Consider the following 57,671-nt stretch of genomic DNA (forward strand, 5'->3'; position numbering starts at 1 on the left):
CCATCCCGCGCGACACCTACGTCGAACTGCCCGACAACCAGGGCAAGATGAAGATCAACGGCGTGTACGGCGACGCCAAGCTGGCCACGATGAAAGAACTCATCGAGAACCAGGGCATGGACCCGGTTGAAGGTGAGAAGCGCGGCACAGAGGCCGGTCGCGAAGCGCTGATCGAGACCGTCGCCCACCTCACCGGCGTGACGGTGGACCATTACGCCGAAATCGGCCTGCTCGGATTCGCATTGATCACCGATGCGCTCGGCGGAGTCGACGTCTGCCTCAAAGACACCGTGTACGAACCTCTTTCGGGTGCCGACTTCCCCGCGGGCTGGCAGAAGCTGGATGGACCGCAGGCGTTGAGCTTTGTCCGCCAGCGCCACGACCTGCCGCGCGGCGACCTCGACCGCGTGGTGCGTCAGCAGGCGGTGATGGCTTCGCTTGCCCACCAGGTGATCTCGAGCCAGACACTGTCGAGTCCCTCGACGCTGAACAGGCTGCAGGAGGCCGTGCAGCGCTCGGTGGTGCTGTCCGAGGGCTGGGACATCATGAACTTCGTCGATCAGCTGCAGAAGCTCGCCGCGGGCAGCGTGGTGTTCGCGACCATCCCGGTGCTCGACGAGGCCGGGTGGAGCGACGACGGCATGCAGAGCGTGGTGCGCATCGATCCCGACAACGTCAAGGAATGGGTGCACAGCCTGCTGCAGGGCCAGGACGAAGGCAAGACCGAGGAGGTCGCCTACTCCCCCGACAAGACCACCGTCGAGGTGATCAACGACTCCGATGTGGGCGGTCTGGCCGCCGCGGTGTCGCAGGTGCTGACGAGCCGGGGTTTCACCGGCGGCCACGTCGGCAACAACGAGGGGCCGAAGGTGCCCAACAGCCAGGTTCAGGCCGCCACCGTCGACGACCTCGGCGCGCAGGCCATCGCCAAGGAGTTGGGCAATCTCCCGATCGTCGCCGATGGTTCGGTGCCCGAGGGTTCGGCGCGGGTGATGCTGTCCTACGACTACACCGGCCCTGGGTCAGGGCTGGAGGGCTACTCGCCGGAGACCAGCGACGCAAGTCCGGTCGCGGCCACCTCGGCGCCCCTGCCGTCGCCGATCCTCACCGCGGGCTCCGACGACCCGCAGTGCGTCAACTGAGCAGAGGAAGCCAGTGCCTACCCTGACGGGCGAGATCCTCGACCCCCTGATGCGTGACAACCCCTCGGGACCCCGCATCACCTATTACGACGATGCCACCGGCGAACGCATCGAGTTGTCCACGGTGACGCTGGCCAACTGGGCCGCCAAGACCGCCAACCTGCTGCGCGACGAACTCGGCGCTGACCCCTCGACGACGGTCGCCGTGCTGCTGCCCGCGCACTGGCAGACCTCGGCCGTGCTGCTCGGCGTCTGGTGGATCGGCGCGCAGGTGACGCTGACGGGTCCGGCAGACGTCGCGCTGTGCACCGCCGACCGCCTGCCGGAGGCCGAGGAGGCCGTCGGCATGGGTGAGATCGCGGTGCTCTCGCTCGACCCGTTCGGCAAGCCCGTCGCGGACCTTCCGGTCGGCATCACCGATTACGCGACCGCCGTGCGCGCCCAGGGCGACCAGATCGTGCCCGAACGGGTTCCGGGGCCGGCCCTGGGTGGCCGCGCGGTCGACGAGGTGCTGGCCGAGGCCCGGGCACACGCCGCGACACTCGGCCTCAGCGGCGCCGACCGGGTGCTGTCGACGCACGGGTGGGCCACGCCCGAAGACCTGGTGCGCAACCTGGTGGCGATCTTCGCCTCAGGTGCATCCCTGGTTCAGGTGGCCAACGAGGATGCGTCCACCCGGGAACGGCGCGTGCAGACCGAGAAGGTCACCCGAATCCTGTGATTCACTGTGCGGGGCGCAGATGGGTGACATCCCCGGCCGCCACGGTGACCTGCTCGCCGTCGGCGTCGATCAGCAGTCGGCCGAAGTCGTCGATGTCGACGGCCTGTCCGACCAGCTGCCGGTCCCCGGGCAGCAGCACCTTGACCGCCGTGCCCAGCGTGGCGCTGCGCTGCCGGTAGTCGGCCAGCAGGTCGGGGTCTGCGACTCGCCACTGCTGCACACGGCGCGCCAAGGCGGTGAGATAGCCGGCCAGCAGTGCGGTGCGGTCGACGGGCCCCGCACCCAGCATGGTCAACGAGGTCGCCACCGGATCGGGCAGTTCGTCGGCGGTCAGGGACACGTTGATTCCGGTGCCGATCACGACGACCGGCGCCGGCGAGGCCACCTCAGCCAGGACGCCCGCCAGTTTGCCGGTCTCGGCCAGCACGTCGTTGGGCCACTTCAGCTTCGCCTCGAGGCCCGTGACGGCCGCCACCGCGTCGATGACCGAGACCCCGGTGGCCAGCGGAAGCAGCCCCCACGCCGACGATGGCACCCCGGAGACGTCGACCCCCACCGACACCGCGACCTGGGAACGTGGCGGCGCCGACCACTGCCTGCCGTTGCGACCGCGGCCTGCGGTCTGATGGTCGGCGGCCAGCACCGCGCCCGCGATGTCCTCACCGGAGCGGGCGCGCGCCAGCAGATCGGCATTGGTAGATCCGGTCTCGGTCACCACATTGAAGCGGCGCCACGGACCCGCAGGTTGCAGTGCCGTCCGACGAATCAGCTCGGTGTCGACAGGGGGGCGCAGGGCGTCGTGGTTCACGCAGCGCAGCGTACTCAGGACACACCCCCGCACGTCAGTACCACGGGGATCGTGCGCCACCGGCGGGGTGTCAGAACCGCACCACGGTGGCCTCGGTGTGCTCAATGGATGCCCACAGCCTGCGCCGCAGCGCGCGGGCCGAGGCGATCAACCTGCTGGTGCGGTGCGGGTCACCGAAGTGCACCAGCAGGGTCGCACGCACCGTATCGGGTGCGCAGGGCAGGTTCCCGTGCAGCGTCCGGTAGCCCCAGAACAGGTACACACTTCCCGGCTGAAGCTGCACGGTGCAGCGGGTGGGTGCCGAGCGGACCTCACGCAGGATACGGCCGCGCCGCAGTCGGCTCTCAGTCCAGAGCTTCTCCACCAGGTTGAGCAACGCGGACCGGCGGAACGGTCGTCGATTCGGGAACACCACGAGTTCCCCCGAACGTCCGGCTCCCGCCTCTGGGATGATCAGCGGGACCAACATGGTCACCACCGCGGCATCGAAATGGAAGGCATGTGATGTGGCCATGCGTTGCGGCCCGGCCAGCACACGCAGGACGCTGAAGATGGTCTCCGACTCCGCCACCCCACGCGGCCACCGAAGTTCGGCCAGCTCCCTGAGCAGTCCGTGGACGGCGGGGTCGCTGACAAAGCGGTGTGCCGGCGACTGCGAGTCACTGTCGGGACGGATGATGCAGAAGTCCGATACGCCGTACGCGGCCAGGTGCCCGGATACGCTGGCTCGCGCATCCTCCAACCACTGCGGCGCCACGACCCCGGGCAGGCACACGAAGCCCTCCCCGTCGAGCCTGTCGACGAGTTCGTGCGCGCTCACCCCGGCATCGAGAACAGACCCCCCGGTCATGGCGCCACGGTAGCAGTGCGAGAGCCGAGAATGTCCACAATCCGCGGCAGCCGCCGGAGTCGGACCGCCCTGCGCCTGGCCATCGGCGTCGTCCTCGTCCTGGCCGGCCTCGGCGGCGCGGGGTTTCCGGTGTACGTCGCACCCACCACGGATGCGCTGCGGCCCGCGGACGCCGTGCTGATCCTCGGCGGCCCCGGCTACGCCCGCTACCCCTTCGGGCTCGAACTCGCCGCGGAGGGCTGGGCCCCGATGGTGGTGATCTCGAACCCCAACGGCGCCCGTGACCCCTGGCTGACGGAGTACTGCGCGGCCCCGCACACCAACCCCGCGGTGCAATGCTTCGCACCAGATCCGCCGACCACCAGGGGCGAGGGCGCGATGCTGCGCCAGATGGCCGACGAGCACGGCTGGCGTCGGGTCATCGTGGTCACGTTCCGACCACACATCTCGCGGGCCCGATTCATCCTCGAGCGATGTTTCGCGGGCGAACTGGTGATGGCGGCGAGCCCCACGCACTTGTCGGCGTGGGAGTGGGCGTCGGAATACGCCTACCAGTCCGCCGGCTTCGCGCGCGCCGTGCTGCAGCCCGGTTGTTGAGCCCAGCCGGCGCCACCGATCCCTATCATCGACGAATGACCCGGCGCACGAACGCCAGCCTGTTTCGGCTCGCCCGCGCGTGGGCGTACCCGCTGTGGCGGGGTGTGGTGCGCGCGGGGGCCCGCGACACCGTGCAGCAGGACGTGGACTGGTGGGTCCGCTGCATCGGCGACCCACGGCTGCTCGACCTCGACGACTACGGCCGGTTCGCCTACCTGAGCGGCGCGTTGGCCGAATTCCGCACCCTGGTGCACTTCCGTCTGCGCTCGGCGGGGTGGCCGACCCGCCTGCTGCTGCGCATGCTCTATCGCCCAGCGCCCACCCTGACGCTGGAGGCCGACAGCATCGGTCCCGCGCTGTTCATCCAACACGGAGTGGCCACCATCGTCACCGCGAAATCCATTGGCAGCCAATGCTGGATCAACCAGCAGGTGACCATCGGCTACGACGCTGCCGGCCGGCCGACGCTCGGTGACCGGGTCCGGGTGGGGGCCGGGGCCGTGGTGGTGGGCCCCATCACGCTGCACGACGGCGCCACCGTGGGCGCCAACGCCACCGTGGTCGACGACGTGGGCGCGGGCCAGACCGTGGTGGCTCCCCTGGCCCGCCCGCTCACCCGCCGCACGGCCGCCGACGCACCAACCGAGGCACCCACGCCAGATCCGGAATGACCTGCGCCACAACGGTTGCCAGCACAGCAGCGGACACCACCGCGAGCGCCCCCCAGGGCGCCACCAGGCAGCCGACGACGACGCTCAGAGCGGCCATCACCAGGGTCCACCGTGCCTGCCACCGCGCCTCGTCGGGCCGGGTGAGCAGCACATTGGCCGGCAGGTGGACCGCCTGGCCGACCAACAGCGCGCCGAACGCCAGGGCCAGCCACGAGCTCACCTCGATGCGCCCACCGGAGAGCACGGCCGCCGCCCAGGGGCCCAACGCCCACATGCCCAGGGCCGCGATGAATGCGCAGACGCCGAACACCTCGGTCAGCGTGCGCCACATCTGAACCGTCTCCTCGGTGGCGGTCCGGCGTTTGACGAAGATGGGCCAGTACGCCAGGCCCGCGGTGGAGACCACCGACCAGCAGGCCGCGTACAGCTGGGCGGTCAGCGCATACTGCGACAGCTGCTCGGGTGTGGACAGGTGCGCCAGGATCACCCGGCCCGCCTGCAGGCCCACCGCCGACCCCGCGCCCACCAGAAACAGCCACATGCTGCCCGCCAGAAGGCGCGCCCGTGCCGGATCCGATGTGACACGACCGAACACCGTCGTGCCCAGCCCAGAGATGCGCAGCGCCAGGACGGTTCCGAGAAGCTGGCCGAGCACCAGCCCGGCCAGTGCCGACACCGCGTACCAGATCCCGCTCACGTGGCTCGCGGCCAGCGCCGCGGTCACCGCCAACGCGAAGGCCGGACAGCTCATCAAGACCACGGTGGCCAGCGGATTGCGGTCGATGCCGATCAGGATCCGAACCCCCAGGCCGGCCGGGATGCTCACGGCCCAGAGGCACGCGGCCACCGTGATGGCCCAGCGGTCCTGGGGGCCCGACGAGAAGCCCACCAACAGCGCCCACCCGTCGAACGCCATGATGACCAGGGCCCCCGCCACGAGTGCGCCGGCCACCCCCAGCAGCACGTGATAGGCACGGCGAATGACGTTCACCGCGTCGGAATCCTGAGCCGGCCCAGTGAGTTGCGCGCTGGCGCTGAGCACCGTGGCGCCGATCCCCAGATCGGCGAACGGGAACAGCAGCGCCACAGTGGCGACCAGCGCCACCAGACCGAACACCGCTGGCCCGGTCTCGTGCGCGATGATGCTGGTGTTCAGCAGGCCCAAGCCGGCCACCACAGGCGTGCCCAGAATTCGGTACAGCGGCCCGGCCAGCAGCGCGCGACGCTCCCCTGGCGCCAGCCCCCCGCTCATCGTCGAATCGCCGCCCGCAGGCGAACCGCGCCCACCCGCACCCCGTTCAACACGGCGTAGGTCAACGCGGGAAGCCCCGGCCGCCCGTGCCGCAGCGACGCGCGGATGGCCCGGTTGATCCCCGCCAGCGACATCGCGGACACCGCGGCGCTGACCGGGCTGGTGCACAGGTAGTCGCCGAGGATGCGTGGGGATTCGCCATTCAGGTGGCACAACCCCCAGCGGATGTAGTCGTCGGTCCGGTCCTGGCCGCTGCGCGACACCGACCGGCCGTCCACGTGGTAGACGCCGAGCACGGCGGGCACATGGATCCACCGCACATCGGGTGAACCTCGCTGGACCGTGATGAGCCAACTCGGTTCGTCGTGCACCGCATCCACGTGGCCGTCCCAGCGGAACCGCCGCCCCAGTTCGGTGGGAAAGCACAACGTCGACGTCTGCAGCAGCACGTCGCCCGCACCCACCCGGCCGACGCGGAACAGGTAGTCGGTCACCGATTCGCCGGGTCCGATCAGCCGGCGTGGCCAGGTGCGCCTGCGCGACGCGGGCCCCAACACGGTGACCCGCGACGACGCGACCCAGTTTCGGTCGCCGGTGTGCTCGACCGTAGCCAACTGACGCGCAAGCTTGTCCGGGTACCACTCGTCGTCGTCGTCGAGGAGCGCGATGACGTCGCCGCGGGCGACATCGATGCCCCGTTGTCGACTGACCGCCGCGCCCTGCGCAGACCCGGTGCGGATCAGCGTGATCCGATCATCGACGGGAATCGACATCGTGCGGTCGTGGTCGACCACCACGATGATCTCGAGGACGGGTCGGGTCTGGCACTGGACCGAGGAGATGGCGCGGGTGAGTGAGGGTCGCCCTGCGGTGGGGATCACCACACTCACGGTTACCGCCACGAACCCTCCCGACGTCGCCCCAGGGCGGCGAACAACAATGCCAAGCAGGCGAATTCGGGAATCATGTTGTAGGTCCACGGCGAGTAGAGCAGATCCCAGGCACCCTGCAGGGCGACCGTGAGAACCAAGGGGGCCCAGCGGCCGAACCGCGCGTTGTGCCACACCACCCCCACGCACATGACCAGCAGCCAGGTCGGCAGCAGGACCGCGAGCACTCCGCCCTCGGCCCACGAACCGAGCAGGATCGAATGAATGGCCGAGTAGTCGCTGGCGGGCAGTCGCCAGTACAGCTCGAAGGGGAACGTCGGCGGGAAGCCCATTCGAATGGCCAGGTGTTCGGCCTGCGCGTACACATCCGGGGTCAGGTTCATCGCGCTGCCCCACCCCAACAGCGGGCGCTCGCTGATTGCCGTCAACGTCATGGGCGGTTCGGTGCGCCCCGCCAGCAGCGCCGGCAACTGGGTCGACTGCTGTTCAACGATCTTGCGCTGCAGGTCGGCGCCGAACACGCCGGCCCGGGCCAGCAGGGGCATGACGTACGAGAACAGCAGCGCGAACAGGGCCACCCCGGCGAACTGCCAGGCCCGGCCGATCCGGGCACCCGCCAACCGGTGGATGACCAGGATGACCGACGCCACCAGGCAGACCAGGGCGTGTGCGCGGAAGTTCAGCGCCAGAGTGCCGACGCCCACGACCGCGAGCACACCCGCTTGGGCCACCGCGGACACCCGCGCCGTCGTGAGCGCGAACAGCAGCACGATGGTCACACCGTGGGCGATGCCGTATTTCCAGAGATCCCCGAAGTCTCCGGTGCGCGTGAGCTCGATGCCCTCGAGGACGAAGAAGCCGACGGTGCCGACACCGATTCCGGCCAACATCGCCGCCACCCGGTCGACCGACCGGTCCGTCAGCACCGTGAATCCCATCAGGTAGAGCGAAAACGCCGCCGGGGCAACAGCATTGGGCCACAGCAGAGATACGTTGTTGAGCAGGCAGGACGCCAGAAAGGACAGCCATCCCAGCGTGGCGAACACCAGCGGCAACAGTTCGATGCCCCGGTGGGTCATCAGCAGGAACCCCGGCACGCACAGCAGGCACACCACCGACAGCAGCGTCACGGTGATGTTGCCGATCTGGACTGCCGACGTCGCACCGACCAGCAGCACCGCGACCTGGCCTGCCAACAGGGTGTCGCCGCGCGGCTCAGCGGCGGCTCCCGTCGCATACACGGTCGTTGTCCCTCCCCCCGAGACAGTTCCTGCAGACCCCGACGATAACCGTTTACACTACGGGCGTGGGGGGTGGCGTCGCGAGTTTCCTGTTTTCGTTTCGCGTTCAACCTTCCGCAGTTGGGAGGTGGGTGCGGGGTGCCCGATTCGATTGCTGTGCGGTCATTGGCGGCGCGTCGTGGCCGCCCTTATGACAAGGGCCGGGGGGTGCTGGTGCAGGCGCTCTGGGTCGCGGTGTCCACGCTGGTCTTCACCCAGGTGTGGTGCCCCAGTTCCGCACGCTGCGCGATCCTGCGGTGGTTCGGTGCCGACATCGGCCGCGGTGTGCTCATCCGGCATCGGGTCCGGATCCAATGGCCATGGCGGCTGGCGATCGGCGACGACTCCTGGGTGGGCACCGACGCCGAACTGTACAACCTCGAAACCATCTCCATCGGCTCCAATGTGTGTATCTCCCAGCGGGTCTACCTGTGCACGGGCAGCCACGACCGGCTCTCGCCCACTTTCGATTTCGACAACGGACCCATCACCATCGGCGACGGTGTCTGGGTGTGCGCCCAAAGCACGGTGCTCCGCGGTGTGACGATCGGCGCCAACTCCGTGATCGCGGCGACGTCCCTGGTGAGCACCGACGTACCGCCCGACTCGATCGTCCGACCGCCTCTCGCGACGATCACCGCCCAGTGATGCGCATCCTGCATGTGGTCACGCTGGTCAGCCCGGACGAGGCCTACGGAGGTCCGGTCAGCGTGGCCCTGAACCAGAGCGCCGAACTGCGCCGCCGCGGGCACGACGTCACCGTAACGGCCGCGACACGCGGCTATCAGATGGTGCCGGCCGAACGCAACGGCGTCCCTTTGCGCCTGTTCGCAACTCGAAAACCCATACCCGCGTTGAAGTTCGCAGGCATGCGGGCCCCGACCATGACCCGGTGGTTTCACGCCGTCGGCGACGAATTCGACATTGTGCACGTCCATTTCACCCGCGATCTGGTGGTCCTGCCGATGGCCCTGGCGGCCCGTCGCCGCCATATCCCGTATGTGCTGCAGACCCACGGCATGGTGGTCCCGTCGCGCCATCCGCTGGCCGCCCCGGTGGACTGCATGTGCACCCGCAGGGCACTGCGTGACGCGGGAGCCGTCTTCTATCTGACGCCCAGGGAGTGCCACGAACTCAACGCCGTCGCGGGCGGCGGACTGCGGCTGACCCCATTGGCGAACGGCGTACCCGACTACGCTGCGGCCGCGAACCCGACCGGCCCACCGGAAGTTCTGTTCGCCGCGCGCCTGCACGACCGGAAACGCCCACTCGTCTTCGTCGAGATGGCCAAACGGACACTGGCCGCAGGAATCGACGCCCGCTTCACTCTGATCGGCCCCGACGAGGGTGCGGGCCCCACCGTGCTTGCCGCGATCGGCACCGAGCCTCGAATATCGTGGCTGGGCCCGCTGCCGCATCCCGAACTGATCGAACGGATGGCCCGCGCCACGGCCTGCGTGCTGCCGTCGATCCGCGACCCGTACCCGATGTCGGTGTTGGAGGCCATGGCGGTCGGTGTTCCCGTGGTGATCGCCGACGACTGCGGCCTGGCGCCGGTGGTCAGACGGAACCGATGTGGAATCGTTGCCGGCCCCGCCCCGGAGGCCATGGCGGACGCGCTCACCGAACTCCTGACCGCGCCGGACCTGGCGGCGGGCATGGGCCGCCGTGGCCGCGCGGTCGCCCAGTCGGAGATGGGCATGGGGCCCGTCGGGGACAGACTGGTGGCCACCTACTCCGCGCTCGTCGAAGGTGAGCCGTGATGTCGCCGCGCGGCGTCTGGGGCGCTCTGCTCGCGGCCGTCCTGGTGAGCCAGACGGTGGGCGCCTCGGTCTTCGTGCTGACCCAACAGGACAGACCGGCACAACCTCGAGAGGTCAGCGTTGCGGTGATCGGTGACTCGCTGACCGCGGGCGGCCTCAACCGCGTGGTGTGGCCCACGCTCCTGGCTGCCCGCACGGGGTGGTCGGTGGCCAACTTCGCACTGCCCGACGCCGGATTCGTGGCCGACGGCCGCGGGGGCCACGCGTTCACCTATCAGGTGGACCGTGCGCGGGCGATGCACCCACGGGTGGTCCTTTTCATGACGGGCGGCGCCGACAACGGACTGCCGGAGATGGATGCCGTGCGGATGGGCGCGCTCGACGCCATCAACAAGGTCATCACCGCTGGCGAGCGCGCCCTGGTCATCGGACCGACCTGGTACGAGTCCCCAGTCCCGGAACAGGTCCGTCGGGTCTCGGCGGCTGTCGCGAAGGCCTCCGCCGAGGTGGGTGCGCCGTTCCTGGATGCGCTCGACCCGCCGTGGCTGACACCGCAGTTGATGCACCCCGACGCCAGCGGTCCGACTGACGCCGGCCAGTCGGTCATCGCCGACAAGGTGGCGGCCTGGCTGCGGACCGAGGTGCCGGCATGAAGACGCGCTGGATGGACATCCTGGCAACCGTGGTCGCCGTCGCGGTGATCACCGGCCTGGCGCTGGCGCTGCGGCCACAGCACATCGACTCGGCTCCGCTCGCACCGCCCGTGGCCGCTCTCGCCCGGCCCGCCGTGGCCGCCAACCCCGCTGACGACGCCGGACCGGCCCCTTCCGCGTCCCGAGAGCGGCCCTCGGTGCTCTTCATCGGAGACTCCTACACCGGCGGACGCGGGGTCCCCGAGATGTCGCCCAGCTGTCTGGCGGCCGTGCGGATGGGTTGGCAGTGCCAGCTGTCGGCGGTTCCGGGCACCGGATACATCAGCGGCGGGCCCGCCAACCGGTTCACCGTCAACGAGTACATCGGCCGCTCAACGTCATTCGCCGAGCGCATCCCCGGGCTGGCGGCGAAGTACCTGCCCGACATCGTGGTGCTCGACGGCGGGCGCAACGACCATTTCCCCCCCACCGAGGACGTCTACCTCGCGATGGCCGCCACCATCGCCGACGTACGTCGCACCTGGCCTTCCGCCACCGTGCTGTTCATCCGCCCGCGGCTGCTCGCCGACCCAGCCGACGACTTGGGCTTCGATGACCAGTTCATGGCCAGACTGGCGGCGGAGCCGACCAGCCGCGGAGTGGTGGTGTTGGACCCGATCCGCCGACTCGGCCGGGACGACACCGCAGACCTGCTGTCGGAGGACGGCGTTCATCCGAACCGCCGCGGCGAACGGGCGTTGACCCAGGCCCTGGCGGAATCCCTGGCGCAACACCGGACAGCGGGGCCGGCATGAGTTCCTCGCTGGCCACTTACCTCGGCATCGTGCGCGCCCGGTGGCGCTGGCTGATGTGGGGCGTGCTGTTGGCTTTGGCGGCCACCACCGTGGCGCTGCTGGCCGAGCCACCCCAGTATCGAACCACCGCCTCCGTGTTCGTGCGAACGCCGGGCGATGTCACCACCGTCCTCGACGGCGGCGACTCCTACGCGCAGGGGCGCGCCCGCACCTACGCGGCGCTGGTGGACAACACCAGCCTGTCCGCAACGGTGATCGCCGATCTGGGCCTGGACCTCGAACCCGAGGACCTCGCACGCCGCATCCACGGCACCAGCCGGCCGGGCACCGTCGTCATCGACATCACGGTCAGCGCCCCCGACCCGCAACAGGCACAACAGGTGGCCACCGTGCTGTTGGCTGAATACGCCGCGACGGTCCGCGACTTGGAATCCGTTCCAGCGTCTCTGGTTCCGCGCGCTGAACTGGTCGTCATCGACCCACCGGGGAAGCCCGTCCGAGTGATGGCGTGGGGCGCTCCAGTCGGGGCGGTGCTGGCGGGCGCGGTCCTCGCGGGACTGGTGCTGGGCGTCCTCGGCGCCGTGCTGCGGTCGGTTCTCGGAGCCGAGCCACATCGACCGGAGGAGCCCGAGTCGGTCACGGCGGCACCGTCGACGGGACCCGGACCGGAGACCGGAGACCGAGCGTGAATCTCCGGACCCTCCTGGACTCGATGCGGCGGTATTGGCGGACCTGCGCTGCCGTCGGTGTGAGTGTCGCGGTGATCGGACTGGTCGCGGTGCTGCTGATGCCCACGAGATACCAGTCGACTGTCCGGTTGATGGTGACGATATCGGGTGCCACCACCGCCACCGCGTACCAGAACGACGACGTGGTGGCCAGCCGGGTCAACTCCTACATCGCGCTGCTGACCAGCGAAGTGGTCAGTCAACGGGTCGTCGACAGACTGGGCCTGCAGGCCGACGCCGCCGACCTCGCCGGCCGGGTCAGTGCTGCCAGGGTGCCGCCCAACACCTCACTGATCGACGTCGCGGTCACCGCCGACTCGCCCGTCGAAGCGCGCCTGCTGGCGGACACCGTCGCCCAAGAGTTCATCACCTACACCAGGGCCCTCGAAACCCCCACCGGCCAGGACGATCAGAAGGTTCGGGTCAGCGCCGTAGCGGCAGCCTCAGAGCCCCGCGGCGATCTCACCGTGCGCACTCTTCTGGCGCTGCTCGTCGTGCTCGCGGCGGTGCTGCTGGCCGCCGTGGCGGCATGGGTACGGGCCGTCACCGACCCCCTGGTCCGCACCGCGCAACGCGCCGAGGAGTCGGCCGCCGCCCCGGTGCTGGGCGACGTGGTCACGGGCGGGCCTCCGAGCGCGCAGGACGTGGACGGATACCGGCGACTCCGGATGCGACTGTGGTCACTGCCCGCCGATGTCCGTCGGGTGATCGCCGTGGTTCCCGCCGGCCCCGGCGTCGACGCCTCCGATCTGGCCGCGAATCTTCGAGACACTCTGTGCCACAGCGGGATCCGCAGCATCATGGTGAACTCCAGCGGACAGCGCTGTTCGCGCACCGTCGCCACGCACGATGACTTCTGCTGCGGCCGGCACGCCAAACCGGACCCCGCCGACGCGGCCGTCGGCGCCCCGGTTGAGGAGTCCGGCGGGACCTCCGACTCGGCCGCCTCACCCGCCCCCGTCCAGGTCATCACCACGCCTGAGTGGGTCGCCGATCCCGACCTGGTGCTGCGTGAGGCGCCGTCGCTCATCGATCGACTTCGCACCGACTACGAGTGTGTGGTGGTGGCCACGCCGGTGGCCACCGGTGTCACCGCATCAGCGCTTGTCGAGTACGCCGACGGCGTCGTGCTCGCCGCCTCGGATCGACACACCACCCGGACTCAGCTCCGCACGGCGGCCCACGACCTGCGCGCGACCGGTGCCCCGATCCTCGGGGTGGTGTTGACTCGACCGCACCCGCCCTGGCCGGACTCTGCCGAAAACACCGCTGAGAAGCCGGAATTGGACCAACCGCCCGAGTCGTCAACCAGTCCAAGCACCGATTAGGAAGTCCATGGATCTCTTCGATGTCGTCCGGGCATGCTTTCGCCGCTGGTACATCCTGCTGCCCATCGTCGCGGTGGCCGCCTTCTACAGTTACAACGTGTACACCGCCGTCAAACCGGTGTACTACTCGCAGATGGCGATCGGCATCTCACCGCCGAGCTACCGCATCGACACCGCGGCCACCGGCATGCCCGTGCCGCGCAACGGCCTGCTCGACATCGGCGGTGCGCCGTTTGTGGCCAACATGACCGCGCTCGCACTGTCTCAGCCCAGCGCGGTGAACCGCGTGGTGGCCGCCGGGGGCATGCGCGAATACAACGCGCGGATGTTCCCGGTCCCGGAGGCCACTCAGCCGATCCCGCTGGTGCTCGTCGACGTCGTGGCACCGAATCCCGAAACCGCCACCAAGACACTCGAACTCGTCACAGCTGAGTTCTCGGTGGCGCTGGAGAACCTGCAGCACCAGGCGCGTGTTCCCGACGAGATGATGGTGGAGCCGTTCGTCGTCTCGCCACCGGGTACACCCGTGGCGGCCACGCCGTCGCGGACCCGTTCGACACTGTCCATCCTGTTCGCCGGGGTGGGGCTGGCAGTCGTGGTGGCGGTGGTCGCGGATGCACTGCTCAATCGCCGGCGACGACGACGCACCGAGACCACCACCGCGGACGCGACCTCCGGCACTGCGCTGCCACGCAACGGGCAGACCAACGCCGCCGAGCCCGAGACCCCGGACCCGGCGCCCGAGGACTCCCCGAAGGAAACCACCGAAGCCCGATGAGCCCACAGCCGCCCGTGGCCGGCACCCACGACGACACCGACGCGGCCCAGCCCCCCGCGACACTCGCCGACTCGGCCCGCTCCACGACCCCGTGGCTGCTCGCGCTGCTGTGCTTCGTGCTCCCCGCGGTGCCCGTCTACGTCGTGCTGGCCGGCCCGTTGAAGGGCAACGGCTCCCCCGCCCGGCTGCTGTCGGTGATCATGTTGGGACTGGTCGCTCTCGGGTTCGTCGTCATTCGTCGTACGGGGCCCACACGGCGGATAAATCCGGGTGTGCTGATTCTGCTGACGTATCTGCTGTTGTGGCTCATCACCTACGGGGTGGGTGTCATGAGCGCCGACAACTACACCATTTCCACCAACCGCACCAGGGCGTTGATCGCCCTGGTCTGCCACGTCGGCGTCGGGCTCTACGTGCTGGGCCGCGTCCGAACGCCCAGGGATCACCGAATCGTGTTGGGGAGTCTGCTGGCCGGACTCGCCTTCGCCTGCCTGGTCGGGTTCCTGCAGGGAGTGTCGTCGGTCGATCTGCGCTATCTCTTCCAACCTCCCGGCTTCGTGTTGAACACCGACGACCTCCAGCTCAGCGAGCGTGCGGGTGCCGCGCGAGTCCGCGGGACCTCCCAGCATCCAATCGAGTTCTCGGTGCTGGCGGCGATCACCCTTCCCCTTGCGCTTTACATGGCACAGACGGCGCGGACCCGGAACGCCAAAGTGGCGGCCGGTGTGGCTGCCGTCATCGCGGTGCTGGCGCTGCCCGCATCGATCTCGCGCACTGGAATCATCGCGGTCGGCGCTGCGATGGCGTTCTACATGCTGGCGTTCAAGGTCCGTCAGATCGCCCCGGCCGTGGCGGCGTTGGTCATCGCCATCGCCTGTTACGCCGCGGCCTTCCCCACCATCATGAACGCACTGTGGAGCACAATCTCGGGGTCGTCCGAGGACGCCAGCATCGAAGGGCGCACCAAGGACTACGCCAGTGTCGCCGAACTTCTTCGGAGCCATCCGCTGTTCGGTGTCGGCCTGGGCGGCTCCGAGCCCACCGTGTTCGGGTACCTCGACAACGAGTGGATGCAGTCTGTTGTGCAGGGCGGACTGGTGGGATTGACCGCCATGACGTTGTTGATGGTGGGCGCGGTCTTCGGCATCGCGGCCTCACTGCGCCGGGCCGGTTCGCGGGAGGAACGGGTGCGCAGCTACATGCTGGGCGCGATCGCGATCGGAATCCTGACGTCGAGTTTCACGTTCGACCTGTTCTCCTTTGAGCAGACCGCGCTGGTCTTCTTCATCGTGTTCGCGCTGCTGTGGGCGCCGTTCACGGTGCCGGCGGATCGTTCCGAGATCGGTTGAGCACGTTCATCTCCCGGATCGGCTGCTGTCGTCACGTTCCCAGCCGGCGCGGTGTCGTCCGGCCCTCCATCGCGCCGCCAGCGCCATGCCGAGATACACCGCACCATCGACCGCGGTCCGCGGGCCGCGCACGGTTCGCAGGATCGCGCGCGCGGTGGTGGCGCCGGTGCGGGGCGTGCGTTCGGAATCCAACGCCACCAGTTCGGCGTTGCCGCGGTGGTGCCGGCCCAGCACCGTCAGCAGCCCACGGGCGTCCGTCGGCGTCCGCCACACCGACGGGACGGTGTCGACCACCGTCTTCTCCTCCGCGGCGAATTGGGTGTCGACGAACATGTCGTCACCGGTCACGTCGGGGAAACGACCGAACCGGCGGTGCCCGGCGGCATTCAATCCGTACACGCCGGCCCACCACAGCGCCCCCTGATGGGCTGCCATCCGGGTCCGAGCCCGGTAGTAACTGCGGACCAGCGGACCGGCGCCGTCCGTGCCGTACCGGAATCTCGGACGGGCCGCCAGCACATCCCCACGTGCCAACCGATCCAGAACCGCGAGCACGGTCGTTGCCGTGATCTCGATGTCGGCATCCAGGTACAGTCGCGGCCATAGGGTTGCGACTTCATCACCGGTGTTGAGCGCCAACGTCTTTGATCCGATCTCCAACTCGCACACCATGACGCCGGGAATCCGGCGGGCCCGTTCCGCGGTGTCGTCGGTGCAGCCGTTGCACACCACGACCAACTCGATGAACCCGTCGACCGCGGCCCGGCTCAGCGGCGCCAGGGTGCGCTCGATGACCGCAGCCTCGTTGTAGGCCGGGACGATCACAGCGCCGCGGTCCAGTTCACCCGAGAACGACTCTGTCACTTCGGGTTTGGTGGCCGCCGGTAGCCGGCGCCAGCGTGCGCGGCTGGCGAGGACGGCCAGCGTCCTGCGGTGGGCCGGATCATACGATCGCAGCACCTCGGTGAGCGCCACGCAGGCACGGAAGAGCTCGGTGTAGAGCCGGCCATGGTGCAGCTGCACGTAACGCACCCGGTTGACCGCCAACAGCGCCGCCAGCGCCGGTGAACTTCCGGACCCACCAAGGCGATGCCGCACCACGGCATCGGGGGCAAATCGGACCGTTCTGCCGCTGTCTCGGATCCGCCGAAAGTACTCGGTCTCCTCCGAATACAGAAAGAACTGCTCATTCCACTCTCCGAGTTCGCGCGCCACCTCGGCGCGAATCAGCACCGCGGCACCCGTGGCCCAGTCCACATCGTGGGCGTAACGGTAACTCGCCTCCCGATAGTCGAACTCGGACAGCACACCGGGCCGCCCGCGCCAGAGAGTTCGCCCACACACCGCGTCACCGAGCATCCGGCTCAACGACGGTTCGAACCGCAGCGACGGATAAGTCCGCCCGTCGGAGTCCAGGATTCTGGGCACCACGGCGCCGACGCCGGGTTCACCGTCGAGGACGGCGAGCATGCGGGTCACGGCGTCCGACTCGACCCGCAGGTCGGGATTGAGAATCAGCACCGCGTCACACGGATCAGTCAGCGGCAGAGCCACGTTGATGCCCCCGGCGTAGCCGAGATTGCCACCGGATTCCACGAGTATGACGTCCTCATGGGCGCGCACCCGGTCGACGGTGTCGTCGCCGGACTCGTTGTCGACGACGATCATCCGGATCGCGATCCCGATGGCCGCGCGACGGAGATCGCCGATCAGCGAATCGATATCCGACGAACTGTTGTAGGTCACCACCACGACGGCAACCCGCACCGCCACGTCCGCGGGTGCAAGGGCACCACTCAGGTCGTCGTTCTGAGGCGCCGTCTCGGATTCACAACCCCCATATCCGGCTGACATCACAGCGCACCATCGACAACGACCGCGTTCCGTCTGAGCTCGAGCAGCGCCCGCGGGCCCTGCACCAGATAGCGTCTGCTCAGCCGTCGGGGCTCGAGCATCAGCCGCCATGCCCACTCGACGCCCAGCTCGGCGACGACATCGGGCGCGCGGCGGATCCGGCCGGCCAGGAAGTCGACCACGGCGCCGAAGGCCAGCAGCACATCAGCCCCCGACTGGGGGCCGTAAGCCGATATCCAATTCTCCTGCAACGGCTTTCCCAATCCGACCACCAGGATGTCGACACCCGCGGCGCGGATCTCGGCCGCGATTCCCTGCGAGCTCTGCGGATCCGTCAGCTCCGCACGAGACGGCGCCCAGGTGCCCGCGACATGCACGCGGGCGTGGTGGACGGCCAACTCCTCCCGCAGCTGGCGATGCGTCTCCGGCATGCCACCGAGGAATCCCACCTGCGCACCCACCAGTCCCGCCCGCTCCAGGATGAGTGCGATCAGGTCGCTGCCCGCCAGCCGGGGCCATTGCCGCCCGGAGAGCGAATTCGCTTTCCGCACAAGCGGCATACCGTCGAGCAGTGTCAGCCATTGCAGTGACTCCCCCGGTGCCGCCGGGCCTGAACTGGTGAATCCAAGGCCCTGACCGGAGAAGTGGTAGATGTGGTCCAGGTTGGCCGAGGCCACAGCCAGTGGGCGCGGGCTGGACACCGCCCCCATGATCAGGGACAACGCCATATCGGTGTCCATCAGGTCCACCGCGACCCGGCCCACCACGAGTCGGGGCCACACGGCAGTGCTCGGATGCTGCGGAACATCGACTCCCATTGCACGGCCCCCACCGAGTCAAAATGTTGGTCAGATGGCCAGATGAAATTCTGGGCCGGAAGACTCGCCAATTGTGACACAATTCGGGCATTTGCCAAACGATTCGCCATTTGCCAGTTCTCGGTCGGGCGACCAGGCACGCGCGGTGCGGCACCGCCTGACCGTGGGCCCCGCCAACCACTCGCGGATTCTGGCGGCGATCAGCGCCATCATCGCGGTTATGGCGTTCGCCGTCCTGGCATACGCTGTGAAGGCCGGCACCCCGCTGCGTTACGACGATGAGCAGCAGTACGTTGAAATCGCACAGAACATAGTCGACGGCAAAGGTTTTCGCCTCGACGGCGAGCTCTCTGCGTATCGTCCTCCAGCGTGGCCCCTGGTGATCGCGGCGTTCCTGTGGCTTGGGCTGCCGACGTCACTGTTGGCACTGATCCCAGCGGTCGCCTTGATCTCGGCCGCCGTCGTGGCGGCGATGCTCGGCGTCAGACTGGCCCGCACTCCGTGGGGTGCGCTCGCCGGCGTTGCGATGCTCAGCTATCCGCTCAATATTTACACCGCGGTCACCATGTACCCACAGGCCCTGGCCACCCTCCTGCTCATGACGCTGTGGTGGCTCGCACTGTCGCTGTCCCAGGAACCCGCCGACGGAGCGCGCCGATCGCGGGTGCAGTACATGGCGCTCGGTCTGGCGGCGGCGCTGCTGGCGCTGTCCGTCCCGACGCTGGCCTTCACCGGTGTGGCCGTCCTCGCCTGGACGCTCTGCGTTGTGCGTGGCGACCGCATCCGGGCGGTTGCGTTCGCCGGATCGGCACTGGCGGTCCCGGTCGCGGCGTGGACCATCCGAAATCTGGTGACCCTCGGGGCACCGATCCCATTGAGCAGCAGTTCCGGACTGAACCTGCTGATCGGCAACAACGCCACCGCAACCGGAAGTTCAGGCACCTCGGTGAACATCGACGAGCCACTGCGGGCTGCCGCGGCGATGTCGGAGGTCGACGCCGATCGCCACTTCCAGGACACCGCGCTGGCGTGGATCACGCAACACCCACTCGATGCGCTGACGCTCTACGCCGCAAAGGTGGCCAACTATTTCTCCCCATACAACGAACCGGTCACGGCCACAGCGAACTCCGGCGCGCAACGCATCGTCGCCTACCTCAGCTGCGCGGTGCTGCTCGTCCTGCTCGCGTCCCGACTGCTGCTGCGGCGACGGCTGCCGCTCGATGCCACCGAGCGCCTCATGCTGTGGTTGTTCCTGCTCAACGCATTGGTGATGGCGGTCTTCTTCACACGAACCAGGTTCCGGCAACCACTGGACAGCATTCTGCTGGTGGAGGCCGTGCTGGGACTGATCCTTCTGGTGGCCGCGATCCGCACCGCACGACGAGGATCGACCTGAGGGCCGGGCCCGCCTCCAGGTTGGGCCGCGTCCTTCGAGTGCTGCGTGCACCCACCGCTGCGGTGATGCCACACTAGGGGAATGGCGTTGGGGGAGGCGACCATGGACACCCGCATATTCATCACCGGCCACCGCGGGTTGGTGGGTTCGGCGCTGTGGCGGCACTTCAGCGCGCAGGGACACCGCCAGCTCATCGGGCAGAGTTCGTCCGAACTGGACCTGCGCGACGCCGTGGCCACCGCCGAGTTCTTCCACCGAACCCGCCCGCAGATCGTCATCTGCGCCGCGGCCCGAGTCGGCGGCATCGCCGCCAATGCCGAGTCTCCCGCAGACTTCATCTCGGACAACCTCCGGATCCAGGTCAATGTGCTCGACAGCGCGGTGTCCACGGGTGTCGACAAAGTGCTGTTCCTCGGCTCGAGTTGCATCTATCCCAAGTTCGCGCCACAACCCCTCCGAGAGGACTCGCTGATGACCGGCGCGCTGGAACCGACCAACTGCGCCTACGCGGTGGCCAAGATCGCGGGCCTGACCCAGGTCACCGCGATTCGCCACCAGTATCGGCTGCCCTACATCTCAGCGATGCCGAGCAACGTCTATGGGCCGAACGACAATTTCGATCCACACACCAGCCACGTCGTGCCTGCGATGATCCGTCGATTCCATGATGCGGTGGTGCGGGGGGCCGACACGGTCACCTGTTGGGGTACCGGGCAGGCCCGTCGGGAGTTCCTGTTCGCCGACGACTTGGCCGATGCGTGCGCATTCCTGGTCGCGAACTACGACGACGACTCCCCCATCAACGTGGGGACCGGCACCGACGTCACGGTGGCCGAGCTGGCCTGCACTGTCGCCAGCGTGGTCGGCTTCCGGGGCGACATCAGATGGGATTGCGGCCGGCCCGACGGCACACCGGTCAAGCGGCTGGACGTCAGTCGGCTGCAGGCCTTGGGCTGGACAACGAGAACCGATCTCGCCCAGGGGATCAAAGACACCTACGAATGGTTCGTGGCGCACCAGGACAGCTACCGGGGCAGATCTGTTCACGCCGAAGGCCCATCGTCATGACTGAGCCGGGGCTCTCATCCGGTATGCGGTGGAGCGGGATCTCGGTGCTGGGCCGTGAGGCCACCCGAACGCTGTTCACGATCGCGCTGGCCCGCATCATCGGGCCGGAGGATTTCGGCATCGTGGCTCAGGCCCTGGTGTACATCGGGATCATCAGCCTGCTGGTGGACCAGGGCTTCTCGAGTGCACTGATCCAGCGCAGGGAAGTCGGCCCGACCATGCCGGGTGCCGTGGTCACGGTGAACCTTGCGGTGGGCGTCGCGCTCGCGGCCGTGACGGTGCTCTGCGCACCGCTGTGGGCGAGTTTCATGCACACTCCGGAGTTGGTGCTCGTACTGATCGCCTTCGCCCCCAGCCTGCTGTTCCGGGCCGCGACCGTGACACCGCGGGCAATGCTGATCCGTACCATGGACTTTCGAAAGATCGCCGTGGCCGACATAGCATCGGCGCTGTGTGGTGGTGTGCTGGGGCTGATCGCCGCGCTCACCGGCGCCGGCTACTGGGCACTGGTGGCCCAGATCCTGACCACCGACATCGTGCTGGTGGTCGTGTTCGTCGCGCTGGGCACCGCGTGGCGGCCCAACCTCAAGTTGCGCCAGCTGAGGGAGATCGCCGGATTCGCGGGGCGGACGTTCGCCGCGGGGATACTGCTCAATTCGGTGTCCCGCAACATCGACAACCTGTTGGTCGGTCGCTTCCAGGGCGCCGAGGCGTTGGCGTTCTATGGGTTGGCCTACCGCCTGCTGCTGATCCCGGTGCAACTGGGCCTGACCACCGTCGCCACGGTTCTCTTCTCGGCCTTCTCACGGCTCACCGACGATCTCTCGGCGCTGCGCACAGAGGTGACCCGCGCGACGCGTGCGATTGCCATCCTGGCGCTGCCGGCGATGGCGCTGATCGCCGCATCCGCACCACAGTTGGTTGCGGTGGTCTTCGGATCACAGTGGAAGCCAGCGGTTCCCATCGTCTCGGTGCTGGCCATGGCGGGCGCGCTGCAGGCCATCTACCAGTCCACGACCAACCCGGCGATGCTGAGCCTGGGACGCGACAAACTCAGCCTTCGATACGCGTGGCTGACCACGCTGGTCACCACCGTGGGCATCGTGGCCGGCCTGCCGCACGGACCGTTCGGCGTGGCGGTGGGTTACACCGCGGCGACGGTGGTGCTGGTGCCCGTCGAGTGGGCCATCCGAGCACAGCTCGTGGGTCTCACGGTCCGGACCGAGATCGCGACCATTGGGCCCGCAGTCCACGTGGCGGCCTGGGTGGCCGGCAGTTACCTGGCCGTGGCCGCCCTGATCCCCCACCACGACCTGGCCGCGCTGGGGTGCGGTGTCGCAGTGGCGGTTCTGGCCGGGATCGGCGTGTTGCGCATCGCCCATCGTCGGTTCCTGGGCGAGCTCACCGATATGGCACGCCGGCTGGCCGGACGCGGCGCCGGGACAACCGAACCCGACACCCAACAGCCCGACGAGAAACCGCGCTGAGAAGCCTAACTGGGCATATCCGTCGACGCCGGAAAGAGGTAAATCGGCTCCTCCGACAGTTGACCCTGGTACGAATCCGCATGCACCGTGGCGATCGTGTTCCCGAACATATCCGTGACCCGAGTCTCCGTCTCGGCGTCAAGCGGTATCGCGAACTCACCGCGGTTCTGGCACCATGCGACCAGCACACCGCCGCGCGGCGTCCCGAACCGGTAGGTGTACGGACTCTCGGCCGCCCCGCCGAGGCCGTCCAGAACGACCTCGAAATCCGTTGCGTCATGCAGCAGCCGAATCAGCTGCCGCATGGCATCGGCCACCGGACGTGGGTCGTGGGCGGGCCCACCCCCGAACCAACCGCCGTTGTAGTCGTCGGAGTCGACGGCGAACATGTGATACACCCTGGGGATGCTGTACCGGGCCGCCGCCATGTTCATCCTGATGGTGTAGGCCGCCTGCTGGGTCAGCGTCACCGTCCCATGGTTGCCCAGCACGTCGACCGGGGTCGGGAACCTGCCACCGTCGGCATGCGATATCTGGTATCCCACTTCGGTGATCCATAGCGGCTTGTCCAGACCGGCCTCCAACATGAGTTGCTTGACGGTGTTGATCGACTCACTGGCCACCCAGCTGCCCCACGGCTCCACGATGGTCTGTTCGGGCGCGGAAGTGGCGCTGTACGGGTGCAGCGACATGACATCGAAACAGTCCAGCTGCCCGGCGGCGGTCAACGCCGGCAGCATCGCCTCGATGAAGGCCGGGGCCGCGTCCGAGGCGCCACCGGTCGCGAACCCGACCACCGTCACGGTGGGCCACCTGTCCTTGATGTGGTTGTAGCTCGCGATCAGCACCTCGGCGTACTGAGCGATCTTCTCCTGCAGTGTGCCGCTGAACCCGTATCCGAAGTTCGGTTCGTTGCCGATCTCGATCTGTGTCAGCGCGGTCTGCGGCAGCCCCGGGTTCTGCGCCCAGAATGATCCCCCGGGCCCGTACCGGTCGAGCACGGTGTCGAGTCTGGCCAGATACGCGGCGACGAACTCGCCATCACTGGCCACTTCGGCGCGTTCCGTTTCCGGGGTGACGGTCACCAGCACATCGAGCCGGTTGTCGACGCAGAACCTCATGAGCGGATCCGACACGTCGCCGCCGAGCCTGACATAGCCCAGCCCGAGCCAGTCGATCTGGTTGTGCAGGAACATCAATTCGTCCCACGAGTACAGTCCCACTGCAAGAACCGGTTCGCCACTGACCCGGCCCGACCCGGAAACCTTCGGTGCCTCCGCCTGTTCGCTTCGGCATCCCGCGGCCAGCAGACCAGCGCCCCCGACTCCCGCCAGTCCCGCCAAGGTGAGAAACTCCCGCCGCCTCAGCGGCGTCTGCCATGGGAATGGTCCGTACACACCCGCACCGCTCAATCCCCCACCCCGTCCCGTCTCACCCGGTTGCCGGATACCAACCCGGCAGAGCCGGCCGGTCGATCGATGCGGAAGCACCCTCAGCAAGGGCGCGAATGTCGGCGTCAACCATGATACGAACCAGTTCCGGGGTGTGCACCTTGGGCGCCCAACCGATTTCGCGACTGGCCTTGGTCGAATCGCCGATCACCACGTCGACCTCGGTGGGCCGCAGATAGCTCTCGTCGAATCTCACGTAGTTCTGCCAATCCAGACCGACGTGGTCGAAGGCCAACGTCAGGAACTCGCGAACCGAATACCCGGCGCCGGTGGCCAGCACATAATCGGCCGGCTCATCACACTGCAGAATCCTCCACATACCCTCGACGTATTCCGGCGCGTAACCCCAGTCTCGGATCGCGTCGATATTGCCCATCCACAGCTCGTCATCCAGCCCGGCTCGAATTCTCGCGACGGCCCGCGTGATCTTTCGCGTCACGAAAGTCTCTCCCCTCCTGGGGGATTCGTGGTTGAACAGAATACCGTTGGCGGTGTACATGCCATAGGCTTCCCGGTAGTTGCGCGCCGTCCAGTGTGCGAACAGCTTGGAGATCCCATACGGAGACCGCGGCGCAAACACCGTCAGCTCGTTCTGTGGCGGCGGAGCCGAACCGAACATCTCCGAACTCGACGCCTGGTAGAACCTGCACCCAAGTCCCGTCTGCCGGATCCCCTCCAGCAACCGCAGGGTACCCAAACCAGTGATTTCCGAGGTGTATTCGGGTTCGTCGAAGCTCACCCGCACATGTGACTGCGAGGCGAGATGATAGATCTCATCCGGCAGGATCTGCGCCAGCAGGCTGGTCAGCCGCGTGCCGTCAGCGGTGTCTCCGTAGTGCATGAAGAACCTGACGTCCCGCTCGTGCCGATCGACGTAGAGATGATCGATTCGGCGCGTGTTGAACGTCGACGCACGGCGAATGACGCCGTGCACCTCATACCCCTTGCTCAGCAACAGTTCGGCCAGGTACGACCCGTCCTGGCCGGTGATGCCGGTTATCAGCGCTCGTGTGACGATCGATCCCCCCGTCGACGCAGCTTCGCCAGGTCCATTATCCACGCCTCGTAGCGGTCCATGGCCGTATCCTCGGACAACATCGCATCGCAGTACCGCTGTCCCGCCGCTGCGAGCTGGTCCGCCAACTCTCGGTGCTCACCCAACCGCAGGGCCGCACGCACCAGTTCCTCGGGCCGATCGGCCGGCACCACGATCCCGGCCCCCGACGCGGCCAGTTCCGCGGCGGTCAACCCCGCAGCATCGGTCGCCGCCACAATCGGCTTACCGGACCGGAAGTACGACGTCAGCTTGCTCGGCACCGCCATCAACGCGACGCCGGGACGCTCGTTGACCAGGAGCACGTCCGCCGCACCCAGCGCTGCTGGGAACTCGCCCTCACCCACCGGCGCCAGGAACTCGAGAGTGGGCAGCCCGGCACCGGCCTGCTCCAGGTGTAAGCGCTGACTGCCGTCGCCCAGCAGCACGAACCGGACCCGTTGGCCGTTGCGGGCGGCGAAGCCCGCCGCCGCCACGACGTTCTCCAATCCCTGCTTGTGCCCCATATTCCCGGCGTGCAGCACCACGATCTCGTCAGGCTGCCAGTGGTGCGCACGGCGAAACTGTGCACTCGCCAGAGGGTCCGGCGACAACACATGGGTCCAATTCCGGATCTCGCGAATCCTGGACCGTGGTACGCCCGAGGTCTCCAGCAGATCGGCGAATCCCGCGTGGATGACCGCCACCCCGTCGGCCATCCGCAGTGTGGCCGACTCGACGGACCCGATGACCCGACTGGGCATCCCCGGCAGGACGCCCATTTCGATGACGCCGCGGCCGTACAGGTCGTGGATCAGCATGCCGAGCGCCGGACGCCCGACGCACAACCGCACCCGCAGTGCCGCGAGCCCGGCCGAGATCAGCGGCGGTGTGACACAGACGATGACGTCGGGATCACCCCACCGGCTCGTGAGCAGCTGCAGACCGTAGGTCAGCTCCATCACCGCACGGCCGACCCACGAACCGCCCCGCGGCACATAATGCTTCAACCGGCGCACCGGAATCCCGTCGATGTTCTCGTCGCGACGCAACAGGGTGCCTGGTTCTGAGCGGACCCAATGCGGGTAGTGCGGGTATCCGGTCAGGACCCGCACAGCGTGACCACGAGCCGTCAGTCCAGCGGCCAGCCGGGAAGTGTACGGACCGATTCCCGAGCATTCCGGTGCGTAGTTGATGCCGAGAATGGCGACCCTCAGCGCACGCCCGGTGGTACTCATCACTTGCACCGGGCCAGCGCGCGGGTCCACAACCTGCGCGGGCGGTACATGTGTGATCTCCCTTCCTCAGGCGCGTTGCCGGCCTGATCTGCTACAGCCGTGCCGATTCATTGAACTCCGGCAGGATCTCTTGAACCCGCTCGGCAAGTTGTGGTGGCACATGCAGATATTCGGTGGTTTTCCGTTTCTGGTCGATGTCACGGAAGACCCGCTGCACCTGCTCGTCGGTCAGCCCGGTGGCCAGCGCGATGTCCGCAATCGGCACCCCGTTGTTACGGCCGAACAGGCACAGGTCCATGCGCTGATACGGCAGCGAAAAGTAGAACTCCTCCTGGGACTGCGGCATGGAATAGGTGTCGGTGGTCGACGGCCTGACCCGAATCTCTTCGGGGACACCGAGATACTCTGCCAGTGCATACACCTGTGACTTGTACAGATGCGCGATGGGTTTCACGTCCGCCGAACCGTCGCCGAGCTTCACGAAGAAACCCTGGTCGTATTCCAGCCGGTTGGGCGTGCCGGTCACCGCGTAATTGAGCCGGTCAGCATGGTGGTATTCCAGCATCTTTCGCACCCGCTGCTTGAAGTTCGTGGCCGCCACGATCCCCAGGTACGCATCCGTGGTCAGCCGGTAGGTCGACTGACCGCCGTCCGGGTCCAGCACCACGACCGAGTACAACCGAAAGCTGTCCGAGTCGACCACGCTGGGCAGCACGATCTTCGACTTGTGGCCGGGTCCGTAGTCGGGACACACCATCCGAATTGCGTCGTCACGCCGTTGATAGCATCCCGCAGCCTCCAGGATCCCGCTGATATCCTCCAGCTTCGACGAGATGCCCAGCGAGTCGGCCAGCAGCTGGCTGAAACCGACGGTCTCCGATGATGATTCCCGCTCAGGAAGGTGCAGTCCGAAGACGCGGTCAGGACCCAGCGCACGCACACACAGCGCGGCCACCACGCTGGAGTCGATACCACCGGACAGTGCCACCACAACGCCGCGCCGTTTGACCCGCGCCAGATACGTCGCCAGCCACTCGGCGATCCGCGCAGTCTCGTACTCGAGGTCGATGTCCAGGCTTTCCGGGCCGAAATATCCGGTCCATTCGGTCATCTCATGTCCCCTTCATCGGTTGCCAGATCCACGGCGACCGTGGTCCTCGGCGGTTTCCCAGGCACCGGACCTCGTCGGCCGGGCGCCACAAACGTCTCGTGGAGCAGTTGTGTGGACAACACCGCGAGGACGCGCATGTTGTCGGTGTTGCTCATCCGCTGTCCCCCAGTCCTGGCACATTTGTCGAACAGACCGGCGACACGCGCGGGCTCGAACACTCCGGCGTCCTCGATCGCCCCCCTGCTCGTCACGTGGTCCAACCAGTCCGGCCGGTGGCCCGCGAAGAAGCTGGCGGCGTCCGGTGCCCGATACGGTTGTTTGGGCCGGCGCAGGATGTCCTGGGGGACGAGGTCTGCGAATGCCCGCTTCAAAAGGTGCTTCTCCTCCAGCCCGAACAGTTTGTGGTGCGCGGGCAGGGTGTTCGCGAACTCGATGACATCGCGGTCGAGGAAGGGGAATCGGCCCTCCACCGAGTTGGCCATGAGCATCCGGTCCCCCTGCGAGGACAGGATGTACCCCGGCAGCAGCGTGGTCATCTCCAACCACTGCGCGCGGCTCAACGGATCCCAGTCGACACTCTCGGGCGGCATCGCGGCCACCACGTCGTCGGTGCCGGCCGCCGCAATGGCGTCCGCGGTGTCCGCGCCGAGCAGCATCGTGATCGCAGACGTGGCATCCCAGCGCGGCCGATGAGATATCGCCGGATCGTCGAGCTCGAGATTTCGTCCGAAGAAGCTCCGGGCGAAAGCCGGTGCCTTGGCCGGCGACCGCTCCATCCACGGATAGAGCAGCTCCAACGCGCGCGGACGCTTTGTCGACTCGGGGTCGCGGGCCCAGAACATGCGCACCCGTGATTCGCGAAAGATGTCGTAGCCGGCCAGCACCTCGTCGGCGCCCTCACCGGTCACCACCACCTTGTATCCGTTTTCGGAGACCAGCTTTGACAGCAGGAACATCGGGGCGGGCCCAGCCCGCACCAGTGGGGTCTCGGCATGGGCGATCACCTGTGGGAACACGTCGACGATATCGGCGGGCCGCACCACGATCTCTCGGTGCTGGGTGCCAAGCATCGCCGACATCCGACGTTGATAGTCGCCCTCGTCGAACTCGGCGTCCTCGAACCGCAGCGAGAAGGTGTGCAGTGGCGCGTCGGTGTACTGCGCCACCACGGCAGCGGTGATCGACGAGTCGAGTCCGCCCGACAGATACGCGCCGACCGGCACGTCGCTGCGCAGGAAACGCAGACGCGCCGCCTCGACGATCCGCTCGCGGAGTTCACCGGCGTTCTCGGTGACGTCCTGCCGCGGCTCGGTGCCCCGCGCCGGGAACTCGATCCGCCAGTACGGAGCGTGGCGGATGCCGTTCTGGTCCACCACCGCGTAATGACCCGGCTGCAGTTGTTCGACACCGCGGAACACAGTCCGGGGGGCCACCGTGGACCAGTAGCTGAAGGTCTGCCCCAGACCCACGGGATCGAACGAGCGGTCCACCTCGGGGTCCACCAGCAGTGCCTTGACCTCCGACGCGAACAGCAGCCTGCCGGGAAGCCGTGCGAAATACAGTGGCCGGACGCCGAGCCGGTCCCTGGACAACACCAGTTGCCGCCTGCGGCTGTCCCACAGCGCAATCGCCCACTGTCCGTTGAACTTGGCGAAGCAGTCGGACCCCCACTCCTCCCAGGCGTGCACGATCACCTCGGTGTCGCTGGCCGTCCGGAACCGGTGGCCGCGGCGCCGCAACTCACGCCCCAGCTCGACGTAGTTGAAGATCTCGCCGTTGAACGTCACCCACAGGGTCTCGTCCTCATTCGTCAGCGGCTGAGCCCCGCCTTCGGTGTCGATGATCGCCAGCCTTGTGTGCCCCAGCGCAGCCTGCCGATCCCGGTAATACCCCGACCCGTCGGGCCCGCGATGTCCCAGCTGGCACATCATGGCCGACAGCAGGTCCAGATCCGGTGGACCGTGCTCAGTCACCACGCCGCAGATCCCACACATCAGAGCCGCCCAGGCAACCGGTCGAAGATGCGGTGCAGGCCCTCTGGCGCTGATCCCAGATCCGGGGTGATGTCGCTGTCGGACAGCAGCACACCGAACACGTCCTCAATCAACAGCGCCATGCTCACCGCGGCCAGCTCGGGGTCCCGATGCGGAACACCCAGAGCCTCAAGTTCCGCGACAACCTGTCGCATCCGTTCGGAGAGATCATGATTCATCGTCAGCAACCCTCGCGGCATAGCTGGCCATCGCCACGGCGGTCGCGTATTCGTCACAATGCGACAGCGACACACGAATGGTGTCGATGCCGGCGTCTGTGGCGACCGCCAACGAAGAGCCCGACAACCGCACCGTGGGGGCACCATGGATGTCGTTGGTGATTTCGATGGACCGCCACGGCAGCGGCCCATCCCAGCCCGAGGGCAGCACCTTCGTGACGGCCTCCTTGGCCGCCAGCCGTGCCGCGAAGTGACGGCTGGGCACGGCCTTTCGGGTGCAGTAGGCCACCTCGGCCGCGGTGAACCAGCGGCTCAGGAACTTCTCCCCACCATCGCGGATGAGCTTCTCCACTCGGGACACCGACACGATGTCGATACCCGGCAATCCACACATCGGGGGCTATCTCGGCGACGCCGAAGCGATGGCTTCGAGGAAGGCCGTGGCCAGCACCTCCGAACCCTCCGCGTTCAGATGTCCGAGGTCGGATGCGTAGCCCTGGTAGAGCGCGTAATACTCCCGCCCGTCGTACTGATGTGCAGACCGATTGCCGGTCGGGCTGGTCGATTCGACCGCAGCGATGTCGAAGAGGTGGTCGGCGCCATATGTGTTGCGCACCAGGGTGTTATAGCGCTCACGTGCGACATTCTCGGTCTGGCCGTACCCATCCGGACTGCCTCCGAGCATCATCTTGACCTTCTGCTTGAACGTAGCGTCCGTGGTCAGCGGCACCGTGACATGCACGAACCTCAGATGCGGGAAATCACGCTGCAGTCCTGCGATGGTGTCGCGGTACTTCGCAAACACCGCATCCACGTCGGTGCCGGCGGTGATGTCGAGGAAGCACAGCTTCATCAACGCGACATCGACCCGGTCCGCCACCCCGCCGCGCAGTTCCTTGTCGAAGTTCTCAATCTTGAGCAGGGGCTTGCCGTTCTCCGGCAGGAATGCGTGCTCGATGAATCCGCCGGCTGGCCCGGGCCGGACACCGTCGTAACCGATGGGCGGCGCTGCGGACTCCTCGGCGGCATAGATCACCGGCACCCCGTCGAGGATGTTCTCGCCCACCGATTGATGCCCGAAGAAGACCGCCGTGCGGTCGACAGTGTCGAGTTCCGCGAGGCTGATGGCGGGTTCGGGTGCGCCTTGAACCGGCATCGAAGTGTCCTTCCAGAGGTCATCGAAGAGAACCGCGGTGGCGAAGACCAGGACCACAACGACGCTGAGCGCGCCGACCACAATGACAGACCGACGCGAACGCCAGCCAACTTTTTCGGTCATGCTGACCACTCCCCCAAATGAACAGATCAGACCCAGACGCAACGGTCATACCGAGAGTACCTTGCTCCCATCATGTTTGCGCAGGCTTGTCTTGGCAATCTTCCCGTTGGCGTTCAACGGCATGGCATCGATGATGTGCACCGACCGCGGCACCATGTGCTTGGCGAGCTCGCGTCGGCAGTGCGCCAGGATGTCCTCGGTCGCGACGTCACTGCCGGGACGGGTTGTGACGAACAGTGTCACAGCCTCACCCGCCTCGTCGTCTGGAACCCCCACCACCGCGGCCGAAACCAACTGCTCCATTCGAAGCACGGCCGCTTCCACCTCCTGACTGGACACCCGGTAGCCCCACGATTTGATGAAGTCGTCGCGGCGGTCGACGATGAATATGTAGCCGTCCTGATCGACTTCGGCCAGATCACCTGTGCGCAGCCCGTGGGAGGTGAACTTGGCCGCCGACCCTTCGGGATCGCGGAAGTAGCCCGGCGAGATGTTGTCCCCGACGGCGTAGATCTCCCCTCGTAGTCCGGGGGGGACGGCACGCATCTCCTCGTCCAGGACTGCGAGTTCGACGCCGGGGATCCCACGGCCGACGGATCCCCGTTTCTCGCGCAGTAAATGTGGTGGCAGATAGGACAACCGTGCCGTGGCCTCAGTCTGCCCATACATCACGAACACCTCGGCAGACGGTTGTGCCGCGATGAGTTCGTCGATCATCACCGGCGGGAGCTTGCCGCCCGCCTGCTGGATGATGCGGAGCGACGGCAGCGGACGGGAGGTGAATGTGGTGGCCCGCAGCAGCAGTTGGAACGACGAGGGCACACCCGCGAACACCGTGCACTGCTCGGTGTCCAGCAGGTCGATGGCCGTCTCGGGGTAGACGAACGAATTACACAGCACCACATGCGCGCCCAGGCGCAGATGGGTGTGCAGCAGTGACGCGCCATAGCAGTAATAGAACGGAAGAATCACCAGCACCCGGTCGCTGGGCCGCAGGCCCAGGTAGGTGATGATCGACTCGGTGTTGGCCCGGATGTTGGCGTGGGTGATCCGAACAGCCTTGGGAACGTTGGTGGTTCCCGAAGTGAACATCAGCACCGCGTCGGCGTTCACATCGGTTGACGCTGCGGGCCAGTGCGGTTCGCGCGCCGAACCAAGCGCATCGTCGGTGAGCACCGCCAGCCCGTCCAGAGCACCGGCGAACCGGCGACTGAGCCGACGATCGATCAGGACGGCCGAACACTCAACCAACCGGACGTTACGCTGCACGTCCTCTGGCGTGGACTTGTCCGTGATCGGCACGGCGACCAAATTGAGCTTCATGACAGCCAGGTAGCCGGCCACCCAGAACAGTGAATTGGCCCCGACTACGGCCACCCGCGCACCCGGCGGCAAGCCGAGCGCCGCCAGCTCGGCGGCCAGCACTCCCGCGGCGTGCCGCAGCTGCGCATAGGAGTGAGTGTGTCCGGCATCAGTCAACGCCGGGGCGGTCGGATCCCCCGCACCCAGCAGAAAGTCACTGATGTTCACGCGATGTCCCCCTCCACGTCTCGACACGTCCGCCGACGGCGGTCGCCGCGTCCTCGCAGATGACTGTGCGGCTCATGAGGTCCCCCCAGGCGGTTCTGCCGCCAGTTCCCATGGTGTGTAGTAGCTGTCCGGGTTCACGGCGTAGAGCACCGTGACGGCGGGTACGTGGCTCAGCCGACTGCGGCGACTGGTCCGCCACACATACTCCCAATCCTCCTTCGGAAGCGTGTTCCTGTTCCTCGGCACCACGCTGAAATCGATGTTCGCCGAACGTCGCACGACAATGCTGTTGGCATCGATATACGGGTGCCACCGCAACAGCTTCCGGTCGAACGGCAACCCGAGGACATCCAGTTCGGAGCCGTCCGGCTTGAGCCTGCGAAGTGTCGTGTAGACGCCGCCCAGACCGGGATCCGCCTCGAGCGCGCAGAGGGCGGCATTCAGGTGGTCGGGCGTCCACACGTTGTCGTCGTCCAGGAACGCGATGTACTCAGACTCGGCCAGGTGGATGGCGACGTTACGCACCAGGCCCAGCGTTGCGGTGTTGCGGCGCAGCGACACTGCGTGCAGGCGCGGATCCACGGGCAGGTCCCCGGGCAGTCCGCCGCCGTCGTCGACCACGATCACCGCAAGATCGTCACGTGTCTGCGCCAACGCGCTCGCGACAGCCCTCTTGACACCCTCGGGACGCCGATAGGTGGGTATCACCACCAGAATCTCGGCCACCACCCTGCGCCCACCCAGTTCCTGGCGGAGGCGGCGCACCTCACTGTCCTGGAAGACCCGGTTCCGTTGCGTAGCAGCGCGTCCCACGATCCGATTGCGCGTCTCGTACACCGGGCACCGCCACGAGCGGATGTACTGGCGCATCCGCGCCCCCGGGTTCACCACGCCCCCGGATCAGGCGTGGTCGGCCCCTCAGTGCGGGGAGCCGCCGATCTCGCCCGCTTCACAGCCCCGCCCCTGCCCGTCGGGTGACGCCATCTCCCGGGGTGTTCGGGCGCGGACGGTCGCCGGCTGGCCAACCGCCACCGCGTAGGCCGGAACGTCCTTGGTCACCACCGCATTCGCCCCCACGATGCAGCCACGACCGAGAGTCAGGCCGGTGCCCTCCTTGGGGATGACGCACGCACCGGCACCGATGCTCACCCCGTCCTCGATTGTCACACCGAGACCCGAACCCGCATGCGGCGCCCCCGCCGCAATCGTCACGCCCTGCGCAATCTCCACGCCCGAGCCGATTCGAGTGTCCGGATGGATGACCACCGACAGTCCGTGGTGCCACAGGCGGACGTCTGCGGCCACCTCGGCCTCGGGCGGCAGCGCCGTGCTGAACACCAGTGCGTTGACGGCCTTCAGGATCCGCGCCAACCGGTATCGACGCGCCCGGTGCATCCGGATGCTTGCGAGCCAGATCTGTTCGGGCGTCATGATGAAAGCGTATCGAGCGACCCCGCTCCGCGAAACCATTGATTTGGTCCTTGTGACTGTCGCTGAACACGTTTGAGCCGGGTATGGTTTTAAGCTCCACATCCGGCGGGGGGCCGAGTGAGTTCGGTCCGGTAGGGAGAGCGCGATGCTCAGGCGTTTCATCGTCAAGCTGTACTCGGTTCGACGCGCACGCCCCGTGGCATTGTGGATGCTGCGCCGACTGGAGGGCGACGCCTACACATCCGAGACCATCCGCGTGATCTTCAAGAATTACTGGGATGTGGAGATCGGCATGTACACGCACGGTGGCTGCTTCACCCCCTGGGCGGTGGACCCCAACACGAAAATCGGTCGGTACTGCTCCATCGCCGAGGGCGTTCGAATCGTCAACGGAAATCACCCGATTGGTCTGAAATCCACGCACGCTGTTTTCCATAATCCGATGTTCGGGCTCTGTGACGATTGGATCGGCGGCCCGCTGAACGCGACGGTGATCGAGAACGATGTGTGGATCGGATCGAACGCGGTGATTCTGCCGGAGGTCAATCGGGTAGGCAATGGCGCCGTGATCGGAGCGGGTGCGGTGGTCAATAAGGATGTGCCTGATTACGCCGTGGTCCTGGGAAACCCCGCACGCGTGGTGAAGTACCGGTTCTCCGAGGAGACCATATCTCAACTGCTGGAAGAGAAATGGTGGGAGAACGATGTCGAGGAGCTTCGGCCCCGACTTGCGGAATATCAGACTTTCCATCTCAAGTGACCCCCCGGTCCATCAGCCACGTGGGCGTCAGGCACTGAGTTCTTCGACCGTCTTCTTGGCGGTGACGAACTGTGTGAGATTGGCGATGGTGTCGAGGTTCTGCGGCACTGTCTCCGACTCAGACACTTCGATGCCGAAATGCGACTCCAGGAACTCGATGAGCTCCAGGATCCCAGTCGAGTCGATCACGCCTCCCTCCATGAGGGAATCACCGTCCGCCGGCACCCTGCCGGTATCGCCGAAAAGATAGTTCGAAATTATGAACTGAACCACGTCGTCACGAACTTTTGTGTCCACGTATCCTCCGATATTTTCTGAACTGAATTATCGGGATGGTTCCCGATCGCGCCCTCCTGCCAGGCGTCAATCACGCCGGCATTTCAACTTCCCCCCGTAATTTCCCGATATAAACCACCCACCAGCGCGGGCGGCGACTCCTAATAAGCGCCGCTTCGCGCGAGGACTGCCTTGAGCGTCTTCACGACGATCAGGAGATCACCGACCATCGACCAGTTGTCGACGTAGGACAGGTCCAACCGAACCGCATCAGTCCAAGACAGGTCGGATCTACCGCTGACCTGCCAGAGTCCAGTTATTCCCGGCTTGACCAACAGGCGTCTCAGCACCTCGCAGTCATACGCCTCGACCTCGCGGCGCAACGGCGGACGAGGCCCGACGACGCTCATGTCGCGACGCAGTACGTTGATGAACTGCGGCAGTTCGTCGAGGCTGAATCGCCGAAGGAACCGCCCGACTTGGGTGATTCTGGGATCGTTCTTCATCTTGAACAGAACCCCACCATCACTCTCGTTTTGAGCGATCAGGAGGTCCAACTGCTTGTCGGCATCCCGCACCATTGTGCGGAATTTCAGCATCGCGAAAGGCTGGCCGTCGATTCCGATCCGTTCAGCCGAATAGAACACCGGACCCCGACTTGTGAGCTTGACCGCGAGTGCGATCGCCAGCATCACTGGGGCTGCAACCGTCAGGACCGTGAGCGCAAAGAGCGCGTCGAAGGCGCGCTTCTCAAACCTTTTCGCCCCTCGATACTGCGGCTTTTCGATCTGCAACAGTGGAAGGCCGGCGATAGGCCGCATCGCCAACCTGGACAACGCCACGTCCAAGACCCCGGTGCTGACCACCAGGTCAACGCCCATTGGCTCGAGATCCCATATGAGCCTTCGGATTCCGCGAACTCCGAAGCATTCGGTGCCCGCGATTGCAACGGTGTCCGCATCGCACGTGCGGATGGCACCCAGCATGTCGGCCTCGTCCCCGATGATCGGGATCCGCTGACCATTGATCTCGAGATGCTCACCGCGCGGCGGTCCATAGCCGGGCACTCCGATTCCGACCACGCGAAACCCGTCTGCGGGGTGACGTGTCATCTCCACCAGCAGGTCCGTGACGGCCTCGCGCTCACCGAATGCCAGGACCGCGGTCTGACACTCACCCGAGGACCGATGCCTTTCGATCCCCACGTGCCAAGCCCACCGAGACAAGAGCAGACCAACCGTGCCAACCGGCAGCGCAACCGCCAGATATCCGCGAGCGATATCCACGTTGACCAGCAGTGTCACCATGGCGATTGCCCCGAACGTGTAGAACGACGCCGTGACCACCCGCCGGTACTCCTCGACACCTGTGCCGATCACACGCTGCGACCTGGTGTGAAAAGCCGACAGGGCAATCAACCAGGCCAGCGCGAAAAGCACCGAGAATGTGGGTACGTAGTAGCGCAGATACCCTGGCGGATCGAGTGTTTCGCCGAAGCGCAGCAGCTGCGCGAGGGTCACCGCAGTGCCGACGACGAAGAAGTCACTCACTGCGAGCTTGGCCCCGTAACGCCGCTGCCAGGTCCAGCGCCGGAACACCCCACTGGGCGTGTCCACCGCGTACTGCCGCGGCGCACCCGCAGTGGGCGACGACACCGCCGTGGTTACCCCAGGTGACAGCTGCACGGCAGACTTCCCCGCCATCACATCCGGCGATGGTTCCATTTCATCACCGAGTTCTTCCGTCGCCGTGGGGGTTCCACGGTCGTCCATCACATCGCACCGAGTTGCGCTGGCCGCGAGGAGCTGGCCTCGCACGCGCGATGGCCGACAGCGCCGTGTACAACCACGTCTACATAAACGTTCAGCAGCATTTTCCGTCCCCCAACGGTATGACCCATACGTTCGCGCCTGTCCCCATTGAATGGCGCGCCGCCCCGGCTGGACATCTGGCTCGAATGCTCTGACATCCCCCGAGAGGGCTCGAACGTATCATCCAGGACTGACGCAATCAAGCAAATCTTTTCCGCGAGTTGCAAACGACTCCACGTCGACCGTCGGCCATCGGGGTCGAAATTTGAGGCATTGTCGATACCTGCCTGGTAGAACGACTGCCTGGGATTCCAGGATAGCGGTCCCGACCGTTAATTGACATCCGGGCAACCTCCGCATTGTGCAAATGTTGGCAAGTTCAGCAAAGTTCATTTTTTTGTTCTTTTTGTTGGCAACGATGCGGAGCATTCGACGCGGTTCCCCACCACGCGGGCCGGCATTGCCCACTCAAGCAGGTGTGCCCCGCCTGCCGTGAGACGGTTGGGCTAACACGTTCGGCGCGGCGCGGCGCCGCCATCCATCCGCCTGAGGTGATCAGCGTGCGCTGTCGGCGATAGTGCAAAGTTGTTGCGCGCGCAATCATTTCGGTGGCCACCGACGCGCACGCCACCGACCCCCCGGCGCTTCGCCGTTTGCCCCGACAACAGATCGCTGAGAGGATCAGCGAATGCGCGGGATCATCTTGGCCGGGGGGACCGGTTCTCGGCTGCATCCGACCACCATGGGCGCCAGCAAGCAGCTTCTGCCGGTCTACGACAAACCGATGATCTACTACCCGCTTTCCACCCTGATGTTGGCGGGCATCCGCGACATCCTGGTCATCACGACGCCGGCCGATGCGCCGTCATTCACCAGGCTGCTCGGTGACGGCTCGCAGTTCGGCATCTCAATCACCTACGAGGTTCAGCCCAGCCCCGATGGCATCGCGCAGGCCTTCCTCATCGGACGCTCGCATGTCGGCTCCGATTCGGTGTCTCTTGCACTGGGCGACAACATCTTTCATGGCCCACAGCTGGGGTCCCAGTTGAACCGCTTCAACAATGTCAGCGGCGGCGGCGTGCTCGTGTACTGGGTCTCGGACCCGTCGGCCTACGGCGTGGTCGAGTTCGACGAGTCGGGCCGGGCCATCTCGCTGGAGGAGAAGCCTGAGAGTCCGCGCTCGCACTACGCCGTCACGGGCCTGTACTTCTATGACAACGACGTGGTCGACATAGCGGCCGGGCTGCGCCCCTCCGACCGCGGCGAACTGGAGATCACCGACGTCAACAGCGCATACTTGGAACGCGGGGATCTCACGGTGGAAGTGCTGCCCCGCGGTACCGCGTGGCTGGACACCGGCACCTTCGATTCCATGCTGGATGCAAGCAATTACGTTCGGACCGTCGAGCAGCGTCAGGGACTCAAGATCGGGGCGCCCGAGGAGGTCGCCTGGCGGCTCGGCTACATCACCGATGACCAGCTGCGCGACCGTGCCGAACGGCTGATCAAGTCCGGCTATGGCGGATACCTCCTGGGGTTGTTGACGGGACCGGATCAGCCTTCGCTGTCGCGATCCTGACGTCGAGTCGACGGTGGCCCGCAACGCATCGTCGACGTCGGCGTGTTCTGGTCTCCACCCCAGTTGGTCCCGCAGTGCACCGGGATCGATTGGCTACCGCAGGTCGTGACCCGGCCGGTCCGCGACATGGTCAGGAACGCACCCACGCACTATCAAGTTCCAGGTCCCCGTACACCTCGTCCGTGGAGATATGGGAACGTGTCGGCCAGTGCAAAGTCGAGGTGGCTCTCGTCCGCGAAGTGCACGACGGCGTCCGTCACCGGCAGCCGCATTTCGCGGGCCTCCCGAGCGCACATGGTTTCCTGCCGCCGGAAAGCGGGGAACCTCTGACAAGACCTCACATTACTGTGACATAATTCACAACGCCGATGCGAGGAGCGTCCAAGGCCAGGGGGAACCATGTCCACCGTCGTGTGCGCGCTCGCCGTCGCCGTCCTGGCGGGATGGCATCTCCGGACCCGCCGCCACCCGGGTTGGCGCCTGTCGCGCGACGGCCGGTTCTACATCGTCCTGGGCTACCCGATGCTGATGATTGGCCTTTACTGGCTGATCATGGCGCCCACCATGACCGGGTGGCAGTCAGTGTTGGGCGACGCTTGGGCATTCGCGGCCATGGTCACGTTTGTGTACGGGTTCGCACACTTGCAGACCACCGTGGAACGGCGTAACGCCGCGGGGCAGAGTCTGGAATCAATCGCCACAGAACCACAGCACGCCGCGCCTCAGCGTCCCGACGTCCGCTGAGCACGCACCAGTCAGCGTAGGAGGGCGCGGCTCATGACCACGCGCTGAATCTGGTTGGTGCCCTCGTAGATCTGGGTGATCTTGGCATCGCGCATCATCCGCTCGACCGGGAAGTCGACGGTGTAGCCCGCGCCGCCGAACAGCTGCACCGCGTCGGTCGTGACCTCCATCGCGACGTCGGAGGCCAGGCATTTGCTCGCGGCGGAGATGAATCCCAGATTGTGCTCGCCACGCTCGGCGCGGGCCGCTGCGTGGTAGACCATCAGGCGCGCCGACTCGACCTTCATCGCCATGTCGGCGAGCATGAACTGCACCGCCTGGAAGCTGCTGATGCTGTTGCCGAACTGCTTGCGGTCCTTGGTGTATGCGATCGCCGCATCCAGCGCTCCCTGCGCGATGCCGACGGCCTGCGCGCCGATCGTCGGGCGGGTGTGGTCGAGCGTCGCCAGCGCGGTCTTGAAGCCCGTGCCCGGGTCACCGATGATGCGATTGCCCGGAATGCGGCAGTTCTCGAAGTACAACTCGGTGGTCGGTGACCCCTTGATACCCAGCTTGCGCTCCTTGGGCCCGACGGTGAAGCCCTCGTCATCCTTGTGGACCATGAACGCGGAGATCCCGTTGGCGCCCTTGTCCGGATCGGTGACCGCCATGACCGTGTACCAGCTGGACTTGCCGCCGTTGGTGATCCAGCACTTGGCGCCGTTGAGGATCCAGCCGTCACCGTCGGCCTTGGCGCGCGTGCGCATGCCGGCCGCGTCACTGCCGGCCTCGCGCTCGGACAGCGCGTAGGAGGCCATCGCCTCACCGGAGGCCAGCTGCGGCAGCACCTGCTTCTTCAGTTCGTCGGAGCCGCGCAGGATCAGGCCCATGGTGCCGAGCTTGTTGACCGCGGGGATCAGGGACGCCGACGTGTCAACCCGCGCGACCTCCTCGATGACGATGCACGCCGCGACCGAGTCCGCGCCCTGACCGCCGTACTCCTCGGGGACATGGACGGCGTTGAAACCCGAGGCGTTCAGCGCCTGCAGGGCCTCCTCAGGAAACCGGGCGTTCTCGTCGACATCGGCTGCGTGCGGAGCGATCTCCTTCTCCGCGAGTGCGCGGATCGCGGCGCGCAACTCCTGGTGTTCCTCGGGAAGTTGAAACAGATCGAATGACGGATTTCCGCCCCATGCAGCCATGATGAACTCCTTAATACCAGCGGGTAACTTTACTCGCCCGCCTCTTGGAAGACCATTTCCGCTGCTCAGCGAAGACTCTCAGAGCCCCGCCAGCGTTGGTGTGGTCGGCAGCGGAGATTGTGGAGTAGTTTGCTGCAAATGCAGGCTTTCGTTTTGTCGACCGCATTCCGGCACCGGGCCGTCTGCGACTGCGGGTGGAGCGGAAAGCGTCGTTGGCTCCGCGGAAGCGCAGTGCTTGACGCGAGCCTGCACGGAGGAGAGACCGGGCACCCGCCGACAAGCACTCCGCTGCCGCAGAATTGCCACACCGACGCCGAGACGTCGCAGTCGCCATCCTGATCCGGGTCTAGTCACCACCGAGGAGACGCGCCCGCAACGCCGCGTCCTTGTCCAGCACCATGGCCTCGAGATCGGCCTGAAACTTCGTCATCTTCGCGCGCAACGTCGTGTCGCTGGCACCGAGAATCCGCACCGCGAGCAGACCCGCGTTCCGCGCGCCGCCGATGGACACGGTGGCGACCGGAACCCCGGCAGGCATCTGCACGATGGACAGCAGTGAGTCCAGTCCGTCGAGGCGTGCCAGCGGCACGGGGACTCCGATCACCGGGAGCGGCGTCGCCGACGCCACCATTCCCGGCAGATGCGCGGCCCCGCCCGCACCGGCGATGATCACCTCGATGCCACGATCGGCCGCGGTGTTGGCGTAGTCCAGCATCCGGCCCGGCGTACGGTGCGCGGAGACCACTCCGACCTCGAACGGCACCTCGAACTCCGCGAGCGCCTCGGCCGCATCGGCCATGACAGACCAGTCGCTGTCGCTGCCCATGATGAGCCCGACTCGGGGGTTAGTCGCCATTGGTGTTCCCATGTTCGTTCCAGTTGTCGGTCCATTGCGCATGCGAGAGCCAGTGCGATGCCCGGTTCGCGCGTTCGCGCACCGAGGCGACGTCCTCGCCCGGCTTGCCGACAAGATTGACATGGCCCAACTTGCGGCCCGGACGCTCCCCCTTGCCGTACATGTGGACCTTCGCGTCGGGCATGCGCGCGAACAGGTGATGGATTCGTTCGTCGACGCTCATCGTCGGCGTCTCCGGGGCGCCGAGGACGTTCGACATCACCGTCAGCGCGGCGCGCGCCGACGTCTCCCCCAACGGGTAATCGAGCACGGCGCGCAGGTGCTGCTCGAACTGGCTGGTCACGGCGCCGTCCATGGTCCAGTGCCCGGAGTTGTGCGGGCGCATCGCCAGTTCGTTGATCAGGATGTCGCCGTCGGCCGTCTCGAACAGTTCGACGGCCATGACGCCGACAACACCGAGTTGGTCGGCCAGGCGCAGGCCGAGCTGCTGGGCCGCGGCGGCCACCTTGTCGGACAGGTCCTGCGCAGGCGCGATGACCTCGACGCAGATCCCGTCGCGCTGCACGGTCTGCACGATCGGCCACGCCGAGCCCTGCCCGAACGCCGAGCGCGCCACCAGTGCGGACAGCTCACGGCGCATGCTCACCCGTTCCTCGATCAGGATCGGCACACCGTCGGCGAGGTAACGCGCGGCCACGTCACGGGCCTGGTCAGGTGTGTCGAGAAGCACCACCCCGCGGCCGTCATAGCCACCGCGAATGGTCTTGATGACCGCGGCACCGCCGACCTCGCTGCTGAACGCGGCCGCCTCATCGGCGTTGCTGACCTCGGCGAAGCGCGGAACCGGAGCCCCCAGGTCGGAGAGTCGGCGGCGCATCACGAGCTTGTCCTGCGCGTGCACGAGCGCCTCGGGCGGCGGGGAAACGGTCGCGCCCTCGGCGACCAGCTTGTCCAGGTGCTCAGTGGGGACGTGTTCATGGTCGAAGGTGATGACGGTGGCACCCTGGGCCACCTTGCGAAGGGCGTCGTAGTCGGTGTGCGAACCCAGCACCACGTCGGGACTGACCTGTGCGGCGGGATCGGCGGGGTCGACGGCGAGGACCCGCAGGGTCTGGCCGAGCGCGATCGCAGCCTGGTGGGTCATCCGGGCCAACTGGCCGCCGCCGATCATGGCGACGACCGGAGTGGACGAAGAATGGGTTTCAGAAGCTCGTGGCACGTCAACCATGGTGGCATGACCTGCGCCGTAACCACGATTCCGCACCAGCCTGCGTGCTTCCGTACACTGGCTTATCGTGTCCTTTGCTGATGCCACGATCGCCCGCCTGCCGAGGCTGATCCGGCCGTTCGCCGAACGGCATCACGAGCTGATCAAGTTCGCGATCGTCGGTGCGACCACTTTCGTGATCGACTCGGCGATCTTCTACACGCTCAAGCTGACCATCCTGGAGCCCAAGCCGGTCACGGCCAAGATCATTGCGGGCGTGGTCGCGGTGATCGCGTCCTACATCCTGAACCGGGAATGGAGCTTCCGGGACCGCGGCGGCCGGGAACGACATCACGAGGCGCTGCTGTTCTTCGGAGTCAGCGGTGTCGGCGTGTTGTTGGCCATGGCGCCGCTGTACTTCTCCAGCTACGTGCTGGGGTTGCGGGTGCCCGAGGTGTCGCTGGCCACCGAGAACATTGCTGACTTCATCTCGGCCTACATCATCGGCAACCTGCTGCAGATGGCCTTCCGGTTCTGGGCGTTCCGTCGTTTTGTCTTCCCCGACGAATTCGCGCGCGACCCGGAGAAGGCACTCGAGTCGACGCTGACCGGTGGTGGCCTCGCCGAAGCTCTCGAAGACGAGTACGAGACCCGGCACGGCGACTCCGACGGCGTCGTGACGCCGCTGCGCCGAAGCCGGCGCAGACGCGCTCGTCAGCTGGGCGACTCTTCGGATCCGAGGGTGTCGAAGACTTCGTGATAGAGCAGGGCGTGCACCTGCTCCACTCGGGGGATGTCGTAGAACTCCAGCGGATCCTGGCTGGCTGACTCGATGATCAGCGTGCCGGTGCGCAGCATGCGATCGAGCAGCCCGTGTCGGAACTCCACGCTGTTGACCCGAGCCAGCGGGATATCGATTCCGCTGCGCGTCAGCAGGCCGTGCCGAAACATCACGCGACGGTCGGTGATCACAAAGTGAGTGGTCCGCCACGTGAGGAACGGCCACACGGACAGCCATCCGACAATCACGAGCCAGATCGCCAGGATCACCAGCGAGACCACCAGCTTGGCCGTGGGATCCCACTCCAGTGAATTGACGTAGGCCGCCCCGAACGACGCCAGAGCGGTCATCACCAGCAGCACCAGAACCGGACCGATCAGCCGCTTCCAATGCGGATGCCGGTGCAGCACCACCTGCTCATCCGCGGCGAGGACGTTGTCCGGATATCCCACGTGGGGAGTCTAGCCAGAGTGCGGCCTCACCAGCAGTCAATGTTGTAACGGGTGACGCCGACGCCCACCCAGGAATCCGGGGTGACCATCTCGCCCGCTTCCGGCGCCTGCCAGCAGACCTTCCAGAACTCGTACACCACCTGATCCTGATGCACGCCGTTGATGTTCTCGGTGTTCAATTCGAACTCGGCACCGGCGGCCGCCTCCTTCAAGGCGTCGTCGGCGTCCTGGAGGTTCATCTCCTTGATGTCCGGCATCTCCCAGCCGGCATCCTCTGAGACAACGTCTTCTGAGACAACGTCGTCTGACTCAGCGTCCTCAGGCTGCGCATGCGCAACCGCCGACACCATGAGTGCGGCGACTGCCGCACCCGCACAAGCTTTGACAATCCTCATCGCACGCGCCCCCCCACAGTCACAACGGCGCCGGCGGCCCCAACGCCGGCAAGTGCACCGATCGTATCCGGTGTCCCGGCCCGGGACCACCGGATACGAACACCTTCAGGGGGCGCGGGAGCGGAGTGGGGACAGGTCGACATCAAACCCCGGAGATCAATAGGACCCGCCAGTTGCGAAAGACGTTGTCCACCAACCTGACAACGTCCACGGCGCGGATCCCTGCGACCAAGAAAAGCTCAAGAGTTCGCGATGTCTTCACAGAACTTCAGAACCGGCTGCAACAATTCTGCGATCTGTGCACCCACAGTCTCGAAGAAGTCCGCGTCCCTGCCAATCGGATCCGGGACGTCGGGCACCCGCCCGGCGGCGAGCCGGGGCCGCATGGCCGCCATCTCCGACACGCTCGTCAATCGGTGATCCGATGCCAGGAGAGCCGCCTCCCCAAGACTGAAAGTCATACGAAGCCGCTGCGGTGCAAGCGCAAGCACCGCGTCCCTTTGCGTTCGCGTCATGGTCAGGATCAAGTCGGCGGCAGAGGCGATCTGCGGGCTGAGGCGGCGTGCAGCAAAGTTTGAGGCATTGCCGCCCAGGCTTTCTATAACCGGCACAGCGTGTCGATGAACAGGGTGTCCGACCAGCGCCTGGACCCCCGCGCTCGACGCCGTGAAGTCCCGGATCCGGGCCTGCGCCGCACCAGCGGACGCCAGTCTTTCCGCGATGGGCGACCTGCATATGTTTCCGGTGCAAACAAACAGTGTGTGCAGTGCGATCATCCTTTCAAAAGTGCTCTCACACGGGCTTATACCCGTTCAATCGTCCCACCGGGCCGATCGCGACGCCAGCTCCGCCGAAGTCGCTGGACCACCCAGCAAGCGCATGCGGGCAAAGAAACCCGAAATGAACGAGCGATTCTGAGCCGTGCCTGCAGCCAACGCCCAACCTAGCCAAGAGCATTCACCGAGCGCTGCGGTGAGCCGCGCGCTCAAGCAGGTTCTGCTACGTTGCTCTGCAAACAGATTGCGGCGGCGCTAATATCCAGTCACCGGAGCTTCATCCGGAGCCGGACATATCGCCTCACTGGCGAAAGTGCCACGGCGGCTGCAGAGGAGGAACGTTGACCGAAGTCATCGGCGCACCAGTATCGACCGGCGACCACGGGCGCCTCGAAGCGGCCAACCCGAGCACCAACGGCAACACCACCGTCGAAGGTTCACTCCCGGATCACGGGCCCGCGCCTACGGGATTCCTCAGCCACATACGGGCCTGGATGGTTGTCCCCGTAGTCGATTTCGCCCTCATGGTGGCCCCGCTGCTCTGGCGCCCACCGCAGGTCAATTCGGTTCTGACGATGGCTGTGCTCGGTGTTCTCCTCCTCACTGGAGGCAGGCGTTACACCGCACGACTGCACCCCAGCCTTCTCGATGAACTGCCCTCCATCATCGGCAGACTGCTGGTCTCTGTGGCTGCGGTTGCGGCGATCATCCTCCAGCTTCACCAGAAGACCGCGGTGCTCATCTTTCTCGAGACCGCCTGCCAATCCGTGGCGCTGGTGATCCTCGGCCGCATCGTCACCACTCGTCTGATCGCGGTGGCCCGGAAGCGCGGTATCGCCCAGCATGGGACAGTGCTCATCGGCAGCGGGCCGGTGGCAGCCGAGCTCGCGCGAATTCTGTCGGAGCACCGAGAGTACGGACTCCGATTGATCGGCTTCGTCGATGACAACAATCCCCATGCTCTCCAAGGGATCCCGCGGTTGGGACGCCTCTCCGACCTCGACGTCGCCGTGCTGGCGACGGGTGCAGACCACGTGCTGATCGCCGACGGAAATTTCAACGAGCAGTCCCTCATGGACGCGGTACGGACACCGACCTGCCACAACGTTGAGTTGCTCATCGTCCCGCGCCTTCACCACTTCCACATGCTCACCGGAATCGCCGACCACATCGGATCCATCCCGATCATGAGAATTCGCAATCCCAAGCTCCACGGCCCGACACGAGCGATCAAACGCGCCTTCGACATCTTGGTGGCGGTGACTGCGCTTGTCCTTCTCTCGCCGGTCCTCGCCGTCACCGCGCTCGCGGTTCGGATTGAGGGCGGCCCGGGTGTCATCTTCCGCCAGGTGCGAGTCGGTCGCGGCGGCAGGCATTTCGACGTGTTGAAGTTCCGTTCCATGCGTCCCGCCAACGAAAACGAGTCACAGACGCAGTGGAGCGTGGCAGGAGACAATCGGGTCGGTCCTGTCGGGCGCTTCCTCCGTGCCACCTCCATCGACGAACTGCCCCAGCTCTGGAACATCCTTCGAGGCGATATGACGCTGGTCGGTCCCAGGCCTGAACGCCCACACTTCGTGGAGCAGTTCTCGAACCAATATGACGGGTACGCCCACCGCCACCGCGTCCATGTCGGGCTGACCGGCCTGGCCCAAGTCAGCGGACTCCGCGGAGACACGTCCATCGCCGACCGGGCTCGATACGACAATTTCTACATCGAGAACTGGTCACTGTGGCTCGACATCAAGATCATTCTTCGGACATTCCGCGAGGTGCTCTTTTATAAGGGGCGCTGAGCATCTCGGCGGGCGGGCCCGCCACGCAGCCCCCGTTGGCCACCTCAACCAGATGTGCGTTGAGCTCTGCGCCCCACCCCGGTCCCAGCCAGGACCGCATTCAGACCCAGCTCGCCGACGGGATCCCCTTGTGTCCTTGAACACCACGCTACGCGCCGCCGCACGCCTCACCCCTCGAATGGCCGCCCATCAGACCAAGCGTCTGACGAGGAACAGAGCCGTGCGGAAGTTCCCCGACCACTACGACGGGATCGTCCGTCGCACCGCCGGCCGCCTACCGCTGCCCTCCTCGTCGGATCGGATGCCGGCGGATCTCGCGTCCTTCATCGGATGCTTCTACCAGCACACCGATCAGGAAGTGCGTGACGCGGGGCACGGACGGTTCACCCTCTTGGGCCGAACGGTGGACTTCGAGTCGATCGCCGCGATCGACTGGACCTACGAGCTGCCCGAAGAGAATGACCACCATCTGTGGCGAATGAAACTGTGCCAGTTGGAAGTCCTGCATTCGCTGCTGGCGGACGCGGAGCCCGCCGGCCATCGGACGGCACTCGCCCTGCTGAACAGCTTCTCGGATGCACGGTCTTTCGCAGCACCCGATGTCTTCTCGGTGGGATGGTCCCCATATGGCGCCTCCCACCGGTTGCTCGCCATGCTCAGCGGTCTGTCGGTCGGCCTGGCCGCGGGCAGCCTGGATCCCGGGACACGGTCAGAAGTTGAGGAGTCCGCGCGACTCGACGCCGGATTCCTCTGGCACAACATCGAACACGATCTTCGGAACAACCACACTGAGCGGAACCTGGCCGCGCTGTGCCTCTACCATCTGGCCGCGGGTTCGATATCCGACTCCCGCGCCGCGCGGCTTGACCGTGACGTGCACCGCATCATCGAAGCCACCGTCCTCCCCGACGGCATGCAGATTGAACGATCCGCGATGTACCAGGGATTGACCGTGATGTCCCTGGAGATCTTCGCGGCCTGCCCGTTCCTGTCCCCAGCCACGAGGACTTTGGCGCAGGAACGTGCCACCGCCGCTGCGGGCGCTTGGCTCTTTCTGACTCATCGCGACGGCGACATCGCGCTCTTCAACGACAGTTGGATCGGCGAGGTTCCGCCGCCCGCAACAATTCTGCGCACTGACCGCGTGTCAGTTCCGGACTCCCTGCCGGACGCCGGCTACTTCCGACTGAGTTCTGGACCGATCGATGCGCTCATGGATGCCGGTGAGATCGGACCGCGATGGAACCCCGGCCACGGACACGCTGATTTCCTCGCGGTCGAGGTCGATGTGGACGGTCACCGATTCATCGTCGACCCGGGAACTTCCCAGTACTCCACTGGACCCCAACGTATGTACGAACGCTCTGCGGCCGGTCACAACGGCCCTCGATATCTCGACGTTGAACCTGTGGAGTACTCCGGCTGTTTCAAGGTCGGCAAGCTCGCCTCCGCTGCGCCGATTGCGGCGACGGTGCTGGAAGATCTACCGACTGAGAGCATCGGCGGAACGATCACGACACCCGCCGGACTCTGCATACGCGTGATCTGCGCCCTCAACGGTGGCCTGCTCATCGTGGACAGGTGGAACTCATCGGACACACCCGGTGCGACAACACTTCTCATCCCGAACGACTGGCGCCTCGACACCGACCGGAGGCGGACTGTGCGCGCCGCGCAGGAAGGTGCGCAGACCGCGATCACCGTCTACGAAGGTGCAATCGACGGCATCGAGGAGAGAACGTGGAGTCGTCGATACCTGCAGCCCGAGCAGGCCACCGCAGTGACACTGGCGCCGACCCGCGTCCCCAGCGGGGGCCAGATGCTGGTGTTCAGTGTCGGCGTCGGCGTCTTCGATGACGTGCCTGCGATCCGCGCACGCGTGGAAGCACTTCTCCGTGCACACGGGGGCCACGAAGCCTCCGTGAGGGTGGATCCACCATGCTGAAGAACCAGAAGGATGCGTCCATCGAGACGCTGCGTGGGCTGGCCTGCATATTGCTTGTGGCATTTCATGTCATCGGCGAGAACCGGCATGGTGGCCTGCACGTCCCGGATGACTCGACCTTTCGATGGTATGCAGACTCGTTTGCCTACCTGCGAATGCCCCTGTTCACCTTCATATCCGGTTACGTCTACGCCTTACGTCCGCTGACCGTGCTCGGAAACTGGCCCCGGTTCCTCCGTGGAAAGGCCCGCCGACTGCTTCTGCCGATGTTTGTCATCGGCACGCTCCTCGCCGTCCTACAGACCTATGCCCCGGGGGTGAATGAGCCCTTCAGGACGCCCTGGTACCTGTGGCACATTGTCCCGGTATCGCCGTTCTGGTTCATCTGGGCCATCTTCTGGGTGTTCTTCCTGGTCACACTCATCGACACCGTCGCCGATCCGCGCAGGCGGACGATGCTGCTCGTGGGAGCAGCTCTCACAATGGCATTGGCGAACGTGCTGGTTCCCGCGACGCAGTGGGACATCATGGGGTTGCGGTCGGCTCTGTATCTCGGCCCCTTCTTCATCGCCGGCCTGCTGGCCTCACGGTTCGCCTGGCGGGAGGCTCCCCTCGCGTTACGGGCTTCCGTCGTCGTCGCCCTGGTGCCGCTTCTCGCGATCACCCAACTCGGAGTTCTTGGCGTCATCCCCTTTCTTCCGCCCCGTGCATCGTTGATTGCCACCCTCACGGGAATCGTCGGTTGCCTGGCGCTTCTGCTGTTGCGATGGAGTTGGAAGCCATTGGCGTTCATAGGCGCCTACTCCTTCACCATCTATCTTTTCCACGTCCCGTCCGCAGTCGGAACGCGGGTTCTCCTGAAGCACGCGGGGATCGACGATCTTCGGCTTCTGTTCATCGCCGGAACGCTCGTCGGCATCGCCGTGCCCATCGTCATCGAGATCCAGGCCAAGAGGAACCGCTGGACAAGTCTCTTTCTGCTCGGCCAACGCAAGCGCTCTCCCGCAGTACAGAAGCAGTGACCCACGGTCCGACTCAGAAGCCGGCGGGCCTGCTTCACGTCACATCGGGCACCGAGCGCGGAGCCTCGATGCGCGCCCGCAGACTGTCGGTCCCCCATTCCGGGTTGGCGATGTACACGACGTCGGTGTCCGGCCGGTTCGTCGTGTACAGGCCCCAATGGGGGTATCCGAGAACAGTGCGACCCGATCCGTCCGCGAGGTCGTCGTAATATCCGATCGGAGTGTCGATTTCGACGACATGTTCGCCATTGATCCAGGCGTTCAGGTGACCGTCCTCACCGAAGGTCGCCTGCAGCGTGACATAGGTCTTCTCGCCTTCCGCAGGAACATCACCGGAAAAATGCGTGACCGACCTGCCGTTCTCCGATGATTGTGATTCTCGAGCCTTCTGGCCGTACAGGCGCGAAGACGAACACGTCCGGATCGTCAAACGAGAATGCGAGACATCCATGAAGAGCACCGGTGTCCGGCCGATGTCACGATCGACACTGTGCCACTGGTGAACGATTCCGCGGCCGGCATCTGCCAGACCCGGTGTGTCTCCCAGCACCAGACAGAACGAGCTCCACACCGTCTCCTCGCCGATGCCGTCCCGCTGACGCGCGACGATCTCGCTGCGCCGGCTTCCACTTTCAGAGTCGTACGGACCAGCGAAATCATCGGCCCGCACCTCGAAGCGGAAGACGTCCGAGTTCGGCAACGTCAGTGATGCCGGTCGGCCCGCCTGCCGCATCACCTTGCCGTCAACCCCGAGAAGGAATGCCCCATCGGCCCTGACGTAGTCATCGCGCGCGACAGCCTCCAACTTCCAGGTCGTGAGGACGTCGGAAACTACTGCGTATGCGGGGTCTCTCAACACCGCAACCGGCAGTGCGTACCTGCCGTCGTTCAGCAGAGCGGGAGTCGGGCACACACCCGCGGAGGAGCCGCAGACCAGGGAACGGACATTCACAGCCTCGTCTTGGGGGCCCACGAGCATGGTGACGCCAGAGGGCTCTGCGTGTGACACGCCGTTCTTCGGCAGCAGGACGGAACCACCGGCAAGGGCTGCCGCACCGACAGCGGCGTGCCTGAGGAACCGCCTGCGGTCGGTCATGAGCTGCTCCCTGCGCGAACTGCCTCGGCGTTCCGTTCCCATCGGCGATAACGGGCTTCCACAACCCTTTTCACACTACGACGCACGAGGCGCGGTGAGCATCTCCTGGATCACCGGAGCAATCCTCTGAGCCATGTACGCGTGGCCCTCATCGGTGGGATGCACTCCATCGGCCCCGATGAGATCCTGCCGGTCGAGAAACCAGTTGTCCGTCAGCGGGTCGAGGAATCGTGCATTGAGGTCCTCTGCCCGATCTCGAATGATGTCGCGCGCACGGACGAGGGAGTGAGGTGTCTCTGGAAACTCCCCCATCGGACCGATCACGAGTAACTGTGCTCCTGGAGCGGCGACCTCAGCTTCTCTCAGCGCATCACAGGTGGCATGAGCCAACTCGCCCTCGAGCGCACCGGAGTCGTTGCGAGAGCCGAAGAACACCACAAGCCGATCATCCGGCTTCACCGTCGACTCGATCTTGTCCGCGAAGACACCGCCACGGTTGCCCTGGCTCACATACCCGCTGCCGCCCTCGGCACCGAAGTTGATCACGACATCCACACCGCGCGCACGCAACTCCCGCTCGACGACCGCCGTCCAACGATGGGTTCCCGTCCCGCCCTCCGGGCTCCCATTCGTCAAAGAGTCGCCGATGACGGAGACGCGCTGTGACGAACTCGAGGCCTCAATTGACGGCAGGATTGGCCGGCTTGGTGGAATGCACGTGTAGGGCTGGTATCTGGCGGCCACGTCGGCTTCGGGGTGCGCTGTCGCGCACCCGCTGAGAACGCCGATGCACGCTGCCATCACCGCGCACCACCGCATGGCCGCGCCCGAGCGACCTCTAGTCCTGCGCACCACGGACCCCACCTTCTTGGTGGCGCAACCCACGCGCGATCGGGACGAGTCGAGCCGATACGGGTTGTGCAGCGTCGACGGATTCATCGCCGACAGGTCGTCCACTGATGAAATGGGGACTCATCATAATTCCAATCATCAACCAGAATGGTGGCCAGCCGGCCGGAAAGCTGTTGAACCACGCAACGAACAGCATCGCAACGGCGATTGGCTTCCACGGAATTCGCGACCGGAGGGCGAAGACTGCCAGCGCCACAAGGTAGATCACCCCGATGATCCCGAAGTCGAGCATGAAGACCGCGAACTGGGAGACCGGTGAATTGCTGAGGCCGGCCGGCACCTCATAGGCGTAGTAACCCTGCAGGCCCAACAGATTGCCCACCGAATGCCGGTGGTACACCGCGGTCGCCTCGTTGACAAACGCTCCAGCACCGTAGCCCGCCAGGTTGGAGTCGAGAAGCCCGAAGAGCCCGACCAGGCTGTGCGCGACACGGTACGACACCGTGGTGTCCATCAACTCGCTCGGAGACTGGATTGCCGTGCTGAGGAGGTCGATTCCTCGTACTCCGCTGGAAGTCAACGAGTCGAGCACGAGGATCACAGGTCCTGCGATCACCGCTGTGGTGAAGATCCGGCCGAGCACACCGAACCTGGCCGACGGTTTGAACACGAGATAGAGAACACCCACGAGCGCGAGGGCGAGATAGCCAGATCCGGACTGCGACAACAGCGTCGCGGCGACCGCGACAAGAAGTGGCCACCTCTCGACCCGTTCCCCCTCCTCACGAAGACGGCGCCGCGCGATCATGCACAACACGAGCATGAACACCATGGTGAAACCGAAGTCGGTCGCTTCCGGGGCCAGGCTCGACGATCCGCGCGCGGCAGAGCGCACCACGGTCGGCACCAAGGGCGCCACGACGGAGAAGTACGCGTCCTCGCTGACGTAACGCATCACGGCGAATGCCAGCCAGAGCGGCAGCGTCAGCTTGAGTGCGCGCCACAACCCGGACGGTGTCAGATACTGGCAGGCCAGAAAGATCCCGGCGCTCAACAGAAATGCGGCTGACCGCCGGAAGTAGGTCTGCAGATCGAAACCCTCGCCGCCGTACACGTCGAGCATGAACCAGACGGCGAAGACAAGGAGCAGCCACTGCATTCCGGTGATGCGCAGCCCGGTGGTCAAGGCCTTGAACGCGACCCACAACCACGCCAGCAGCGCCGCCCACGGTTGCACTTGCGACGGAGCCGACAGCGGGCCGAAATTGAGGTACGGCAACAGGCACAGCGCCACCACGATGACCAGCGACGTGCCGGACGACAGCGTGGTGTGCGGCTGCTTCGTCACCCTCGGACGACCTGTAGTTGATGTCACTCGTCTGTCCTCAGCCGGCCTGCTCAGCGAGGGCGCGGCGCGTCAGCAGGCCCGAGACGGTCGGGTGCAGCCAGATTCCCCACTTCCATCGGACTACGGCGATCATGGCGCCGAAGACCGCCAGTGTGTAGCCGACCTGCACCCAGGCCATCACGATCACACCGTGCCGTGCCGCCACCAACAGCGCGACGAGCATCACCGGCAGCATGGTGCAGAAGATCGTCAGCACCCAGTTCTCGTGACCGGTCATCTTCAGCACCTCGTCGACAGGACCGGCGAATGCTTCGATCGCGACGGCTACCAGCAGAATCGTCAACAGCGTTGCGGCGGCGGCGAAGTCGTGGCCGAAGGTCACTTCGATGAGCTGTCGACCGAACAGGGCGCTGGCCACCAGCGCCGCTCCGGCAATACCCAACGTGATCGTGGCCAGGCGCCCGCAGATGGACTTGATCGCCCCGCGATCCCCCTGCTCCGCAGCCCGCACAATCGTTGGCCGAATGGCGAAACGGACCGCGGCCGTGACCGCACCGACAGCGACAGCCAGCCTCCCCGCCGTTCCCAGGTAACCGGCCTGGGCTGGCGCCACCACGACGCCGGCGATGAAGGTGGGCAACCAGAGGCCGAGTCCGTACAGGGCGCGGGCGGTCGACAGGCGGATTCCCACCCGAATCATCCGGCGAATCGTGTCGAACGTGGGCCATCTGGGCCGGGCTCGACGCAGCACCATCGCGAGCGGAAGTGCCGCGACAAGAAGTGATGCCACGGATGTCGCGACAGCCACACCGCCGAAGGTGGGGTGGCTGACGAAGATCACGTACGGAATTGCGCTGAGCGCCAGACTGACGTTGACGGCCGGATAGAAGAAGAAGGCGCCCATGCCCTGGAACCCGCACCCAAGCAGAAGCTGGGCACCGTTGAACATCAGGCCGTTGGCGATGAAGAACGCCACCATGAATGCGACCACGGTGACCGTGACACCGCTCGGCATCAACCACACCAACAATCCGCCCAGCACTGCGATGACCACGGCATTTCCCACCGCCACCGAGACCGTGGCCCCGACCAGCGGAGCGGCCGGGCGGAGGTCCCCCCGGTGCACCACCTTCGGCGCATCGCGGACGAATGTCTCCGAAACCCCCAGTCCCAACAGGGAGTAGGTGGGCAGGACAGCACTGAGGACCAACATGTACCGGCCGTAGTCGTCCGTGTCCAGGTGCCGTGCGAGCACCAGCAGGATGACGAACTGCAGCGCGATCCCGCTGTACCGCAGGACCACCGTCACCAACATCGTGGACTCACCGTCGGCTCAGTCGGCATGGTTGCTGACGCCAAGCGGGCGCTTCTTCGCACTCAGCGCACCATGGAACTCGTCCTCGAGGTCCAGGAAGTGTTTCTCCCAGGTCCAGTTCGCCAGCACGTAATCGCGGGCGGAGGTGCCAAGGTCTGTGGCGGTTGCGGGTTCCTCGAGGAGGCGGATCACCGCGGTGGCGAATGCCTCTGGCTCATCCTCGACGATCAACGCTTCGCGCGGTGCACGAATGCCCTCGTTCGCGATGGAGGAGGCGACGACGGCCTTGCCCGAGGCCATGTACTCAATCAGCTTGTTCTGCATACCCCCTGCTGCAAGCATCGGATTGACACACACTTGCGCGGAGCGGATGAGCACTCCCACATCGGGAACGGTTCCTGTCACCCAGATGCCGTCGCGTCCGTCGAGTTCGAGTATCGACGCCGCGGGGTCACGGCCCTGGATGACGAAGGCGGCGTCAGGATGCGCTGCCCGCACTGCGGGCCACACGTTCTCCACGAACCACAGCACCGCCTGCACGTTGGGCGGGTACAGCATGGACCCCGAGAAGATGACTCTGCCCGGCACGACGTCCTTCTGCTCAGCCTGAACGAACTTGTCCGTGTCGGTCCCATGGGCGCCATAAATCCAGTTGTCGATCTCCGGCTGACCATGCACCCGGCACTGTTCCCTGACCGCCTCGACATCGGCCGGCCCGATCAACACGGTCTTGTCGAAGTCCTTCCAGACACGTGATTCGTAACGGCTCATCAGCACCGTCTCAAGCCGGTACACCATCCTTTTGAGTCCGCTGCGCTCATTGCGCGCCATCCGCTTCGTATTCAGCGTCTGCGAAAGCTGCAACGCCAGAAACGAAACCGTGCTCGGCGTCGACCGGATCGAACGGGGGACGGCCGGCGCGGTGCGCGGGTAGTAGCAGTAGACGACGTCGTACTCCCCCGCCGCAACGGAGGCTGCCAACTCACGACGAAGCTTCGTATTGCGGAAGATGCTCACCTGAAGCGGCAGCAGCGACAGGATTCCGAGTACGAGACCCAGCAGCTTTGCCGCCCAGGACTGCTCATAGATCCGCACTGTTCGACAGTTGCGTTGCAGCCAACTGCTCTGTTCGCCAGTCAGGTCGCCGTCGACCGCGAGCGTGTACAGATCGACAGAATGGCCACGGGCAGCAAGGAAGCTGAGCAGGTGCGCGACTGTCATCTGGTCCCCGCGCATCATCGGGAACGGCAGTCGGCTGTACACCACGGCGATCCGAAGAGGTTCGGGCGACGCCGCGCACTTCATCAACCGCGGTAGCTGCACCTCATCCACGCCGTCTTCTCCTCTCGGATTTCCGGACACGGCTTCAGGCCAGCCGGTTGATGTCGACGACACGAACCGCGGTGATCGTGTATCTGCCAGCGCAACTGCGGGTATCGATCACCAGGTCCCACGCAGTGTTCTCGACGACCTCCTGGCCGATCAGCAACTGCCGGATGAAGGGTGAGTTCGACAGCACGCCCAGGTTCTGCCCCATCAGATTCTGGGGCTCGATGTGCGGATCGAAGATCGAAAGCTGGTACCCGGCCGTGATCAGCATGCGGGCCAGATCCACGTTCGGGCTCTCCCGCAGATCATCGCTGTCGTTCTTGAAAGCGATGCCCAACAGAAGAACCCGGGCACCGTGTGCGAGTCCGGAAGTCACATGTTCATACAGGAAGTTCTTGTGTGACTCATTGGAGGCAAGCAACGAATCGATGAGGTGCGTGAACCCACCGCTGGTGCGGGAGATGTGCTGGAGCGCGCGCACATCCTTGGGCAGACACGATCCACCGAACGCACCGCCGGGCCGCAGATAGGTCGGGGAGACGTTCAGCTTCGTGTCCGACACGAAGATCTTGTGCACTTCCGTGGCGCTGATCCCCAACTTGGCGCACACTCGACCGACTTCGTTGGCGAAAACCGTCTTCACCGCGTGGAAGGTGTTGTCGACGAACTTGGTGATCTCGCTTTCGCGGTAACGCACGTAGAACACCGGGGCATTCAGGTCAGCGTTGATCTTGTCCAGGGTCGGACAGGCGTCGCCATCATGAGTGCCCACCACAATCTTCGGCGGCGAAAAGTAGTCTTCGACTGCGGTGGACTCCCTGAGGAACTCGGGGTAATACACCAACTCGACACGTTCGACCTCGTCTCCAAGCACCCCGTCGAAGATCGGCTTGATCAGCTCGTCCATGGTGCCTGGACGCACCGTCGACCGATACGCGACCGTGGGGGCACAGTGCGGAACTGTCTTGATCACCTCAGCGAGCTGCCGCGAGACCTCCGCGATGAAGGTCATGTTGTGCGAGCCGTCCACCGCACTCGGCGTACCGACGCACACGATGATCAGATCGGAGTCGACGACGTCGGAGGTCACCGACGCGGTGGCCGTGATCAGTTCCATGCGGCGAGCTTCGGCGATCATGTCACCGATGCCGGGCTCGGTGATCGGTGAGCGGCCCGAAAGGACTGCGTCGACTTTCGTCATATTCGGGTCCACACCGATGACCTCATGACCTTGGCTGGCCAGACACGCCATCGCGGTGATACCGACATACCCGAGGCCTAGAACGGCGATCTTCATGTGTACTCCTAACAGTCGCGGTTTGGCGGATGTATGGGCTCGGCCTCACGCCGTTGTTCGGCTCGACGTCGATGCGGCTTGTGATCTCGGACTCCCCACTCACTCAGGCGGTGTCAGGCTCGCGCTCCAGTTCGGGCGCACTGTCGGCCCCGTAGTAGCTGTAGTTGTATCCATAGGGGCCGGCCGCCTTGGCTGGGACGAGCGTGAACACCACGCCCATCGGCTCGCGGCCGACGTCGGCCAGGGTCTGCACTGAGTGCGCCAACTGGTCACGCTTTGTGGATCCGAACCGCACGACCATGAACGCGCCGTCCGCGGCCGCCGACAGGATCGCGGCGTCGGTCACGGCGAGCAGCGGCGCGGAGTCGACGATGACGAAATCGAAGTCGGTCCGCAGTTCGTCGAGCAGCGCTTGTGCAGCCCGCGATCCGAGCAGCTCGCTGGGGTTCGGGGGGCGGACGCCCGCCGCGAGGACGGTCAGGCCGTCGAAGCTCGTCGGCTGCAGCGCATCTGCCAGCGACGTTCCACCGCTGAGGACCGTGCTGAATCCCACAGTCCCGACCAGCTCCAGGTACTTGTGGATTGCGGGACGTCTCAGGTCACCGTCCACGAGCGCGACTCGGTTTCCAGCCTCGGCCAGCGCCAGCGCGAGGTTGATCGCCGTGGTGGACTTCCCCTCGCCGGGAACAGAACTCGTGATGACGATCACGCGCGGTGGGTTATCGACCGACAGGAACTGCAGGTTGGTGCGAAGCGCGCGGAAGGACTCCGCGATCGGTGAGTGATCGCGACCGAACGAAATCGCCGGTTCGGTCCGCCTCTTCTTGTCCAGTGGAATACTGCCGACCACGCCGACGCCGGCGCTGTCTTCGACGTTCTCGCGTGTCTTGATGGTGTTGTCGAGGACTTCACGCAGAACCGCCGCAGCGATGCCCAGCAGTACGCCGAGGCCCAACCCGAACGCGAGAACCTGCTTGGTTCTGGGCACCACCGGACGTTCGGGCACCGCGGCCCTCTGCTCCACGATCACGCGGGCGTTCGGCGGCCCCCCGTTCGTGGGGGACTCCAATTCGGAGACCATGGCCACGAATTCATTCGACAAGGCGTTGGCGATGTCACGGGCCCGCACGGGTGACTGGTCGCGGACCTGGACGTTGATCAACACGGTGCCGGACTTCGCCTTGGCCTTGACGTTCTCGCGCAGTGCCGCCGCGTCCATGTCGAGACCGAGTTTGTCGATAGTGCGCTGGGCCAGCGTCTGCCCCATGATCAGTTCGGTGTACGACATCACGCGGTCCTGCGAAAGCCGGTTGCCCTGGTAGAGATCAGAGTTCGACA

55 protein-coding genes (2 of these 55 running past the window's edge) are annotated in these 57,671 nt (G+C 65.8%); 22 read left to right on the plus strand and 33 right to left on the minus strand.

Annotated features, from left to right (window positions below; all coding sequences use genetic code 11):
• Positions 1-1,142: the 3' portion of an LCP family protein gene (locus tag G6N34_RS17225; RefSeq protein WP_085148853.1), read on the plus strand. Its footprint begins 319 nt before the window's first position; the window shows 1,142 of its 1,461 coding nt (coding positions 320-1,461); its start codon lies beyond the left edge, outside the window; the stop codon is at positions 1,140-1,142.
• A 13-nt stretch (positions 1,143-1,155) separates the two neighbouring features.
• Positions 1,156-1,863 carry a TIGR03089 family protein gene (locus G6N34_RS17230; protein ID WP_085148856.1) on the plus strand — a complete coding sequence of 236 codons (708 nt, stop codon included), beginning with the start codon at positions 1,156-1,158 and terminating at the stop codon, positions 1,861-1,863.
• 1 nt (position 1,864) lies between these two features.
• On the opposite strand, the gene G6N34_RS17235 is transcribed toward G6N34_RS17230, so the two are convergent.
• Both G6N34_RS17235 and G6N34_RS17240 read right to left on the minus strand, forming a co-directional pair.
• A complete protein-coding gene (locus G6N34_RS17235) occupies positions 1,865-2,671 on the minus strand; it encodes a biotin--[acetyl-CoA-carboxylase] ligase (protein ID WP_085148859.1) in 807 nt (268 codons plus the stop codon).
• A gap of 70 nt (positions 2,672-2,741) precedes the next feature.
• A complete protein-coding gene (locus G6N34_RS17240) occupies positions 2,742-3,521 on the minus strand; it encodes a hypothetical protein (protein WP_133057707.1) in 780 nt (259 codons plus the stop codon).
• A gap of 30 nt (positions 3,522-3,551) precedes the next feature.
• Here G6N34_RS17240 and G6N34_RS17245 point away from each other — a divergent pair, with 30 nt between their 5' ends.
• Together G6N34_RS17245 and G6N34_RS17250 are read left to right on the plus strand one after the other, a co-directional pair.
• A complete protein-coding gene (locus G6N34_RS17245; RefSeq protein WP_109788290.1) occupies positions 3,552-4,118 on the plus strand; it encodes a YdcF family protein in 567 nt (188 codons plus the stop codon).
• 35 nt (positions 4,119-4,153) lie between these two features.
• On the plus strand, positions 4,154-4,789 hold the full coding sequence (locus G6N34_RS17250) for an LbetaH domain-containing protein (protein WP_085148865.1): 636 nt from the start codon (positions 4,154-4,156) through the stop codon (positions 4,787-4,789).
• Here the strand turns inward: G6N34_RS17250 and G6N34_RS17255 are convergent.
• Genes G6N34_RS17255 through G6N34_RS17265 form a run of 3 tightly spaced genes read right to left on the minus strand, consistent with a single transcriptional unit; the run spans position 4,731 to position 8,172 of the window.
• Positions 4,731-6,041, minus strand: a complete 1,311-nt coding sequence (locus tag G6N34_RS17255; RefSeq protein WP_085148869.1) for a lipopolysaccharide biosynthesis protein — start codon at positions 6,039-6,041, stop codon at positions 4,731-4,733. The two genes, G6N34_RS17250 and G6N34_RS17255, sit on opposite strands and share 59 nt — an antisense overlap.
• Complete coding sequence (locus G6N34_RS17260; protein ID WP_109788291.1) at positions 6,038-6,943, minus strand: glycosyltransferase family 2 protein; 906 nt, start codon at positions 6,941-6,943, stop codon at positions 6,038-6,040. The genes G6N34_RS17255 and G6N34_RS17260 overlap by 4 nt, the downstream gene beginning before the upstream one ends.
• Complete coding sequence (locus G6N34_RS17265; RefSeq protein ID WP_234812729.1) at positions 6,934-8,172, minus strand: hypothetical protein; 1,239 nt, start codon at positions 8,170-8,172, stop codon at positions 6,934-6,936. Before G6N34_RS17265 ends, G6N34_RS17260 begins: the two co-directional genes overlap by 10 nt.
• A gap of 138 nt (positions 8,173-8,310) precedes the next feature.
• On the opposite strand from G6N34_RS17265, the gene G6N34_RS17270 reads away from it, so the two are divergent.
• Genes G6N34_RS17270 through G6N34_RS17305 form a run of 8 tightly spaced genes read left to right on the plus strand, consistent with a single transcriptional unit; the run spans position 8,311 to position 15,604 of the window.
• Entirely contained in the window at positions 8,311-8,859 is a 549-nt protein-coding gene (locus G6N34_RS17270) for a WcaF family extracellular polysaccharide biosynthesis acetyltransferase (RefSeq protein ID WP_085148876.1), read from the plus strand.
• Positions 8,859-9,974 carry a glycosyltransferase gene (locus G6N34_RS17275; RefSeq protein ID WP_085148879.1) on the plus strand — a complete coding sequence of 372 codons (1,116 nt, stop codon included), beginning with the start codon at positions 8,859-8,861 and terminating at the stop codon, positions 9,972-9,974. Before G6N34_RS17270 ends, G6N34_RS17275 begins: the two co-directional genes overlap by 1 nt.
• Positions 9,974-10,627 (plus strand): SGNH/GDSL hydrolase family protein, encoded by a 654-nt coding sequence (locus G6N34_RS17280; protein WP_085148882.1) that lies wholly within the window; start codon positions 9,974-9,976, stop codon positions 10,625-10,627. Before G6N34_RS17275 ends, G6N34_RS17280 begins: the two co-directional genes overlap by 1 nt.
• Entirely contained in the window at positions 10,624-11,421 is a 798-nt protein-coding gene (locus tag G6N34_RS17285; protein ID WP_085148885.1) for an SGNH/GDSL hydrolase family protein, read from the plus strand. The genes G6N34_RS17280 and G6N34_RS17285 overlap by 4 nt, the downstream gene beginning before the upstream one ends.
• Positions 11,418-12,110 (plus strand): YveK family protein, encoded by a 693-nt coding sequence (locus tag G6N34_RS17290; RefSeq protein ID WP_085148888.1) that lies wholly within the window; start codon positions 11,418-11,420, stop codon positions 12,108-12,110. The genes G6N34_RS17285 and G6N34_RS17290 overlap by 4 nt, the downstream gene beginning before the upstream one ends.
• The gene (locus G6N34_RS17295) at positions 12,107-13,477 is read left to right on the plus strand and encodes a hypothetical protein (protein WP_085148891.1); all 1,371 of its coding nucleotides are present in this window, start codon (positions 12,107-12,109) and stop codon (positions 13,475-13,477) included. The genes G6N34_RS17290 and G6N34_RS17295 overlap by 4 nt, the downstream gene beginning before the upstream one ends.
• A 7-nt stretch (positions 13,478-13,484) precedes the next feature.
• Complete coding sequence (locus G6N34_RS17300; RefSeq protein ID WP_085148894.1) at positions 13,485-14,255, plus strand: hypothetical protein; 771 nt, start codon at positions 13,485-13,487, stop codon at positions 14,253-14,255.
• A complete protein-coding gene (locus tag G6N34_RS17305; RefSeq protein WP_085148898.1) occupies positions 14,252-15,604 on the plus strand; it encodes an O-antigen ligase family protein in 1,353 nt (450 codons plus the stop codon). Before G6N34_RS17300 ends, G6N34_RS17305 begins: the two co-directional genes overlap by 4 nt.
• A gap of 6 nt (positions 15,605-15,610) precedes the next feature.
• Here G6N34_RS17305 and G6N34_RS17310 read toward each other — a convergent pair whose 3' ends face one another.
• Together G6N34_RS17310 and G6N34_RS17315 are read right to left on the minus strand one after the other, a co-directional pair.
• The gene (locus G6N34_RS17310; protein WP_163645420.1) at positions 15,611-17,458 is read right to left on the minus strand and encodes a glycosyltransferase; all 1,848 of its coding nucleotides are present in this window, start codon (positions 17,456-17,458) and stop codon (positions 15,611-15,613) included.
• Entirely contained in the window at positions 17,458-18,276 is an 819-nt protein-coding gene (locus G6N34_RS17315) for a WecB/TagA/CpsF family glycosyltransferase (protein WP_085148904.1), read from the minus strand. Before G6N34_RS17315 ends, G6N34_RS17310 begins: the two co-directional genes overlap by 1 nt.
• Before the next feature lie 145 nt (positions 18,277-18,421).
• Between G6N34_RS17315 and G6N34_RS17320 the strand changes: the two genes are divergently transcribed.
• The 3 genes from G6N34_RS17320 to G6N34_RS17330 all read left to right on the plus strand — a co-directional run bounded on the left by G6N34_RS17320 (position 18,422) and on the right by G6N34_RS17330 (position 22,230).
• The gene (locus tag G6N34_RS17320) at positions 18,422-19,675 is read left to right on the plus strand and encodes a hypothetical protein (RefSeq protein WP_085148907.1); all 1,254 of its coding nucleotides are present in this window, start codon (positions 18,422-18,424) and stop codon (positions 19,673-19,675) included.
• 102 nt (positions 19,676-19,777) lie between these two features.
• Complete coding sequence (locus tag G6N34_RS17325) at positions 19,778-20,743, plus strand: GDP-L-fucose synthase family protein (protein WP_234812730.1); 966 nt, start codon at positions 19,778-19,780, stop codon at positions 20,741-20,743.
• Positions 20,740-22,230: a lipopolysaccharide biosynthesis protein gene (locus G6N34_RS17330; RefSeq protein WP_163645422.1), complete on the plus strand. Its 1,491-nt coding sequence runs from the start codon at positions 20,740-20,742 to the stop codon at positions 22,228-22,230. Before G6N34_RS17325 ends, G6N34_RS17330 begins: the two co-directional genes overlap by 4 nt.
• A 5-nt stretch (positions 22,231-22,235) precedes the next feature.
• On the opposite strand, the gene G6N34_RS17335 is transcribed toward G6N34_RS17330, so the two are convergent.
• The 11 genes from G6N34_RS17335 to G6N34_RS28385 all read right to left on the minus strand — a co-directional run bounded on the left by G6N34_RS17335 (position 22,236) and on the right by G6N34_RS28385 (position 33,515).
• Positions 22,236-23,573 (minus strand): hypothetical protein, encoded by a 1,338-nt coding sequence (locus G6N34_RS17335; protein ID WP_133057708.1) that lies wholly within the window; start codon positions 23,571-23,573, stop codon positions 22,236-22,238.
• Positions 23,574-23,661: 88 nt separating this feature from the next.
• Positions 23,662-24,699 carry a GDP-mannose 4,6-dehydratase gene (gene gmd, locus G6N34_RS17340; RefSeq protein ID WP_085149990.1) on the minus strand — a complete coding sequence of 346 codons (1,038 nt, stop codon included), beginning with the start codon at positions 24,697-24,699 and terminating at the stop codon, positions 23,662-23,664.
• A complete protein-coding gene (locus tag G6N34_RS17345; protein WP_085148919.1) occupies positions 24,681-25,952 on the minus strand; it encodes a glycosyltransferase family 4 protein in 1,272 nt (423 codons plus the stop codon). The genes gmd and G6N34_RS17345 overlap by 19 nt, the downstream gene beginning before the upstream one ends.
• A 91-nt stretch (positions 25,953-26,043) precedes the next feature.
• Positions 26,044-27,063, minus strand: coding sequence for an NAD(+) synthase (nadE, locus tag G6N34_RS17350; RefSeq protein WP_085148922.1), 1,020 nt, complete (start codon positions 27,061-27,063; stop codon positions 26,044-26,046).
• Positions 27,060-29,057, minus strand: a complete 1,998-nt coding sequence (gene asnB, locus G6N34_RS17355; protein WP_085148925.1) for an asparagine synthase (glutamine-hydrolyzing) — start codon at positions 29,055-29,057, stop codon at positions 27,060-27,062. The genes nadE and asnB overlap by 4 nt, the downstream gene beginning before the upstream one ends.
• A complete protein-coding gene (locus tag G6N34_RS17360; protein ID WP_085148928.1) occupies positions 29,057-29,275 on the minus strand; it encodes a hypothetical protein in 219 nt (72 codons plus the stop codon). The genes asnB and G6N34_RS17360 overlap by 1 nt, the downstream gene beginning before the upstream one ends.
• On the minus strand, positions 29,265-29,660 hold the full coding sequence (gene acpS / locus G6N34_RS17365; protein ID WP_163645424.1) for a holo-ACP synthase: 396 nt from the start codon (positions 29,658-29,660) through the stop codon (positions 29,265-29,267). The genes G6N34_RS17360 and acpS overlap by 11 nt, the downstream gene beginning before the upstream one ends.
• Before the next feature lie 15 nt (positions 29,661-29,675).
• Positions 29,676-30,554 (minus strand): hypothetical protein, encoded by an 879-nt coding sequence (locus G6N34_RS17370; RefSeq protein WP_133057709.1) that lies wholly within the window; start codon positions 30,552-30,554, stop codon positions 29,676-29,678.
• A 45-nt stretch (positions 30,555-30,599) separates the two neighbouring features.
• Positions 30,600-32,084 (minus strand): class I adenylate-forming enzyme family protein, encoded by a 1,485-nt coding sequence (locus tag G6N34_RS17375; protein ID WP_085148937.1) that lies wholly within the window; start codon positions 32,082-32,084, stop codon positions 30,600-30,602.
• 72 nt (positions 32,085-32,156) lie between these two features.
• Positions 32,157-32,897, minus strand: coding sequence for a glycosyltransferase family 2 protein (locus G6N34_RS17380; protein ID WP_197746690.1), 741 nt, complete (start codon positions 32,895-32,897; stop codon positions 32,157-32,159).
• A 105-nt stretch (positions 32,898-33,002) separates the two neighbouring features.
• Positions 33,003-33,515 (minus strand): serine O-acetyltransferase, encoded by a 513-nt coding sequence (locus G6N34_RS28385; protein WP_085148942.1) that lies wholly within the window; start codon positions 33,513-33,515, stop codon positions 33,003-33,005.
• Between the two features lie 145 nt (positions 33,516-33,660).
• On the opposite strand from G6N34_RS28385, the gene G6N34_RS28390 reads away from it, so the two are divergent.
• On the plus strand, positions 33,661-34,275 hold the full coding sequence (locus G6N34_RS28390) for a CatB-related O-acetyltransferase (protein ID WP_085148945.1): 615 nt from the start codon (positions 33,661-33,663) through the stop codon (positions 34,273-34,275).
• Positions 34,276-34,302: 27 nt separating this feature from the next.
• Here G6N34_RS28390 and G6N34_RS27800 read toward each other — a convergent pair whose 3' ends face one another.
• Together G6N34_RS27800 and G6N34_RS17400 are read right to left on the minus strand one after the other, a co-directional pair.
• Positions 34,303-34,464: an acyl carrier protein gene (locus G6N34_RS27800; RefSeq protein WP_197746691.1), complete on the minus strand. Its 162-nt coding sequence runs from the start codon at positions 34,462-34,464 to the stop codon at positions 34,303-34,305.
• Positions 34,465-34,712: 248 nt separating this feature from the next.
• Positions 34,713-36,275 (minus strand): sugar transferase, encoded by a 1,563-nt coding sequence (locus G6N34_RS17400; RefSeq protein WP_264016594.1) that lies wholly within the window; start codon positions 36,273-36,275, stop codon positions 34,713-34,715.
• A gap of 775 nt (positions 36,276-37,050) precedes the next feature.
• Here G6N34_RS17400 and rfbA point away from each other — a divergent pair.
• Both rfbA and G6N34_RS17410 read left to right on the plus strand, forming a co-directional pair.
• Positions 37,051-37,941 carry a glucose-1-phosphate thymidylyltransferase RfbA gene (gene rfbA, locus G6N34_RS17405; protein WP_085148950.1) on the plus strand — a complete coding sequence of 297 codons (891 nt, stop codon included), beginning with the start codon at positions 37,051-37,053 and terminating at the stop codon, positions 37,939-37,941.
• A gap of 399 nt (positions 37,942-38,340) precedes the next feature.
• On the plus strand, positions 38,341-38,685 hold the full coding sequence (locus tag G6N34_RS17410) for a hypothetical protein (RefSeq protein WP_085148953.1): 345 nt from the start codon (positions 38,341-38,343) through the stop codon (positions 38,683-38,685).
• 11 nt (positions 38,686-38,696) lie between these two features.
• Here G6N34_RS17410 and G6N34_RS17415 read toward each other — a convergent pair whose 3' ends face one another.
• The 3 genes from G6N34_RS17415 to G6N34_RS17425 form a co-directional block, all read right to left on the minus strand.
• Positions 38,697-39,866, minus strand: a complete 1,170-nt coding sequence (locus G6N34_RS17415; protein ID WP_085148956.1) for an acyl-CoA dehydrogenase — start codon at positions 39,864-39,866, stop codon at positions 38,697-38,699.
• A gap of 346 nt (positions 39,867-40,212) precedes the next feature.
• A complete protein-coding gene (gene purE, locus G6N34_RS17420) occupies positions 40,213-40,722 on the minus strand; it encodes a 5-(carboxyamino)imidazole ribonucleotide mutase (RefSeq protein ID WP_163645426.1) in 510 nt (169 codons plus the stop codon).
• Complete coding sequence (locus G6N34_RS17425) at positions 40,712-41,950, minus strand: 5-(carboxyamino)imidazole ribonucleotide synthase (RefSeq protein WP_085148962.1); 1,239 nt, start codon at positions 41,948-41,950, stop codon at positions 40,712-40,714. The genes purE and G6N34_RS17425 overlap by 11 nt, the downstream gene beginning before the upstream one ends.
• Positions 41,951-42,017: 67 nt before the next feature.
• On the opposite strand from G6N34_RS17425, the gene G6N34_RS17430 reads away from it, so the two are divergent.
• Positions 42,018-42,689 carry a GtrA family protein gene (locus tag G6N34_RS17430; RefSeq protein ID WP_085148965.1) on the plus strand — a complete coding sequence of 224 codons (672 nt, stop codon included), beginning with the start codon at positions 42,018-42,020 and terminating at the stop codon, positions 42,687-42,689.
• On the opposite strand, the gene G6N34_RS17435 is transcribed toward G6N34_RS17430, so the two are convergent.
• From G6N34_RS17435 to G6N34_RS17445, 3 genes are all read right to left on the minus strand, one after another.
• Positions 42,644-43,162, minus strand: coding sequence for a PH domain-containing protein (locus tag G6N34_RS17435; RefSeq protein ID WP_085148968.1), 519 nt, complete (start codon positions 43,160-43,162; stop codon positions 42,644-42,646). The genes G6N34_RS17430 and G6N34_RS17435 overlap by 46 nt on opposite strands.
• Before the next feature lie 26 nt (positions 43,163-43,188).
• Positions 43,189-43,557, minus strand: coding sequence for a PASTA domain-containing protein (locus G6N34_RS27810; protein ID WP_133057711.1), 369 nt, complete (start codon positions 43,555-43,557; stop codon positions 43,189-43,191).
• A 239-nt stretch (positions 43,558-43,796) separates the two neighbouring features.
• A complete protein-coding gene (locus tag G6N34_RS17445; protein ID WP_308213221.1) occupies positions 43,797-44,333 on the minus strand; it encodes an arsenate reductase/protein-tyrosine-phosphatase family protein in 537 nt (178 codons plus the stop codon).
• A gap of 341 nt (positions 44,334-44,674) precedes the next feature.
• Between G6N34_RS17445 and G6N34_RS17450 the strand changes: the two genes are divergently transcribed.
• The 3 genes from G6N34_RS17450 to G6N34_RS17460 all read left to right on the plus strand — a co-directional run bounded on the left by G6N34_RS17450 (position 44,675) and on the right by G6N34_RS17460 (position 49,096).
• Positions 44,675-46,129, plus strand: a complete 1,455-nt coding sequence (locus G6N34_RS17450) for a sugar transferase (protein WP_234812731.1) — start codon at positions 44,675-44,677, stop codon at positions 46,127-46,129.
• A 220-nt stretch (positions 46,130-46,349) separates the two neighbouring features.
• The gene (locus tag G6N34_RS17455) at positions 46,350-48,074 is read left to right on the plus strand and encodes a heparinase II/III family protein (RefSeq protein WP_163645429.1); all 1,725 of its coding nucleotides are present in this window, start codon (positions 46,350-46,352) and stop codon (positions 48,072-48,074) included.
• Positions 48,068-49,096 (plus strand): acyltransferase family protein, encoded by a 1,029-nt coding sequence (locus G6N34_RS17460; protein WP_085148977.1) that lies wholly within the window; start codon positions 48,068-48,070, stop codon positions 49,094-49,096. Before G6N34_RS17455 ends, G6N34_RS17460 begins: the two co-directional genes overlap by 7 nt.
• Positions 49,097-49,130: 34 nt before the next feature.
• Here the strand turns inward: G6N34_RS17460 and G6N34_RS17465 are convergent, their stop codons facing one another.
• The 7 genes from G6N34_RS17465 to G6N34_RS17495 form a co-directional block, all read right to left on the minus strand.
• Positions 49,131-50,192 carry a heparin lyase I family protein gene (locus G6N34_RS17465; protein WP_163645431.1) on the minus strand — a complete coding sequence of 354 codons (1,062 nt, stop codon included), beginning with the start codon at positions 50,190-50,192 and terminating at the stop codon, positions 49,131-49,133.
• A gap of 75 nt (positions 50,193-50,267) precedes the next feature.
• Positions 50,268-51,044 carry an SGNH/GDSL hydrolase family protein gene (locus G6N34_RS17470; RefSeq protein WP_163645433.1) on the minus strand — a complete coding sequence of 259 codons (777 nt, stop codon included), beginning with the start codon at positions 51,042-51,044 and terminating at the stop codon, positions 50,268-50,270.
• Positions 51,031-52,392: an O-antigen ligase family protein gene (locus tag G6N34_RS17475; protein ID WP_085148983.1), complete on the minus strand. Its 1,362-nt coding sequence runs from the start codon at positions 52,390-52,392 to the stop codon at positions 51,031-51,033. Before G6N34_RS17475 ends, G6N34_RS17470 begins: the two co-directional genes overlap by 14 nt.
• Before the next feature lie 37 nt (positions 52,393-52,429).
• The gene (locus tag G6N34_RS17480; RefSeq protein ID WP_085148986.1) at positions 52,430-53,707 is read right to left on the minus strand and encodes a lipopolysaccharide biosynthesis protein; all 1,278 of its coding nucleotides are present in this window, start codon (positions 53,705-53,707) and stop codon (positions 52,430-52,432) included.
• 18 nt (positions 53,708-53,725) lie between these two features.
• The gene (locus G6N34_RS17485) at positions 53,726-54,970 is read right to left on the minus strand and encodes a glycosyltransferase (RefSeq protein WP_163645435.1); all 1,245 of its coding nucleotides are present in this window, start codon (positions 54,968-54,970) and stop codon (positions 53,726-53,728) included.
• Positions 54,971-55,073: 103 nt separating this feature from the next.
• Positions 55,074-56,333 (minus strand): nucleotide sugar dehydrogenase, encoded by a 1,260-nt coding sequence (locus tag G6N34_RS17490; protein ID WP_085148992.1) that lies wholly within the window; start codon positions 56,331-56,333, stop codon positions 55,074-55,076.
• Between the two features lie 103 nt (positions 56,334-56,436).
• On the minus strand, positions 56,437-57,671 hold the 3' portion of the coding sequence (locus G6N34_RS17495) for a tyrosine-protein kinase domain-containing protein (RefSeq protein ID WP_085148995.1). It continues 157 nt past the right edge of the window; only the last 1,235 of its 1,392 coding nucleotides appear in the window; its start codon lies off the right edge, out of view — the gene reads right to left on this strand; its stop codon occupies positions 56,437-56,439.

It is taken from the genome of Mycolicibacterium confluentis (assembly GCF_010729895.1).
GTDB lineage: Bacteria > Actinomycetota > Actinomycetes > Mycobacteriales > Mycobacteriaceae > Mycobacterium > Mycobacterium confluentis.

Coding starts and splice junctions, on each gene's coding strand:
- G6N34_RS17410 (WP_085148953.1), top strand. CDS start 38,341: ATGTCCACCGTCGTGTGCGCGCTCGCCGTCGCCGTCCTGGCGGGATGG.
- G6N34_RS17305 (WP_085148898.1), top strand. CDS start 14,252: ATGAGCCCACAGCCGCCCGTGGCCGGCACCCACGACGACACCGACGCG.
- G6N34_RS17345 (WP_085148919.1), bottom strand. CDS start 25,952: ATGAGTACCACCGGGCGTGCGCTGAGGGTCGCCATTCTCGGCATCAAC.
- G6N34_RS17275 (WP_085148879.1), top strand. CDS start 8,859: ATGCGCATCCTGCATGTGGTCACGCTGGTCAGCCCGGACGAGGCCTAC.
- G6N34_RS17325 (WP_234812730.1), top strand. CDS start 19,778: ATGGACACCCGCATATTCATCACCGGCCACCGCGGGTTGGTGGGTTCG.
- G6N34_RS17460 (WP_085148977.1), top strand. CDS start 48,068: ATGCTGAAGAACCAGAAGGATGCGTCCATCGAGACGCTGCGTGGGCTG.
- G6N34_RS17330 (WP_163645422.1), top strand. CDS start 20,740: ATGACTGAGCCGGGGCTCTCATCCGGTATGCGGTGGAGCGGGATCTCG.
- G6N34_RS27810 (WP_133057711.1), bottom strand. CDS start 43,557: ATGAGGATTGTCAAAGCTTGTGCGGGTGCGGCAGTCGCCGCACTCATG.
- G6N34_RS17480 (WP_085148986.1), bottom strand. CDS start 53,707: ATGTTGGTGACGGTGGTCCTGCGGTACAGCGGGATCGCGCTGCAGTTC.
- G6N34_RS28390 (WP_085148945.1), top strand. CDS start 33,661: ATGCTCAGGCGTTTCATCGTCAAGCTGTACTCGGTTCGACGCGCACGC.
- G6N34_RS17285 (WP_085148885.1), top strand. CDS start 10,624: ATGAAGACGCGCTGGATGGACATCCTGGCAACCGTGGTCGCCGTCGCG.
- rfbA (WP_085148950.1), top strand. CDS start 37,051: ATGCGCGGGATCATCTTGGCCGGGGGGACCGGTTCTCGGCTGCATCCG.
- nadE (WP_085148922.1), bottom strand. CDS start 27,063: ATGACCGAATGGACCGGATATTTCGGCCCGGAAAGCCTGGACATCGAC.
- G6N34_RS17300 (WP_085148894.1), top strand. CDS start 13,485: ATGGATCTCTTCGATGTCGTCCGGGCATGCTTTCGCCGCTGGTACATC.
- G6N34_RS17250 (WP_085148865.1), top strand. CDS start 4,154: ATGACCCGGCGCACGAACGCCAGCCTGTTTCGGCTCGCCCGCGCGTGG.
- G6N34_RS17310 (WP_163645420.1), bottom strand. CDS start 17,458: ATGTCAGCCGGATATGGGGGTTGTGAATCCGAGACGGCGCCTCAGAAC.
- asnB (WP_085148925.1), bottom strand. CDS start 29,057: ATGTGTGGGATCTGCGGCGTGGTGACTGAGCACGGTCCACCGGATCTG.
- G6N34_RS17255 (WP_085148869.1), bottom strand. CDS start 6,041: ATGAGCGGGGGGCTGGCGCCAGGGGAGCGTCGCGCGCTGCTGGCCGGG.
- G6N34_RS17415 (WP_085148956.1), bottom strand. CDS start 39,866: ATGGCTGCATGGGGCGGAAATCCGTCATTCGATCTGTTTCAACTTCCC.
- G6N34_RS17280 (WP_085148882.1), top strand. CDS start 9,974: ATGTCGCCGCGCGGCGTCTGGGGCGCTCTGCTCGCGGCCGTCCTGGTG.
- G6N34_RS17490 (WP_085148992.1), bottom strand. CDS start 56,333: ATGAAGATCGCCGTTCTAGGCCTCGGGTATGTCGGTATCACCGCGATG.
- G6N34_RS17240 (WP_133057707.1), bottom strand. CDS start 3,521: ATGACCGGGGGGTCTGTTCTCGATGCCGGGGTGAGCGCGCACGAACTC.
- G6N34_RS17245 (WP_109788290.1), top strand. CDS start 3,552: ATGTCCACAATCCGCGGCAGCCGCCGGAGTCGGACCGCCCTGCGCCTG.
- G6N34_RS17445 (WP_308213221.1), bottom strand. CDS start 44,333: ATGATCGCACTGCACACACTGTTTGTTTGCACCGGAAACATATGCAGG.
- G6N34_RS17400 (WP_264016594.1), bottom strand. CDS start 36,275: ATGGAACCATCGCCGGATGTGATGGCGGGGAAGTCTGCCGTGCAGCTG.
- purE (WP_163645426.1), bottom strand. CDS start 40,722: ATGGCGACTAACCCCCGAGTCGGGCTCATCATGGGCAGCGACAGCGAC.
- G6N34_RS28385 (WP_085148942.1), bottom strand. CDS start 33,515: ATGACGCCCGAACAGATCTGGCTCGCAAGCATCCGGATGCACCGGGCG.
- G6N34_RS17425 (WP_085148962.1), bottom strand. CDS start 41,950: ATGGTTGACGTGCCACGAGCTTCTGAAACCCATTCTTCGTCCACTCCG.
- G6N34_RS17360 (WP_085148928.1), bottom strand. CDS start 29,275: ATGAATCATGATCTCTCCGAACGGATGCGACAGGTTGTCGCGGAACTT.
- G6N34_RS17465 (WP_163645431.1), bottom strand. CDS start 50,192: ATGACCGACCGCAGGCGGTTCCTCAGGCACGCCGCTGTCGGTGCGGCA.
- G6N34_RS17290 (WP_085148888.1), top strand. CDS start 11,418: ATGAGTTCCTCGCTGGCCACTTACCTCGGCATCGTGCGCGCCCGGTGG.
- G6N34_RS17315 (WP_085148904.1), bottom strand. CDS start 18,276: ATGGGAGTCGATGTTCCGCAGCATCCGAGCACTGCCGTGTGGCCCCGA.
- G6N34_RS17370 (WP_133057709.1), bottom strand. CDS start 30,554: ATGACCGAAAAAGTTGGCTGGCGTTCGCGTCGGTCTGTCATTGTGGTC.